General features: G+C 69.4%; 49 protein-coding genes and 1 pseudogene (1 of these 50 running past the window's edge). 22 read left to right on the top strand and 28 right to left on the bottom strand.

All coding sequences use genetic code 11. The features are described from left to right. The 13 genes from cas2 to CHC09_RS41670 all read right to left on the bottom strand — a co-directional run. On the bottom strand, positions 1-234 hold the 5' portion of the coding sequence (gene cas2, locus CHC09_RS41725; RefSeq protein ID WP_089298804.1) for a CRISPR-associated endonuclease Cas2. 69 nt of this gene lie to the left of the window's left edge; the window shows 234 of its 303 coding nt (coding positions 1-234); the start codon lies at positions 232-234; the stop codon falls past the left edge of the window. Next, on the bottom strand, positions 231-1823 hold the full coding sequence (locus CHC09_RS41720; protein ID WP_089298803.1) for a CRISPR-associated endonuclease Cas4/Cas1: 1593 nt from the start codon (positions 1821-1823) through the stop codon (positions 231-233). The genes cas2 and CHC09_RS41720 overlap by 4 nt, the downstream gene beginning before the upstream one ends. Continuing rightward, positions 1823-2875 carry a hypothetical protein gene (locus CHC09_RS41715; RefSeq protein ID WP_089298802.1) on the bottom strand — a complete coding sequence of 351 codons (1053 nt, stop codon included), beginning with the start codon at positions 2873-2875 and terminating at the stop codon, positions 1823-1825. The genes CHC09_RS41720 and CHC09_RS41715 overlap by 1 nt, the downstream gene beginning before the upstream one ends. Further along, positions 2872-5598: a type I-G CRISPR-associated helicase/endonuclease Cas3g gene (gene cas3g, locus CHC09_RS41710; RefSeq protein WP_089298801.1), complete on the bottom strand. Its 2727-nt coding sequence runs from the start codon at positions 5596-5598 to the stop codon at positions 2872-2874. The genes CHC09_RS41715 and cas3g overlap by 4 nt, the downstream gene beginning before the upstream one ends. Beyond that, complete coding sequence (csb2, locus tag CHC09_RS41705) at positions 5595-7115, bottom strand: type I-G CRISPR-associated protein Csb2 (protein ID WP_089298800.1); 1521 nt, start codon at positions 7113-7115, stop codon at positions 5595-5597. The genes cas3g and csb2 overlap by 4 nt, the downstream gene beginning before the upstream one ends. Next, positions 7112-8353, bottom strand: a complete 1242-nt coding sequence (gene cas7g / locus CHC09_RS41700; RefSeq protein ID WP_089298799.1) for a type I-G CRISPR-associated RAMP protein Csb1/Cas7g — start codon at positions 8351-8353, stop codon at positions 7112-7114. Before cas7g ends, csb2 begins: the two co-directional genes overlap by 4 nt. A gap of 49 nt (positions 8354-8402) precedes the next feature. Further along, a complete protein-coding gene (locus CHC09_RS48785; protein WP_307833955.1) occupies positions 8403-8873 on the bottom strand; it encodes an ATP-binding protein in 471 nt (156 codons plus the stop codon). Next, entirely contained in the window at positions 8807-11656 is a 2850-nt protein-coding gene (locus CHC09_RS41695; RefSeq protein WP_307833956.1) for a helicase HerA domain-containing protein, read from the bottom strand. The genes CHC09_RS48785 and CHC09_RS41695 overlap by 67 nt, the downstream gene beginning before the upstream one ends. Further along, positions 11653-12324, bottom strand: coding sequence for a hypothetical protein (locus CHC09_RS41690; RefSeq protein ID WP_089298798.1), 672 nt, complete (start codon positions 12322-12324; stop codon positions 11653-11655). Before CHC09_RS41690 ends, CHC09_RS41695 begins: the two co-directional genes overlap by 4 nt. A 1-nt stretch (position 12325) precedes the next feature. Then, positions 12326-13552, bottom strand: coding sequence for an endonuclease domain-containing protein (locus tag CHC09_RS41685; protein ID WP_179277515.1), 1227 nt, complete (start codon positions 13550-13552; stop codon positions 12326-12328). A gap of 305 nt (positions 13553-13857) precedes the next feature. After that, a complete protein-coding gene (locus CHC09_RS41680; RefSeq protein WP_089298822.1) occupies positions 13858-14478 on the bottom strand; it encodes a GNAT family N-acetyltransferase in 621 nt (206 codons plus the stop codon). Positions 14479-14483: 5 nt separating this feature from the next. Then, positions 14484-15980, bottom strand: a complete 1497-nt coding sequence (locus CHC09_RS41675; RefSeq protein WP_089298796.1) for an APC family permease — start codon at positions 15978-15980, stop codon at positions 14484-14486. A gap of 37 nt (positions 15981-16017) precedes the next feature. Continuing rightward, positions 16018-16743: a GOLPH3/VPS74 family protein gene (locus CHC09_RS41670; protein WP_089298795.1), complete on the bottom strand. Its 726-nt coding sequence runs from the start codon at positions 16741-16743 to the stop codon at positions 16018-16020. 435 nt (positions 16744-17178) lie between these two features. On the opposite strand from CHC09_RS41670, the gene CHC09_RS41665 reads away from it, so the two are divergent. The 8 genes and pseudogenes from CHC09_RS41665 (at position 17179) to CHC09_RS41635 (ending at position 23621) form a co-directional block, all read left to right on the top strand. Next, the gene (locus CHC09_RS41665) at positions 17179-18102 is read left to right on the top strand and encodes a radical SAM protein (protein ID WP_239138889.1); all 924 of its coding nucleotides are present in this window, start codon (positions 17179-17181) and stop codon (positions 18100-18102) included. Then, on the top strand, positions 18099-19328 hold the full coding sequence (locus tag CHC09_RS41660) for a methionine adenosyltransferase (RefSeq protein ID WP_089298793.1): 1230 nt from the start codon (positions 18099-18101) through the stop codon (positions 19326-19328). Before CHC09_RS41665 ends, CHC09_RS41660 begins: the two co-directional genes overlap by 4 nt. Continuing rightward, positions 19325-19978, top strand: a complete 654-nt coding sequence (locus tag CHC09_RS41655; protein WP_089298792.1) for a class I SAM-dependent methyltransferase — start codon at positions 19325-19327, stop codon at positions 19976-19978. The genes CHC09_RS41660 and CHC09_RS41655 overlap by 4 nt, the downstream gene beginning before the upstream one ends. Beyond that, entirely contained in the window at positions 19978-20709 is a 732-nt protein-coding gene (locus CHC09_RS41650) for a phytanoyl-CoA dioxygenase family protein (RefSeq protein ID WP_089298791.1), read from the top strand. The genes CHC09_RS41655 and CHC09_RS41650 overlap by 1 nt, the downstream gene beginning before the upstream one ends. After that, a pseudogene (locus CHC09_RS48975) lies at positions 20709-20909 on the top strand (NAD-dependent epimerase/dehydratase family protein); the annotation flags it as partial. The gene CHC09_RS41650 and the pseudogene CHC09_RS48975, both read left to right, overlap by 1 nt. A 39-nt stretch (positions 20910-20948) precedes the next feature. Continuing rightward, the gene (locus CHC09_RS41645; protein WP_239138890.1) at positions 20949-21656 is read left to right on the top strand and encodes a Rossmann-fold NAD(P)-binding domain-containing protein; all 708 of its coding nucleotides are present in this window, start codon (positions 20949-20951) and stop codon (positions 21654-21656) included. Then, positions 21656-22288, top strand: coding sequence for an FkbM family methyltransferase (locus CHC09_RS41640; protein ID WP_089298789.1), 633 nt, complete (start codon positions 21656-21658; stop codon positions 22286-22288). Before CHC09_RS41645 ends, CHC09_RS41640 begins: the two co-directional genes overlap by 1 nt. Continuing rightward, on the top strand, positions 22281-23621 hold the full coding sequence (locus tag CHC09_RS41635) for a hypothetical protein (RefSeq protein ID WP_143232886.1): 1341 nt from the start codon (positions 22281-22283) through the stop codon (positions 23619-23621). The genes CHC09_RS41640 and CHC09_RS41635 overlap by 8 nt, the downstream gene beginning before the upstream one ends. A gap of 7 nt (positions 23622-23628) precedes the next feature. Here CHC09_RS41635 and gltX read toward each other — a convergent pair whose 3' ends face one another. From gltX to CHC09_RS41620, 3 genes are read right to left on the bottom strand one after another with little or no spacing between them, the layout of a single operon-like run. Next, on the bottom strand, positions 23629-25041 hold the full coding sequence (gene gltX / locus CHC09_RS41630; RefSeq protein ID WP_089298787.1) for a glutamate--tRNA ligase: 1413 nt from the start codon (positions 25039-25041) through the stop codon (positions 23629-23631). Between the two features lie 27 nt (positions 25042-25068). Further along, on the bottom strand, positions 25069-25782 hold the full coding sequence (locus CHC09_RS41625; protein ID WP_089298786.1) for a creatininase family protein: 714 nt from the start codon (positions 25780-25782) through the stop codon (positions 25069-25071). 3 nt (positions 25783-25785) lie between these two features. Next, positions 25786-26985, bottom strand: coding sequence for a helix-turn-helix domain-containing protein (locus tag CHC09_RS41620; protein WP_179277514.1), 1200 nt, complete (start codon positions 26983-26985; stop codon positions 25786-25788). 281 nt (positions 26986-27266) lie between these two features. On the opposite strand from CHC09_RS41620, the gene CHC09_RS41615 reads away from it, so the two are divergent. The 5 genes from CHC09_RS41615 (at position 27267) to CHC09_RS41595 (ending at position 31438) form a co-directional block, all read left to right on the top strand. After that, complete coding sequence (locus tag CHC09_RS41615; RefSeq protein WP_089298784.1) at positions 27267-27917, top strand: HAD family hydrolase; 651 nt, start codon at positions 27267-27269, stop codon at positions 27915-27917. 107 nt (positions 27918-28024) lie between these two features. Then, on the top strand, positions 28025-28357 hold the full coding sequence (locus tag CHC09_RS45910) for a hypothetical protein (protein WP_143232885.1): 333 nt from the start codon (positions 28025-28027) through the stop codon (positions 28355-28357). Positions 28358-28378: 21 nt separating this feature from the next. Then, entirely contained in the window at positions 28379-29530 is a 1152-nt protein-coding gene (locus tag CHC09_RS41605) for an epoxide hydrolase family protein (RefSeq protein ID WP_089298782.1), read from the top strand. Positions 29531-29715: 185 nt separating this feature from the next. Next, entirely contained in the window at positions 29716-30846 is a 1131-nt protein-coding gene (locus CHC09_RS41600) for a response regulator (protein WP_179277513.1), read from the top strand. 67 nt (positions 30847-30913) lie between these two features. After that, on the top strand, positions 30914-31438 hold the full coding sequence (locus tag CHC09_RS41595; protein ID WP_143232883.1) for a hypothetical protein: 525 nt from the start codon (positions 30914-30916) through the stop codon (positions 31436-31438). Positions 31439-31499: 61 nt separating this feature from the next. Here the strand turns inward: CHC09_RS41595 and CHC09_RS41590 are convergent, their stop codons facing one another. From CHC09_RS41590 to CHC09_RS41580, 3 genes are all read right to left on the bottom strand, one after another. Continuing rightward, a complete protein-coding gene (locus CHC09_RS41590) occupies positions 31500-32678 on the bottom strand; it encodes a cellulose-binding domain-containing protein (RefSeq protein WP_089298779.1) in 1179 nt (392 codons plus the stop codon). Continuing rightward, complete coding sequence (locus tag CHC09_RS41585) at positions 32675-34273, bottom strand: cellulase family glycosylhydrolase (RefSeq protein ID WP_089298778.1); 1599 nt, start codon at positions 34271-34273, stop codon at positions 32675-32677. The genes CHC09_RS41590 and CHC09_RS41585 overlap by 4 nt, the downstream gene beginning before the upstream one ends. Positions 34274-34376: 103 nt before the next feature. Then, positions 34377-34835 carry a GNAT family N-acetyltransferase gene (locus CHC09_RS41580; protein WP_203833426.1) on the bottom strand — a complete coding sequence of 153 codons (459 nt, stop codon included), beginning with the start codon at positions 34833-34835 and terminating at the stop codon, positions 34377-34379. A 197-nt stretch (positions 34836-35032) separates the two neighbouring features. On the opposite strand from CHC09_RS41580, the gene CHC09_RS41575 reads away from it, so the two are divergent. Continuing rightward, positions 35033-35548: a hypothetical protein gene (locus tag CHC09_RS41575; RefSeq protein ID WP_089298776.1), complete on the top strand. Its 516-nt coding sequence runs from the start codon at positions 35033-35035 to the stop codon at positions 35546-35548. Here the strand turns inward: CHC09_RS41575 and CHC09_RS47285 are convergent. Then, positions 35539-36372, bottom strand: coding sequence for a sensor histidine kinase (locus tag CHC09_RS47285; protein ID WP_089298775.1), 834 nt, complete (start codon positions 36370-36372; stop codon positions 35539-35541). The genes CHC09_RS41575 and CHC09_RS47285 overlap by 10 nt on opposite strands. A gap of 122 nt (positions 36373-36494) precedes the next feature. Between CHC09_RS47285 and CHC09_RS41565 the strand changes: the two genes are divergently transcribed. Next, a complete protein-coding gene (locus CHC09_RS41565; protein WP_089298774.1) occupies positions 36495-40325 on the top strand; it encodes an nSTAND1 domain-containing NTPase in 3831 nt (1276 codons plus the stop codon). Between the two features lie 214 nt (positions 40326-40539). Beyond that, positions 40540-41337 (top strand): hypothetical protein, encoded by a 798-nt coding sequence (locus tag CHC09_RS41560; RefSeq protein WP_089298773.1) that lies wholly within the window; start codon positions 40540-40542, stop codon positions 41335-41337. A 96-nt stretch (positions 41338-41433) separates the two neighbouring features. Here CHC09_RS41560 and CHC09_RS41555 read toward each other — a convergent pair whose 3' ends face one another. Both CHC09_RS41555 and CHC09_RS41550 read right to left on the bottom strand, forming a co-directional pair. Continuing rightward, positions 41434-42672: a MalY/PatB family protein gene (locus tag CHC09_RS41555; RefSeq protein ID WP_179277512.1), complete on the bottom strand. Its 1239-nt coding sequence runs from the start codon at positions 42670-42672 to the stop codon at positions 41434-41436. Then, positions 42669-43406, bottom strand: coding sequence for a helix-turn-helix domain-containing protein (locus CHC09_RS41550; protein ID WP_089298771.1), 738 nt, complete (start codon positions 43404-43406; stop codon positions 42669-42671). The genes CHC09_RS41555 and CHC09_RS41550 overlap by 4 nt, the downstream gene beginning before the upstream one ends. 50 nt (positions 43407-43456) lie before the next feature. On the opposite strand from CHC09_RS41550, the gene CHC09_RS41545 reads away from it, so the two are divergent. After that, positions 43457-44320 (top strand): hypothetical protein, encoded by an 864-nt coding sequence (locus tag CHC09_RS41545; protein ID WP_089298770.1) that lies wholly within the window; start codon positions 43457-43459, stop codon positions 44318-44320. Between the two features lie 12 nt (positions 44321-44332). On the opposite strand, the gene CHC09_RS41540 is transcribed toward CHC09_RS41545, so the two are convergent. Together CHC09_RS41540 and CHC09_RS41535 are read right to left on the bottom strand one after the other, a co-directional pair. Then, a complete protein-coding gene (locus CHC09_RS41540) occupies positions 44333-45163 on the bottom strand; it encodes a phosphatidate cytidylyltransferase (RefSeq protein WP_089298769.1) in 831 nt (276 codons plus the stop codon). Next, a complete protein-coding gene (locus CHC09_RS41535; protein WP_203833428.1) occupies positions 45160-46902 on the bottom strand; it encodes a histidinol-phosphate aminotransferase family protein in 1743 nt (580 codons plus the stop codon). The genes CHC09_RS41540 and CHC09_RS41535 overlap by 4 nt, the downstream gene beginning before the upstream one ends. Before the next feature lie 133 nt (positions 46903-47035). On the opposite strand from CHC09_RS41535, the gene CHC09_RS41530 reads away from it, so the two are divergent. After that, a complete protein-coding gene (locus tag CHC09_RS41530) occupies positions 47036-47398 on the top strand; it encodes a DUF2089 domain-containing protein (RefSeq protein WP_089298767.1) in 363 nt (120 codons plus the stop codon). Positions 47399-47439: 41 nt separating this feature from the next. Next, positions 47440-47868, top strand: a complete 429-nt coding sequence (locus CHC09_RS41525; protein WP_089298766.1) for an SHOCT-like domain-containing protein — start codon at positions 47440-47442, stop codon at positions 47866-47868. Between the two features lie 72 nt (positions 47869-47940). Here CHC09_RS41525 and CHC09_RS41520 read toward each other — a convergent pair whose 3' ends face one another. Genes CHC09_RS41520 through CHC09_RS41510 form a run of 3 tightly spaced genes read right to left on the bottom strand, consistent with a single transcriptional unit; the run spans position 47941 to position 50968 of the window. Next, positions 47941-49236, bottom strand: a complete 1296-nt coding sequence (locus tag CHC09_RS41520; RefSeq protein WP_089298765.1) for an ABC transporter permease — start codon at positions 49234-49236, stop codon at positions 47941-47943. Beyond that, positions 49233-49982, bottom strand: a complete 750-nt coding sequence (locus CHC09_RS41515) for an ABC transporter ATP-binding protein (RefSeq protein ID WP_089298764.1) — start codon at positions 49980-49982, stop codon at positions 49233-49235. The genes CHC09_RS41520 and CHC09_RS41515 overlap by 4 nt, the downstream gene beginning before the upstream one ends. Continuing rightward, positions 49979-50968 carry an efflux RND transporter periplasmic adaptor subunit gene (locus CHC09_RS41510; protein ID WP_179277511.1) on the bottom strand — a complete coding sequence of 330 codons (990 nt, stop codon included), beginning with the start codon at positions 50966-50968 and terminating at the stop codon, positions 49979-49981. Before CHC09_RS41510 ends, CHC09_RS41515 begins: the two co-directional genes overlap by 4 nt. A gap of 246 nt (positions 50969-51214) precedes the next feature. Between CHC09_RS41510 and CHC09_RS41505 the strand changes: the two genes are divergently transcribed. Beyond that, a complete protein-coding gene (locus CHC09_RS41505) occupies positions 51215-54160 on the top strand; it encodes a glycosyl hydrolase (RefSeq protein WP_089298763.1) in 2946 nt (981 codons plus the stop codon). A 106-nt stretch (positions 54161-54266) separates the two neighbouring features. Here CHC09_RS41505 and CHC09_RS41500 read toward each other — a convergent pair whose 3' ends face one another. Further along, a complete protein-coding gene (locus CHC09_RS41500) occupies positions 54267-55061 on the bottom strand; it encodes a hypothetical protein (RefSeq protein WP_143232882.1) in 795 nt (264 codons plus the stop codon). Positions 55062-55221: 160 nt separating this feature from the next. On the opposite strand from CHC09_RS41500, the gene CHC09_RS41495 reads away from it, so the two are divergent. Then, positions 55222-55953: an alpha/beta fold hydrolase gene (locus tag CHC09_RS41495; RefSeq protein ID WP_089298761.1), complete on the top strand. Its 732-nt coding sequence runs from the start codon at positions 55222-55224 to the stop codon at positions 55951-55953. A gap of 32 nt (positions 55954-55985) precedes the next feature. After that, positions 55986-56558: a hypothetical protein gene (locus CHC09_RS41490; protein WP_089298760.1), complete on the top strand. Its 573-nt coding sequence runs from the start codon at positions 55986-55988 to the stop codon at positions 56556-56558. Positions 56559-57359: the final 801 nt, after the last annotated feature.

Genomic DNA, 57359 nt, shown 5'->3' with positions numbered 1-57359 from the left:
GCTTTCACGAAGTGCGCCGAGGTTTCCGAAGAGCACCGAGTCGGTGGACTGGTCGATGAGGGCGATCAGCTGGGCTCGCAGCCGCACCAGCTTGGCCGGGCGGATATCCACGACGAAAACGCTGTACTGGACTCGGTCGCCGTATGATTCGAGCTTCTTGGCGACTTTTGTACGACGTACATCGTCGGCTACATCGTACGCGATGAGGTAGCGCCGGACATCGTCAACGCTCACCGGATTTTGATTCCTTGGTAGCGGGGCTGGGTGCCGTCGATGACACCGAGAACAAGGCGTGCCTGGATTTCCATAGCCCGCCGCCAGGTCACGTCGTAACCGAAGATGGGGTGGCGGAATTTCCCGGTGACACGACGTTCGTAGCCGGCGATCAGCGCCCTGCGCCCCCGCTCGCCAAGTCGTGTCGTGCCCAGGGCCGTCGAGAAGTCTCGGGTACGGAGTTCGCCGTTGTTGAACGCATTGATCACGACCGAGTCGGCGACCGGCGCCCTGAACTCCTCTACCAGATCGAGTGCCAGGGCGGGCTTGTTGCGGCCGCTGCTGTGCAGGAATCCCGCGTTCGGGTCGAGTCCACATGCGACGACGGCCCGTAGCGCATCCGCCGTGGCCAGGCCGTAGCAGAAGTTCAGGGCAGCGTTGACGGGGTCGCGGGCGGGGCGTCGGGTCCGGGTGGAGAAGGCCAGTTCTTCTGCATCGATGATCTTTGGCCTAATCATGGTCAGGAAGTTTTCGAAGTAGCGTGCCGCAGCTTCTCCTTCGATACCGAAGAGGTCGGTGAGTGACGGCGCGTCAAGGACATGCCGTTGCAGGGCACGTAGCCGGGCGACGACATCGGTCTCGGTGCTATGACGGCGCAGGAGTGTTGCCTGGTTGGCGATCTTCGCCGCGATGAACTGCCGGGCCAGATCGATGCGCCCGTTGTGGGACGCGACGTGCTGCAGCAGCCGGGGACCGCCGTTGGGCCCCTGGGCGGGTTGGGCCCATCCGGTGACTCGGCCGGAGCTGGTGCACCAGACGACGGACAGACTGCGCCACAACAGTTCTCGGATGAGTCCGCTGGAGAGGTCGACGTTGCCGTGCACCACGAGGCCCTGGACCCGTTCGATCGGGAAGGTGCCCAGCTTCTCGCCGCTCTTGCTCACCTCAATCCGACCCCGGTTGATGTACGCCCGCGAGCCCGCTGTCGTCAGGTGCAGAACCTGGGTGTCCGGGTCGGCGACGACGATGCGACGGGTGACCGGCTCCAGCGCACGCTCGTCGGGCAGGCAGACCGAGATGTGCGAGCATCGGGAACAGCGCCGGTCGTCCTCCAACGGTGGTGGTGCCTGGTCGGACGCGAGGGTGCGGGCGGTGGCTGTCGCCATCTCCCGGGCGAGCGCCTTGTCTTCGGCGGAGAGGATCACCTCGACCCGGGTTCTGTGGTTGGTGAAGTAGATCGCTTGTCCGGCTACCGGGTAACCCATGTCGGCCAGTGCCCCGGCTAGGAGCGCGACCTGAACTCGCATCGGCTCGGTGACTTCGGGACGTCGACGGATCGGGGTGGCTTTGTGCTCGACCACCGTCATGGCGGCGTCGTCGTCCAGCTCGACGGTGTCGCAGCGCCCGATCACGCCGAGGTCGTGACTGACCACGTCGACGGCCCGGTGCCTGCGGGAACGCGAACCCGCCGGGTCGTCGGCCGGTGTATGCGCCTGGATGCCGGCCGCCACCTGATGGGTGTCGGTCGCCTCGCCCATCGCCTCCAGCCAGGCACGGCGGGGGCAGAACGCATGATGGGCGACCAGGCTGATCGGGATCAGCTCAGACATCAGGACCGGCCGGTCTTCAGGATCGCGCCGCGCGCCGCCCGCCGTTCCGGGGCGCTGGCGCTGCCGAAGCGTCGTACTTCGAAGCGGACGACGCCGGTGACGCCTCGGGCAGCCAGCCACTCGCGAGCCGCCGTGCCGACGGCGGTGACGCCGTTCGGACCGGCCGGCCGGACGACGCCGCCGGGGGTGAGTCCGCTTTCGACGAACCGGGTGAGGTGGGCGCTGGCGGCGACGCTGCGGTACCGGGCGCTTCGCCACCGGCCAGACCAGACCGGCAGTGCGAAGTATCCGGCAGTGCCGCGTCCGAGGTGGGCGGTTGTTCGTGCGAAGTCGTCGCGGCGCAGCGCTATGGGGAGCTGCGAGATGCCCCAGAGCGCGCACCAGGCCAGCGCGTTGTCGGTGGGTCCGGGGTCGGCCAGACCGGTGGGCGTACGGCTCTGGGTGTCGTCCTTGCCGATCTCGTCGCGGATGTTATGGCCGCGCAACCCGTCGCTGATCAGTGCGGGGGTGCGGGCGGCGACCGCCGCGGCCAGCGGGCGGAGCCGGTTGCCGACGAACTCGGACCCCTGGTTGCGAGGTTGCATCTCCATCCGGCTGGCGCCGTCGTCCTGCAGCCGGTCGCCTTTGTGGTTCCGGCGCCAGTAGCTGGGCTCGCCGAGCGCGGCGATGAGTCGGAGGTCGAGTATCGCCCGCGCCCCGGTGAGCTGGTCGAGGACGTCGTGTCGCCGGTCCTGCAGCGAACGCCACCCGTCGATGTCGGCTATGACGCTGATCCGTGGGCTCATCAGCGCACGCTTCTCCGTGTCGCTGAGCTGCCGGTTCAGCCAGCTTCCGGCGTCGTCGAGCCGGGCGGCGTGCCGCTGGACGGCCGCCCCGATCGTCTCGGCGGTGGCGTTCACGGCACTGAGGACCGGCCGTGCACCCATGCCGGGAGTCCAGGACAGCCGCACGTCCCGCAGCCCCTCCTCCTCGGCGATGGCGGCGAGCCCGCACAGTGCCAGGTGCGACAGCATCATGTGCGGGTCGGCCCCGGTGAGCACGAAGTCGGTCATGATCCCTCCGCGGAGACTTGCCCGTCGGCGGCCCGGAGCAGCGCCTCCAGGTACGCGCAGCCCCACACCCCCCAACGCAGATGCGTACGTTCGATCAGTTCGTCCCACAGCCCCTCGTCGAACAGGGTGACGGCGGTTTCGCCGGGATGTCTGGTGAGGTGCCTGCTGGTGTGCGGGAAGCCGTGCCGGCCGTACCCGTGGCTGGTGCCGACCAGCCGGGCTGCAAGCTCCCGGTGGGGTTCCTCCAGCTCGGACAGCTTGTCCCAGGCTTCGACCACCGAGAGTTGTTCGTGGCGCCACCCGGCCGGTAGCCCCACCTGGGCTCGGAGTTCCCGGTTTCGGCGGGTGCTGCGCACCCGGCTCTTGGCCAGCGGCTCGAGCTGTGTCGAGCGGCCCCGCAGCAGGCGCTGGAACCGTTCGTCGATCTTGCCGTCGTCGTGGTGCAGACCAGCGTGGCTCAGCACGCCGATCAGCCCGGCGTCCAGGTGGAGTCGGTCGGCGACGATCCCGGCCCGGTCGGCGACCGCCCCGGCGTGCTGGCGCAAGGTGACCGGTTCCCGGCTCGGGGTCCAGGTCTGCCGCAGGTCCTCGTCGGCGGCCGCCCGGTGAAGGCCGACGACGAGTAGCCGGACGAGCCGTGGTCGGCCGTCTTGCGAGTCGTCCCAATGAGGGGTCAACTCAGCGGCGGCCAGCTGATCGTGGGTCAACCCGAGCTGCTTTCCCAGGTCGCTCAGCTGCTCGGTGAGGTCCTGCTCCGGATCGATGGCGTCGAGGATCCGGCGGTCGTCGTCCTCCCGTTCGGTCGGGATCCGCTCGATGCGGAACACGAACGTGCCGGCGTCCATGTCGTTGGCTGCTTCGAGCACGTCCACGGCCCGTTCGGTGCCGTCAGGGTCGACCACGTCCGTGATGAACAGGGCCTCGTCGGCGTCGACGACGAGCAGGTCGCCGGGGCGGATCCGACCCTCCGGGCGGGCGTCGCCGTTGGAGCCGGCCTGGCCTGCGGGGCGTTTTCCTTCGCCAGGAGGCAGAAAACGCGGCCGGTCCTCGGTGGGACGGATCAGGATCCCACCGGACTTCAGCCTTTCCCGAACCTTCGCCGCCTTCCGGATCGAGACCGGAAACACCTCGTGCTTGCGGGGCGGCAGAGCCTGGATCAGGCGTACGGCATCAGCGCGGTCAGCCGGCAGGGCCTGCCGCACCACGATCCCGAATTCGTGTTCGGGATCGTCCAGGTCGTCGCTGAGCCACAGGTCCAGGTCGTCCTGCCGGGCCGCGAGGTCGTCGCTGGTCCGGGCGAGGTGCCACGCCTGGGCCAACTCCAGTCGTTGCCACAGGTCCCGCCGCGCCGCAGGGACCGGAGGGCGGGGCTCCCGCAGTGCCCAGGGTGCCAGGCCGACCGGGTCGGCGAACCTGTCCACCAGCCAGGAGTGAGCCTCCGCGAGGTCGTTGCGGCCGTACGGCCCGGACCTGGCATCGGCGGCCAGCTCACCTGCGGGCACGATCACGGCCACCTCTGTCGCCCGCGACCCGAGCCGGTTGACCCGGCCGGCTCGCTGCACGATGGCTCCACCGGGTGCCAGTTCGGTCACCGCCGCGGCCAGGTCCAGGTCGACGCCGACTTCCAGGCTCTGGGTACTGACCAGGACGTCGACCGTGTCGTCGCCACCGATGGTGAGCAGCGTCGACATGGGCGGGCGCAACCGGCCGACGTCGTACGGTCGCATCCGCCCGCAGATCAGTCTCGTCTCCTGGCCCCGGCCCCGCAGTTCGAGAGCGACGGCCGTGGCCACCTTGACGCTGTTGACGAAGCAGCCGACCGTCCGGCCGTACTTCTCCCGCAGCCGCACTGCCTCGTCCGCTAATACGGTCACCCCGCTCTTGTGGGCTGGGCCAGTGCGCGGAATCGGCCACACCGGCAGCGGCAGTAGAGTGACCGGTTTCATCGCGGTCAACCGCTGCCGCAGCGCCGTGTCCACGTCCAGATCCGCCGGTTCGACGCCGACCGCCACCCCGGCATCAGCGCGTGGGGTGGCGGTGGTCTCCACGACCTGCAGGATCGGCACCCCGAGCGGTTCCTCGGCCACCTCGGCGAGCTCGGCGACCCGGCGCGCCGTCGTGACCAGCTGCTGTGACAGATGCGCCTCGTCGACTACAACCACCGAGTCGTACGCCAGTAACCCGGCCTCTCGTGGCCAGGCCTGCGCCCGCGAACCGTACCCGGACAACAGCAGCCGCGAGCCCCACATGTCCGGGGTGGCGCAGATTATCGCGCAGCCGACCGGGTCCTCCAGCCACTGCCGGGACGGAGGCGCGCCGCCACGCAACAGCGCGGTCGTGAGGGGACGGCCACCGATCGCCGTGCGCAATGATCCGAGAGCGCCCGCCATCCGGCCGAGCAGACTCCCGTCCTCGGCCTCGGCCAGCAGACCGGCAATCCGCTGGCCGTGCTCGTGCTGGTCATCGACCAGAGCCCGGCGGTCCACCACTAGGGCGAGCCGGCGCGGCACCCGGACCGGGTGACCGCAGGCCATCAACGTCACGGCGAACACGTGCACGTCGATTACGCTGGTCTTACCCGCGCCGGTCGGGGCGACCAACTGGTCCGGCCACCTCCCGGTGTGCAGGAGATGGTCGAGTAACCGCCGCTGCCAACGGAAGGGCCGGTGCCCATCCCGCACCTCCGCGAAGAAGTCGCCGAATTCGGCCCGGTCGACGGTCATCGGCCCATCCTCCGCGCGATGGCGACCGGCAGGTCCCGCGGGACGAGCAGGCCACCGCCCAGGTGCCGGCTCTGCCCGATGGCGGTGATCGTCCGTGAACCGGCAAGGTCACCGAGGTCGAGCACCGCGCGGTACGGCTGGACCAGCGTGTCCTGATGGACCTTGTGCACGTACTGGCCAAGATCGCTGCCCGCCACCCGGGATGCCGACCCGACCCGGATCCGTTGTCCGGCTGCCGCGGCGAGCGCCCGGTAGCGGGTATCGGCCCGTCCCGGGACGGTGAACTCCCGCCGCCACACCAAACCGGCCGACAGCGCGATCGCATCGGCCAGCGTCCAGGGGCCGCCGCGCGGCGGGCGGGTGTCCGGCACCGCGACCGGATCGGTCTGCCACCATCGTTGCGTGCCGGAGGCCGGTTCCGGCCAGAACTCGCCGGCGGGGACCTCCACCGGCGCCCCCAGCGAGAACGACCCGGACGCGACCCGGACCTGCTTGAGCTGTTGGGCCGCCATCCGCACCAGGGTGAGATCGACCTCGTCGGCGTCGGCTGGCAGCAGCACGGCCAGCGCGCAGCCACCGATGTGCGGGGTGTCCGGACCGAGGAAGTGGATCGCGCACCGGTTGGCCGGCCGCGGCACGCCGGGCTCGTAAACGCCGGTCAAGATCGCGGGCGCCCCGTCTCCTATGATCGCGACGAGCGCCCGGTGGGCAGCCACGGCGAAACGGACCCGCGATTCGGCCGGAACCGGGCCGGTCCGATTCATCCGGAACAGCAGGACCGATGTCCACGGCGTCGGCGGCGGGGGCTGCGGCGCTCGGGTATATCGGCCGAGGTCCAGCCCGCTCGTCACCACCGCAGGGGCGGCGACCTTCTCGCTAGAGCGGTGTGCGTCGCTCTTCAGCGGCGGCGTCTTCGCCGCGTCGGCGTGAGCCGTCTCCAGCGCATCCAGCCGGCCCTCGACCGCCACCGTCAGGTCCAGACCGTCTCCGGTGAACAGGTCGGCCTCCCTGTCCAGCAGGTGTGTAGGCTCCGCCTCGGCTACCGCCAGCAACACCGGCGACTCGCTGGTCCCCAGATACGGCACCTCGGGACAGAGCGCGGCCAGCGCCGTCACCACCGGTTCGGGCGGAGCCTGCCTCCACCACCAGGCGAACCGCCCGGTCACCGAGACACCCGTCACTGCAGGCTTTCCGGCCAGCTTCTCAGCAAGCGGGTTGCGGCCCTCCTTGACGATCAAACCCTCTTTGCGGTACGCGGTGGCGACGCCGCCGTTGTGCAGAGTGCCCGGGACCGCGACACCGTCGGGCGGGTTCTCTTCCAGCCAGCGCAACGCCTCGCGATCCGCGGCGCAGGGCCGCAGGTCGTCCCCTGCCGCGACGGCGCGCACCCCCTGCGCAGCCGCACAGACAAGTGCCGCATGCAGACGCGCCGGGGACGGCAGCGAGTCGACCTGCCCGGCGCCCACGTGCCCCTTGTAGACACCCAGCAAGGGTTCGGCGACGATCGCGAAGCTCACGGCTTGTCGTCCGCGTCGACCGCGCCGGAGAGGATGTCCGGGTTGCCGGTCACCCGCATCGCCAGGCCTGTCCACGACACGTCGGCGGCCTTCTCGGCATGGGCGAGCGCCTCGGACAGCAGCAGGTCGGCGGCGTCGATGCCGAGCGGTTCCACCTCCAGGAACTCGCCACCCCGCCGGTCGAGCCGCACCCTCGGTGATTCCGCCTCGACCAGGTCGCAGTTCGCCCGCAGGTAGAGCTCCGCATCGGAGCGGGCGAGCGCGTTGAGAGCCAGCGCGGCCAGCAGCGCCCGGCAGGCGGCGTCGCCCTCCGGGCCGGCACCGAATCGCATCTGCCGCAGGGTGGCGAAGGACAGCACGTGCGTACGGATGATCGCGTCGCATGCGACGCCGGTCAACTGGTCGAGAGTCGGCGGGATGCCACCGAGCCCCAGCGCGGACGCCGACTTCGTCTCACCCGGCTTGATCCCGCCGGCCGTCTTGACGATCGTGCTATGGGTGGACGGGCTCAGCTCCGCCTGTTGCCGGTCCGCCACCTCGGTCATCACCTTCTTACCGAGGTTGATCTGCATCCCGACCGGGTCGACCCGGGCCCCGCCCTTCAGCCCGGGCGCAGGCTTCACCAGAAGCCCGTCCGGGTCCCGAACCGCCGCCATGAAGCCGGCGATCTCACCGACCAGCGCGCTGCGCCAACGACCCTGCCGACTGCGGCGAGTCGCGTCCCAGCCCCCGAAGATCAGCGTCACCGGACTCGTCTCCAGTAGGGCCCGCGCGTTGGCCGGGCTGGCGTCCCGTACCGCCCGATACTCCGGGGTCTGCGTGGTGGGCGTGCCGTCGATCGTCCCCGCGCGGATGTGGCCGTCGAAGATCCGGTGCGGAAGCGTCAGGTCGTAGTAGTGCTCGACCGTCCCAGCCCGCTCATATGTCAGCCGTACGTGCGGCACCCGCGACAGCAGCGGATGGCCGTCCTCGATCGCCTGGGCCAGCGCCTGCTCGGCCCGGTTGAGCTGCGACTGCTTCGAGTCGATCAGCACCGCGTACCGGCTCTCGTCACCGAGGAAACGCTGCTCGTACGCGTACACCCCACGCTTGTTGTTGCTGTTCGCATCAGCGAACTTGGCCGGCGCCACCGACGCGTGCCGGCCACCGGCCGGCTCCAGCACCGTCGTCGACGTCAGACAGCTCGACCCACCGGCCGCCCCGGCAGCCAGCAACACAGCAAGATCCAATGAACCCATTCGAGGTTCCCTTCATATGCAGAGTTCAGGGTTTGCGTCGGCTTCGACATCAGCTGATACCGACGGTGGTTTGCCAGGACCGGGCCATTACCTCGTCGGTGGAGAGCGGACTGGCTGGGTGGTGGGTGAGGCAGAGCGGAGTTCGGATCTTGCGGAACGGCTGGCCTTCGACCGCCACATAGAACTCACCGCTCGTCAGGCGGGAGATGTCCGGCACGTCGCCGCCCTTGAAATGAGCCATCTCTCGGGCCGCCTCGATGTGCACCGGGGCGTTCAATAGCCCGAAGACCTGCGTCGCCGCGTTCCCCGGTATCTGGTTGTGCAAGCCCTTCGGCGCCTGCGTGGCGAAGATCAGGCCGAGGCCGTACTTGCGGGCCTGCGAGACCAGCATCAGGGTGCTGCGCGTACACATGGTGGTCGAACCGGAGGGGGTCAGCGTCTGAGCCTCGTCCATCACCAGCAGGCCACCCAGCGGCCGATCCCCGGCGGGATTGCGCTTGATCCATGAGAACAGCGCCATCTGGAGTCTGCTGACGAAGCTCTGCCGCTTCTCCTCGCTGGGCGCCCGACGAAACTGATGACTGAGACACGGGCCCGCTTACCCGGTGCCGGACTCAGCAGAGTTCCCGGGTCGGCCGGGTCGCCCGTTCCCCCGAAGAGTGGATCGTTGATCCGGGCGGCGTCGAGATTCTCCGCCATATCGGCGGCGATCACCGCCGCGCCAGCCAGTTCGCTCACACCTTCCGGCAGGTCCCGCAGCAACGCGATCAAGCCGTCCAGACTGCTGCGGTCACCAGTCCGGCCGTAATGCCGCAGGACCTGCCGCAGCACCGCCTGCCCCCGCATCGCCTTCGCTGTGGCGGCGGCGACCTGGGCGCGCGGCGCGAGGGCGTCGACCGCGCTGTCGACCGCCAGGGTGAACTCGTCGGGGTCGTCACTCACCTCACCGAGGTCGGGCAGGGGTTGGAAGGTCAGCGGCCGTCCACCCTCTCGGCCCGGTGTCCACACCACGACCTCGACCGCATCGTGATAGTCGGCTGCCGCCTGGGCGTCACCGCCTGCCCACCCCCGAGGCTCACGCGGCCAGGCGTCACCGAGGCGGGCCAGGTCGTTGTTGGGATCGAGCACGATCGCCGAGACACCGAGCAGGGCGCACTCTTCCACCAGCCGCCGGATCAGGACGGTCTTGCCGGAACCGGAGCCCGCGAAGATGGCGGTGTGTTTCCGCAGTGCGGTCAGTTCGACGTGAACCGGGTCGCCCGTCTCGCAGTCGTCGCCCACGCGCAGATACACCCCACCCGGAGTGTCCACAGCCTCCTGCGGTGGCCTCTGCCGCGGCACGTCCGCCGGGTCCGCAGAGTCTGACTCGTCTCGGGTCGCGCCGGCTGCGAGCAGGGTGAGGTCCTGCGGCACGTCTGCCGGGTCAACGGGGTCCACGGTGCCCGCGTCCGGGTCGTTGCCGTCCAGCATTTCGCGTCCGGCGTCGGCGAGAGCGGCCTTTAGTAGAGCCGTACGTGACGCGGGCCGCCGCTCGATCAGCCATTCCGATAGGCCGTCCGACTCCTCGGCGAGGAGTGTTCGCAGCGCCACCAGGCTGCGCAAGTCGTTCTCACCGAGCGGCAGTGTCTGGCCACCAGCCGCGACGAACTCCTCGACTGCCTTTCGCCGTCCGGGGCTCTTCGGCCAATCGTCGTTGCGGAGGATGTATAGCCGGCGCTGGGCGACGCCGCTGGCCAGACCAGCGGCGACACACGCGTTGCGTAGCCGTGCCAGTTCGGCGTTGTAGTGCTGTGCGGCGATGGCCCGGAACGCCCAATGCGCCTCGTCTCCGGTCCGATCGTCCAAGGTGCGCCGCAGCCGCGCGTGCAACACCGGTTTGCGAGTCGGAATCGTGTCCTGGGTGAAGTCGTCATCCGGGTTCTCTCTGACCCAGGCGTCTAGACCCGCGGCCAGCAGGGCGGGCACCTCGGCGTCCTCGTTGGCTGGATCGAGCAGGCCGCCCACCGGTGCAGCGGCTCGCAGCGCGGCGTACCGCTCGTCCAGGATCTCGAGTGCCGGACGGCCCGCCGGAGCGGGACCCGCAGTCGGCGCCTCGGTGACCGTGCCGAGGTGCGTCAGCTCGGTCACCGTACCGCTCTGCACGCACGAGCGGATGTGCCGCTCGACGTTGATCAGCAGCTGCCGGGGAGTGAAGTCGACGGCGTCGTCGAACGCCTCAGGCCGAATCGGCCAGCTGGCGTACGGTGGCACGAAACCCGTTTCCGCGTAGTGCGCTGTCAGCCGACGCTCGATCAGGGCCCGACCTGTCTCACGATCCGGTATCGCCTCGAGAGGGGAGGCCTCCCGGAACCGGTCTTGCACGGTGTCGACGGCATTGCCCTTGATCACGGCCCACGAGACCGGCAGCAACGCCAGCACCGACACCGTGCGCCGGGTCAGTTCGCGCAGTTCCATCAGGCCGCTCGCCACCCGGTCGAGCTGAACGGCCGCGGCCCAGCCGTCGGCGCCGCCGCCGCGACCGTCCGCGGAGGTATGGCTCCTGTTCGCGACCTGCGCGATGAGCCCGTCCACCTGGTCCACTGCGACGACCGACGGCCCAGTGAGCGACAGCAGACGAGAGACGTCCGATACCAGATGCTGCGGGAACCGCTGGGCGGGCCGGATGCCCCACGCGGCCCGCTCGCCGACCTCGGCTTCCTCGCCGGCGAGCAGGTAGGACATCGCCACGTCCTGCGCCCGCGCGTCGCTACCGGCCAGTAGCGCCAGAGCGCGGGCCGTGTCACGGCTCCCGATGCCGATCTGGCGGTTCAGCCGGCCCAGCGCCGCGACGAACTCGTCCAGGCGGTCGGGTGTCAGCGGAACACGCCCCGTCACCGCCATGCGGGTCACCACCGGTAGGCCCAGCAGATCGACGAGACGGTTCAGGGACAGGTGGAGCTGGGTCGAGCCGTCGTCGTCGACCGGCTGGTGCAGCCCGTCGACGACCGAAGCCGCCACGCTGCCCCAGAATGCGTCGGCATCCAGGAGGCTGACCAGAAAGAAGTATCCGCCACGCAACTGGATCAGCTCGCGAACCCGGCTGAGCAGGTGCGTCTTGCCAGCGCCGCGTTGGCCCCGCACCACGACACCGGTCGGGCTGCTGTCCGGGCTGGACTCCGCGCGGTCCACCGCATCGAGGACTTCGGCGAGCACACCAGCGTGCAGACCGTCGATGTGGAAGCGTGTCTCGCGCCAGACGTCGTTACGGGTCGGTGTGGAGTGGAAGTGCAGATGCGCGAGCGCTTTCAACGCGTCCGCGGTCATGAGACCTGCATCGCGATCGCGTGCTTGGGCTGATCGCCGATCACCACGGCGGCGTCTCGGGAACGCCGATCGAGAGTCTTTTGATTCGCCTCCGGTACCAGGGTCACGCCCGGCTTGCGGTGCAGTCGGCGTAGCGCCGCGTCGACGTCAGCCCGGATCAGATCCCCTACCACGTCACGGAGATCGGCCAGACTGACCAATTCCCCGGCCTTCGGAGCGATCATCTCGTACGCGGCGCGCACCCGCTCCTCCACCTGCGGCCCTCGCTCCTGCACCTCCTGCTCGCCGACTGGCGGTTCCACCACCGTCCTGTCGCTGCCACAGTTCACGAAGTCGCCGAGACTGAGCTGTCGCGCGGTCAGATAGCGATCCCACCGCCGGAGTACGGCGAACAATGCCCCACCGGCAGCACCGGACCGCGCAGGCGCTGATCCGGAGGCGAGCTCGGCACGACAGTGTGCCCAGCCCTTGTCGCTCAACGTCAGCACCAGTCTGCCCGAGTTCCGCTCGACCTCGACCAGCTTCAAGCTCACGAGATGGTCGCGCTGCTCGCGTTTCAGATAGCAACCATGCTCCCTTGCCAGAACGGCATTCGGGACCGGACCGGCCTCGGCAAGCAGAATGAAAAGCACCGCTGTCTCAACCGTCGTCAACGGCTTGTCAGGCAAGTCATCGTCCTTTCCGGGTGCGCCGGCGGTCGGCGAGAAGCTGTTGGAGAAGTGCTAGAACATTCTCGACGTCGTCGAAAACCTGGACGTTGGTGAAACGGAGCACGACGTACCCGTGGATCTGCAGCATCACGTCGCGTTGCCGATCCGCGGCAAACTTGCCGGCCGTACGATGATCTGCGCCATCGACTTCGACAATGCATTGTTCCTTCGCCCACAGGAGATCAACCCGGACCGGATTGACGAGCGTCCCGAGCCGGACCGTGCAATTCCAGGAACGGCCGGCAGCCCAGGGTCGATCGGCGAGAGCTTCCTCCAGCAATACTTCGGCCGGGCTACTCGGGTGCGGTTTGCCGGAGACACCGCGCGGGCGTACGCCACTTGCCTTCGCCCTACGTAGTGGCCGCTCAGCGACGGGCCGGGAACCGGGCGGGGCGACCGAAACCGTCGGAAGTGGAAGGTTGGCAACAGTCGAAATCGCCTCGGGCACAGCGCCGGTAGCAGGCAACGCGGCCATGGGTGGACTGGCAACAGCGGGCGGCATCGCCGCGAAGATCCACACCGAGAGACGGCCGTGGTCGACGAGCCATTGCGCCGCCCCATCAAGGGTAAACGCCGTTTTTTCATCGAGTTTCTTCGGCGGGTGCAGCGCGAGCACACACCTCTGCCAACCGAAGCTGGCCGCGAGTACCCGGCCCAGCCCGAGCGCCCGGACCTCCGGCCGATGCCGCCGAGTGTTCCCCTTCCGCCCCGCCACGGCACCGGTCGCCAGATCGGCCAGGAACGGCCCGTACTGTGAGGTCCGCGCAGCTTGCCTAAACGCCAGAGCCCGCACGGCGGCCACTGCGGCACCCGCCGAGGTGGTGATGCCTTCAGCCCCCGGAAGCCACACCGGAAACAATGTCCTGGCGAGTGCCTCCATATCATCCAGAATGGCGGCCACCGTTTCGCTCCGACTCAGCGAACCCACCATTCGCGTACTGATTGCTGGCGCCCATGGTGACGCGCTTGTCATTACTTCGTCCAGGCTGCACGACGAGAAAGATTCGATCCACACGACTCGGTCGGTGGGAATTCCCGAAATATCAAAAGCCAACAGCATGCCTAACAGGAGATCGCGGGGCACTATTCTCGCGTCCTTCTCGCCGAGGCAGCAAGCATCCACAAGGGGCGTCAGCGACAGCCATACGGCACCACCGGCAGACCGATCGAGGACTCGCGTCGCCATCCACAGTCGATACCCGATCGGCCGACCGCCCACAATCGCCCACGACCTGGCACTAAGAGCCGCCGATACGGAGAAGACACGATCACGATCGGCCGCAGAGTCAGATCGATCGCCGTACCCCGAAAGGACTACTGCCAGGGCCATAAGTTCGGGTGGACCGGTAGAGGTGAGTTAACTTCTCGGCTGCTTCAGGATCGTGGACACACTGATGCCAGCCCACCGCCAGCCGGACCAGCATAGTGGTGCTGCGGGTTGGCTGGCTCGGTCGGCGGATGCGCCGACGGATGGCCTGTAGTGCCGGGTAGCTATCTGAACGCTTGTGCACCGACGCGCGGACGCCGCATCGGGTGGAGCGGTGGGCCGCCGGCGGATAGGTGAAACATCGGCTGCGCCCGGTAGCCGTGGCGTACGTAGAGGCGTCGGTTTCGTGGTCCGGTGGCTTCAAGGTGAGCCGCTGTTCTGGTGGCGTCGAGCCGGGTGTGGTGGTTTTGGAGCAGGGTGCTGCCGAGGCCGTGTCGTTGCTGGTCGGGGTGTACGGCGAGGAAGGCCAAGTAGTGGTGTGGCTGGTCGTACGGATGGTGGTCGTGCATAACCTGGTCGAGGGCGGCGAACCGAGGCTGGAATCGGCCGGTGACTTCCGCGAGTCGCTGTGTGTAGTCCGGCAGTTCCGGAAGCGGTTCGCCGTCGATGGCATACCAGATGGCGACGGCCGTGGCGTCTGCGGTCATGTCGATGTGTCCGTATGTGAGGGCGTGTTCGACGTGCAGGGCGAAGTAGTGCGGGTAGATGCGGGCGCGGGTGTCGAGGTGCGGGATTAGCCAGTCGGCGAGGTCGCCGTGCAGGAATGCCTCGGCCAGCAAGTCGCTGACCGTCTGCTGGTCGGCGGGGGTCGCGGTGCGGATGGCTGGGCTCGGGTGGGTGCGCATGGCGGTCACCGCCCGCCCCGTGTCGGCGGGCGTAGGTCGATGGTGGCGCTGTTGGCGCCGCGGCCGATCGCCGCGTACGCCTGCGGTCGAATGGTCTTGAGGATCAGCGCCCAGACGATGCCGGCCGCTGCGGCGACGGCGTAGGTGGCGGGTAGTTGCCAGCGCAGGCTGGAGGTGGGGTCGACGCCGAGCAGGATGGCGAACTCGTCGAGCGTCACGATCACCACCAGGGCCAGTCCGACGGCTGCGGTGAACGATGCGAGCAGGGTGCGTCCTGCGCCGAGATGGTCGCGGTTGCCGGGTGCGGTGAAGTAGACGGCGACGGCCATCGAGGTGGCAGTCATGAGTACGAGGACGCCGAGGCCGCCGAGGACGGTGAGCCAGAAGAACAGCCGGACGATCGGATCCCAGCCGGCGATGGCGTAGACGGCCAGCACGATCGCCGCGAGACCCGTCTGCACCAACGATCCGGTCAGCGGCGCCCGGGAGCGGGGGCTGGTGCGGCCGAGGATGGCGGGTAGGACGCCTTCGCGGCCGAGGGCGAAGAAGTAGCGGGCGGCCGTGTTGTGGAAGGCCAGTAGGGCGGCGAACAGGCTGGTGACGAACAGCAGGTGTCCGAGATCCACGACCGTCTGCCCGAGATAGGGCGCAACCAGAGTGAAAATCAGTTCGGTGCCTTGGGCGCGGGCTTGGTCGACGATGTGAGCGGGGCCGGTGGCCACGGACATGGCCCAGGCGCAGAAGGCGTAGAGCAGGCCGATGATGGTCAGGGCGAGGTAGGTGGCGCGGGCGACTGTGGTGTGGGGGTCTTTGGATTCTTCGCTGAACACGGCGGTGCCTTCGAAGCCGACGAACCCGGCGATGGCCACGGCGAGGGCTGCGCCGATGCCGGCGGTGAGCACGTTGCTCGGTGCCAGGGTGGCGAACGAGATGCCGCCGGGTGCCGGGTGGGTGACGTGGACGGCGGCGAAGATGACGGCGACGGCGATCTCGGCGATCAGCAGGGTGGCCAGGATGCGGCTGTTGAGGTCGATGCGCCGTACGCCGAGCAGCCCGACGATCACCCACGCTGCGTAGGCGCACAGCCACCACGGCAGGTGCAGGCCGGCGCGGGTGTCGAGGAACTGGGCGAGGACGGCACCGAACCCGCCGTAGAGGCCGATCTGCATCGTGTTGTAGGCCAGTAGGGCGACGAACGCGGCGCCGATGCCAGCGGGTTTACCCATGCCGTGGGTGATGTAGGTGTAGAAGGCGCCGGCGTTGAGCACGCGCCGGGACATCGCCACGTAGCCGACGGAGAACAGGGCGAGCAGCAGGGCGACGAGCACGTACGCGATCGGGATGCCGGTGATCCCGGTGACGGCGAACCCGGTGGTCGCGCCGCCCGCGACGACGGTCAGCGGGGCGGCGGCCGCCATCACGGTGAACACAAGCGGCCACACGCCGAGACGGCTGCGCGCCAGGGTCGAGCTGACCGTGTCGGCGGAATGCTGAGCAGGCATGCAGGAATCCCCTTCGAGCAAGCTTGGGTCGGATGGATCAGCGGCGGGTGATGATCGCGTCGCCGACCGCGGCCTCGGTGTGGGCCAGCAGCTCCCGCACCGGGGCCGGAGCGTCGGCGGCGGCGGCTCGAAGCCCGGCTTCGAGGTCGGCGGAGTGGCCGAGCAATACCGTCCGGTACAGGTCGGTGGCCAGGACAAGGCCGCCGAGGACGGTGTCGAACCCATCCAGGGGTTGGCCTTTCTGCAGGCGGCTGGAGAGCCGGGCCCAGGGCCAGGCGGCGGTGTTCATGTCGGTGGGCACGTACCGCACCCGCCGCCCGAACAAGCCCCGCCCGGTGGTCTGGCGCAGGTGCCCGGCCCGGGTGAGCCGGTCGGCGATGTCCCGCTGGGCGGTCCGGGCGAGGTAGGCCAGCCAGGTCCGGACTGGCAGGGCGGCTTGTTCGGCGGCCAGCCGGTCCAGGACCGTGTGCGCGAGTGCGTCGATCGGCGGCGTCGCGTCCACGATGATCACCTGCCCGCCCGGCAGCGCGAGGCGGCGTGCCAGCACCAACTCGGCCAGCAGAGCGGCGGCCAGGCCCAGACCGGTGACGTGCTCGTCGAGCAGTGGACGGCCGTCGTGGTCACGGTGGGCGAGCCGGAAAAAGTCATCAGCGACCAGCGGCCACGTCGGCCGCTGCGGTCCGGCCGCCCAGCCTGCGACCGCGGCATGCCGGCCCCGGGCAGGCGCGGAACCGTTCGAATATGCGGTGTTGATGTATGCCATGACCAGACCGCCTATCGATGGTTCTCACGGCCGATGGTCGCATGGTCGATCTGTCGCTGTTCCAGGTAGTCCGATGCACGGATGCGCATGTCGTTGCTCCCGTTTCAGAATGGTGAAGCCCCGAGGCGGGCGGGAACCGGTGCCGCTGCTGCTGGGGAGACCGCTGCGGCTCCCCACGCCCACCCCGGGGCCGTTTCGAGCACCGCCGATCGGCTGATCGGGCGGCACGAAATAGACGATCCCGTGCGACAGCCGACGTTGGGTAGATCACGTTGGGGGTCCACGGCGAACCCCTCGATATCGGGCTCTGGCCCTGTGGGGTCCACCGTGAACCCCCACGATGAGCTGCCTTGCAGATGCTCGCGCCAGCGAGGGTGAGACATCGGCCTTCGTCGAAGTGAACCCGGAGCTGGTCGTCTTCTGGGGAGGAGAATCATGCGCGTCTCAGCGATGACGTCGGACCCCGCGCCGTGGGCGTGGGAGTTCGACTGGCACCTGACGAATCGGTGCAATTTCTTCTGCGAGTACTGCCATCCGCAGATCCGGTACGTCCTGAACAAGAAGCCGCTGGAGGAGCCGCCGGCCGACCTGGTCGTGCGCCGTTTCGAGGAACTCGAGGGCACCTCACTGGTGCACATGTCGGGCGGGGAGCCGTTCCTCTTTCCCGACTTCGCGCGGTTGTGCGCCGGGCTGACCCGCCGCAACTGGATCAGCATCAACACGAACCTGGCGTCACCCGACCTGGTGGCCGATTTCGCATCGTCGGTCGATCCGGCCAGGGTCGTGAAGATCGTGGCAGCGCTGCACATGCCTGAGCGTGAGCGTCTCGGCTTGCCGTTGGAGACGTACGCCGAGTCGTTCCGGATCCTGCGGTCCGCCGGCTTCGACGTGGTCTCCCTCTATGTCCTGTACCCGCCGCTGCTGCCGCGGCTACGGGAGGATCTCGCGGTTCTGGCTGGTCTCGGCGTGGAGCCGGTCCGCGCCAAGGTCTTCAAGGGCGTACACGAAGGCCGCCGCTACCCGGAGTCCTACACCGACGAGGAACGTGACCTGATCCTGGCGAACTCCGGCGAGTACGTGTTCAACCGCCCGTACCTGGACGGGATGCTCGCTTTCCGCGGCCAGCCCTGTACGGCGGGCATGAGTTCGTTCAAGGTCACGGTCACCGGCGAGGTACGCAGGTGCGCATCCGTTCCGACGTGCTACGGCAACCTCTACGACGGGACGTTCCGGCCTGCCCGAGAGAGCACGGCTTGCCCGGCACGACGTGTCCTGGTCCTGTCGCAGTGCCTGGCCTATCTGGTGAATCCTCCCGCTCCAGCCGGAACGGCAGCGAGCCAGTCGGAGGCCCGGGCATGAGAGTGCTGACCAGCCTCGGTGCCGTCCACCCCGACCAGATGCCCTTCGATGTCGCCGAACGTAAGGGCATCGGCCATCCCGACAGCCTCGCCGACCTGGTCGCGGACAGTTTCTCCCGGCGGTACGCCCACCTGTGCCGGGAGCAATTCGGCGTGGTGCCGAACCACTGGGTCGACAAGGTCAACCTGGTGGGGGCGGCGGCCGACGTCCGGTTTGGCGGCTACGACATCCGCAAGCCGATCGACGGCTACCTGTTCGGCAAGCTCACCGAGCATCTGGGTGGAACGCGGCTTCCGCTCGCCGACCTGTTCGGCGAGGTGACCCGGAGCGTTCTGGTGGAGGTTCTCGGCGACGAGACCGTGTTGGATCATCTACGGCTGCACATCAACAACACCGCCGGCACCGCTGTGGATCATGACGAGCAGTTCTACCAGCCGCGGACGGCGGCTGCCGTCCGCGAGGTGCTGGCGGACGAGTCCGTCGCGAACGACACCGTTCTGTGCGCGGGAAGCGGGCCTCGTGGTGCGGCCGCGGAGACTGCCGTCTGGTTGGAGTCGCTGCTGACTCGGCGTGACTTCCGCTCCCGTTTCGGCACCGGCACGGACGTGAAGGTCATGGTGGTCCGTTCGGGTGCCGAGCTGGACGTCACCGCAGCCGTTCCGTTTCTGCCGGGGGCGGTGAGCACCTGGACGCAGTACCGCGACCGGCTGGACGCCGTTCAGGACGAGCTCGGCAACGAGGTGAAGCAGTTCCTCGACAGCCTGTCGCTTCCCCTAGGAGAAGCGCGGTTGCACCTGAACACGAAGGATATTCCGGGCCGCGGCTACTTGGCGCCGTTCGGTACGTCTCTCGGCAAGGGCGACTGCGGTGCGGTGGGACGGGGGAACCGCTACAACGGTGTCATCGAGCCGTTGCGGCCGGCCAGCGGCGAGGCACCCGCCGGCAAGAATCCCGTGCACCATGTCGGCAAGATCTACACGGCGATCGCCGGTGACATCGCTGGTCGATTGTTCGCACAGTTGGGCGTCTACGCCGATGTGGTGGTCGCCGCCCGTAATGGTGGCCGGCTGGATGAGCCTGCGTATGTGCTGCTCCGCAGTGATCTACCGGTCGGTGCCGCTGGCGAAGCGATCGCTCGTGAGGCTCTCGGGACTGCTCCGTCCTACCATGAACGATTTCTCGGCGAGGATCCGATAGCCCGGTTCCGAGATCGGGCGTCGTCATGACGACGGTGCTGGACGACGTCCATGTCCGCCATCTGGAGCAGCTGCGATCCCGGAACCCGGTCATCGACCGGCAAGGTTTGCGGCTGGGCGACACCTACGTGATGTTCTTCGCCGAAGCCGGACTCATGGCCGAGCATGCCCGCCGCCTGGTCGCCGGCCAGGCGGCGCCACGGGTTCTCGAGGTCGGTCTCGGGCTGGGGGTCTTCGCCGAGCAGATCGGCGCGCATCGGATCGGCGGCTACCGGGCGGTGGAACCGCATTCGGGCGTGGTGGAGCTGGTTGCTCCACGAGTCAGGTCGGCGCTTCGCTGCGCGGCGACGTTCGAGGTGCGGCCCTGGCAGTCGGTCGCCCTACCTCCGGCGAGCCTCGACGCGATCATGTACGACACCTGGCCGCCGGACGGTCATGCCGACGCGGACTTCGCCCAGTTCGTCGAGCATGTCGCCCTGCCGGCCCTGCGACCGGGCGGACGGTTCAGCTTCTTTCACAGCGGCACGCACCTGCCTGTGGCCCGGACGTACGTCCTGGATAAGCACTTCCCCGGCTGGCAGGCCGCCCCTTACCGCATACCTCCGGCCGACCTACCGGCTGCTTGGAGCAAACCCAGCGCGGACTTTCTCGTACCGATCGCGATGAAAGGAGACGGCTGATGGACACGGTGCCGATCAGTTCCTCGGTGCGACTCGCTTTCGACGAGGACGGGTACGTGGTGCTGCGCGGCGTTCTCGACGCCCCCACCGTCGGGGCTCTCCGCGACGCCGCCTCATGTGTGTTCGACCAGGTCGTCGGAGCGACCCTGGCCCAGCAGGTGGCCCATCCCCGGCTCACCTGGTGGCGGCTGCCGGACGGCCGGGCGTACGTCTTCAAGGTGAAACCCGTCGCTGACCTGGCACCGGCCTTCAGCAACGTGGCGCGTGGTCAGACGCTGTCGGCCGTCGCATCAGCGCTGCTCGGCGCCGAGGTGGAGCCGATGGAGGACAAGATCACCTACAAGGAGGCCCTGAAAGCCGACGTTCTGTGGGCGGCCTTACCCGTGCTGGGAGAAGAGGTTCGCAAGCACTCGGATGCGACGTACTTCGCCGCACGTGGCTTCAGCCGGGTGCTGACCGTCGCAGTGTGTCTGGACGACTGCCCGGCCGAGGCGGGCGCGCTGCGTGTCTGGCCCGGAACTCATCGCCGGCCCGTCGAGTACGTACCGACGGCGGATCAAGGCCCGGTCGTGCCGGACGAGTCGGCTCCGGACGACGATGCGGCCACGCTGACGGCCGAGGCCGGGACTGTCCTCGTGTGGGACGCGGCCCTGGTGCACGCGAGCGAGGCCAATCTGACGGACAAGCCACGGCGGCTGCTCGTGCTCGGCTATACGGCAGTCGGCCGCTGATGGGCGCCAGGGTTCTGGTGATCGGCGGCACCGGCTTCATCGGGTCTCACGTGGTCGCCGCCTGTGTGGACCGAGGCCACGACGTGACGGTGTTCAGCCGGGGTCGCCGTCCCGTCACTCCCGGCGCGGCAAGCATCGTCGGAGACCGACGCCGACCCGGCCCGGCGACCCGAGCAGATCTGGAAACCGGCTGGGACACGGTCATCGACACGTGCGCACACACGGCCGTGGACATGGACGTGAGTCAGAGCATCCCGGCCCAGCGTTACCTGCTGTTGTCCACGTGCGGGATCTACCAGGCGGCGGGGCTGTCCCGGATCGCGGACGAGTCGGTGCCGGTGAACATGCACAGTGTGGCTCGCGGGAAGGTCCAGTGCGAACGCCGCGCTGCTCTTCTTCCGGCGCAGTCTCTGGTCGTCCGGCTCGGTGTGGTCACCGGGCCGGACGACCCGTCCGGGCGGGCCGCCTATTGGATCGACCGAGCACTGCGAGGCACGGGAGTCCTCGTTCCGGCAAGGCCGGACCAGCCGGTACAACTCGTCGACGTTCGTGACGTCGCCGGATTCCTGGCGGCGATGGTCGACTCCGAGCACACCGGCGTGGTCAACGTCGCGGGCTCGATCACGCTGTTCGCCGAGTTCATCGACCTGATCCGGGCCGCTGGACACGGCGAGTCGGAATTCCACTGGGCCCCGGAGCAATTCGTCCTGGCCCGTGGTGTTCGGCCTTGGCAGGAAGTACCGCTGTGGCTGCCCACTGATCACCCGTTCCGAGCCCATCTACGGACCGGAACCGACCGTGCCACTCAAATGGGCTTCGTCGACCGCCCGCTCAGCGCGACGATCGCTGACCTCATCTCCTGGTACCGGACTCATCGGTATCGGCATCCCCACTGGCTGACACTCGACCGCGAGCAAGCGCTGCTCCGATCGATCGGGGGATCCTGATGCTCCCCTACACGCAGCCTGCCCCCTACTCCAGCCAGTGGGGTGAAGACCGTTGGCTCACCGAGCGGCTCGTGACGCCACGGCGAGGAGTGTTCGTCGACGTCGGTGCGGGGGATGGCGTCCGCGGCAGCAATAGCCTGTTCTTCGAGGATCAGGGCTGGTCCGGCCTTTGCGTCGATCCGGATCCCCGCAATCGGGAGGCCCTCGCCCGGAGAAGGTGTCGGCTGCAGATGTGCGCCGTCGCCAGCGGGACCGGACCGCAGCCTTTCAGCATGTACGACGTCAAGCCCTCATGGTCGGGGCTGGGCGAGCGCGGCGTCGGCTACACCGTGGTCAGCATCGTCTGCCGCACCCTGGAGGATCTGCTCACCGAGGCGGGTATTGAGCGCATCGATCTGCTCACCATCGATGTCGAAGGCACCGAGCTGGATGTCTGGGCATCCTTCGACCCTGAACGCCACCGTCCCGGAATCGTCATCGTCGAGTACGACGATTCCAGTCCTGGCCGCAGCACCGCGCATCTGCACCGCGCGTTCGGCTTTGACCAGTACGAACTCCTGCACCGAACACCGTCCAACCTGATCCTTCGCGGCACGGACGCGGTCAGCCGGCAGCGGTGGCCCGATGCTTGATCAGGTCGTGGCCGTCCTTCGCCGACGCCTCGGCAGCGAGAACGTCATCGTGTTCTGCTCCCAGCATGAGGAGGTTCCGGCGTGGGAACAATTGCTGAAGACCGCCGGGGTGAGCTCGGCGCTGGTGCTGGCCTTCGACGGTCCTCAGCTCTCGCCGCTGCTCGCCCATCCGTCACACCGGGAAGCCGGAGAACTGGTCGCGGCCCGGCACGCTCTGCTGGGCACCCTGGCCCGGAGGTCGCCACTCGCGGAGATGGCCGACGACTTCGACCCGGCACGCCGAGCGGTTCTCCTGGTCACCGACCCGCTCGACCCGAGAGAAGTCGGTGACCGTCACCTTTTCGGGGCAAAGCACCCAAGCTGGTCATTTGTCGAACACAAGAGTGTCGTGGACACGGTGTGGGACGTCATGGGCGTGGACCGCGCCGAATCGGTGGCCCTCGACCGGCCCGGCACTCTGCTGAGGCCTGACGGTCTGGCACCCACCGGCATCGTCGCCTCGTGGCAGCGGCTCGGCGAGGCGCCCGTAGCGGGCGGGAGCGGGATCCGAACCACACTCACCGAGATCGACGACGGCCGCTTCCGCGTACGGATCATGCCGCATCTGACCGGACGGCCCTGTCGCCTGCACGGGCTGACCAGCGCGGATACGACGGTCGTCTTCCCGCCCTTGGAGCTGCTGGTCCCGCAGCGAAGGGAAGGCGGATCGTTCCTGTGCGCAGGCGCCGCCCCGCTGTCGGCACCGGAGCAGGCCCCACTCACAGCATTGACCCGGCGGCTCGGCGACCAGTTGCGCGCGTGTCTGGCGTACCGCGGAGGATTCTCGGTAGACGGCATCCTCACTCCCGACGGCTTCCGCCCCACCGACCTCAACACCAGGGTCACCTCGGCGTTGGAGAGCCTGCCGGCGACGGTTCGCGTCGCGGTGCACGCCTGCGCCTTGGCGGCTCGCGCCGGGCTGATCAACCTGCCAGGTTCGACTCTCGGACGGTACGTCGCGCACGCCTTCCGGGAGACCGGCGAGCTACTGATCCGCGCTCCGTTCCCGGACAACGACCGTGTGGCTCGCGAGCCCGTTCGCTGGTTCGGTTCGACCCTCATCAGCGCGGGCCGAACGGAGCCGCACGGCGTCATCGAAGTAGGTCCGGGCGCGCGCGGCGCAATCCTGACTGCTCGCCTGCGCCATGCCGACCTACCCGAAGGCCTCGACTGCCAGGCAGCCAGCATCGCGGTATTCGAGGCGGCAGACCGGCTCCTGGGAGCGACATACGGTCCACTGAAGGCACCTGGCGGTGCTGACCCGCAGCAAGCGAATCAGCACCGTCGAAGGTGAAGCACGTTCATCCGAGCCGGGTGATCGCAGCCCGAATGCGGTGCAGAGTGCGTTCGCGGCCGAGCACTTCCAGCGACTCGAACAGCGGCAGGCCGACAGTCCGGCCGGTCACCGCGACACGAACCGGCGCCTGAGCCTTGCCGAGCTTCAGCCCTCGCGCCGCGCCCAACTCCTCCACCGTCCGCTTCAGGGACTCCGCGGTCCACGCAACGTCGGCGAAAGCGGCAGCCACGTCGGTCAGCAGGCCGACCGCCGATTCGCCGGTCATCGCCTTCGCCCAAGCGGCCTCGTCGACCGGGGGTTCTGGCAGGAACAGGAAGTCCACCATCGCCACGATCTCGCCAAGCAGGCTGACCCTGGTCTGTGCCAGCGGGGCAACCACGGCGAAAACATCCTCGTCGTAGTCCTCGGGCCGCCACGGGGCAGCCTCCCCGCGCAGCCAGGGCTGGCAGGCGGAGATGAACTCCTCGACGCTCATCGCCCGGATGTAGTCGCCATTGAAGGCGCGAAGCTTCTTCACATCGAAGAAGGCCGGCGACGGGTTGACGTCTTCGAGCTGGAACTCGTTGACCAGGTCCTCCCACGGCAGGATCTCCCGGTTACCGGACGGGGCCCAGCCGAGCAACATCAGGTAGTTGCGCATCGTCTCAGCGAGGTAACCCTCAGCGCGGAAGTCCTCCAGAGCGACCCGGTCACGCCGTTTGGACAGCTTCTGCCGCTTCTCGTTCACCAGGATCGGCGCATGCGCCCACACCGGCGGCTCGTGCCCGAGCGCCTGCCACAACAACTGCTGCTTCGGCGTGTTCGGTAGATGTTCCTCGGCCCGGATCACGTGCGTGATGCCCATGACCATGTCATCGACGACGTTGGCCAGGAGGAACACCGGTGACCCGTCACCGCGGGCGACAACGAAGTCTTCGATGGTGCTGTTGGCGAACGTCGGCTCGCCGCGAACCAGGTCACGAACGACCGTCTGCCCCTCGTCCGGGGTGCGGAAGCGCACGGCCCGACCCGGCTCGGCGGTCAGGCCGCGGTCACGGCAGAAGCCGTCGTAGCCCTTGTGCTCGCTGCCGGTACGCGCGACGACCTGCTCACGGACGCAGTCGCAGTAGTATGCCTGCCCCGCCGCGAGGAGCTTGTCGATCGCGTCGCGGTGGTGCTGAACGTAGGCGGACTGGAAGAGCGGTCCCTCGTACTCCTCGGGTCCGCAACCCAGCCACGCCATCGCGTCCAGGATCCCCTGGACCCACTCCGGCTTGCTGCGTTCAGCGTCGGTGTCCTCGATCCGGAGCACGAGAGCGCCCCCGGACTGCTTCGCCAGCACCCAGTTGTAGAGCAGGGAACGAGCGTTGCCCACGTGGAACATCCCCGTGGGCGACGGGGCGAACCGGACACGTACGCCGGAAGGAGAAGACGCCATGCACGCAGCGTACCGGTCCCGGTCCGATCATTCGGTTGCGGTCAGCGCGTCCAGGTGAGCTTTGAACGCGTCGGCCAGGCTGTCGAGAATCATCCGGCCTTTGTCCGCTGTTCCGGCCGACGGCAGCCCGATGACACCCGATTTCGTGTAGCCGGCCATGCCGTGGACGAGCAGCAGGTTGCGGTCGTCGGCCTGGTGGTCGGACGTCTCGACGCCGGAGCGAAGCAGCTCCGGCGCGACGTGGCGTAACAGCGACACCTCCAGCTCGCCGGCATGCATGTCGGCATGACCGTCGCTCGTCAGCCCGGCCGTCTGACGGGCAGCGTTCCAGTCGTCCCTGGCGGGAAAGAGTGTCATCACCGGTCCCGCGACGTTCGCCTCCTGAACGATGTTGCTCAGCACATAGTTACCGCCATGCCCGTTGACCAGCGCAAGACGCTCGATCCCGGACCGCCGAAGAGACGTGAAGACGTCCTTGATCACGGCGGTCAGGGTGGTGTGGCTGATGCTGACCGTGCCCGGCCAGGCGCTGTGCTCGTGGGAGCAGGAGATCGTCACCGGCGGCAGCAGAAACAGGTCATAAGCCGAGGCGACGCGTTCGGCGATCGCACAGGCGACGACGCTGTCAGTGGCCAGGGGCAGATAGACGCCGTGCTGTTCGAAACTTCCGACGGGTAGCACCGCGACGGGGGCGGCGCGGCGCCTCTCGTCCTCGCTGGTGGCGGTCGACAGCAAATTCATGGATCAATCCTGACAGGCGACGAGCGCGCCCTGGTATGCCTCGGCCAGGCGGGGAAACACGGTGAGTTCGCGGTGTCGGCGGAGTCGCGGCAGCAGCCGGCCCACGGCCCGCAGGGCACGCGTCGACGATGTCTGCTCCGCTACTCGAACTGCGGACAAGCCCTCGATCGCCGCTCGTTCCGGCTCACCGTCGTCCAGATACGCGAGCGCGAGGTCAGCGCGCCATACGCCTTCATCGAGGCGTCCCTCGGCAGGCCACGCCGCGAGGACTTCCTCATAGGTCCTCGTGGCCGCCGCGCTCTCGCCGAGCATCTGCCGGCACCGGGCCTCACTGGCACGAACGTAGTCGACCGTGCAGTGTCCGCCGAGATGATCCGCCCCGTCGGTGGGCTCGGAGACCAGACGAAGCGCCAGGTCGATGTTCGTCCGACTGGCGGTCGCATCGTCGGCGAGGGCGTGTGCCTCGGCCTCACGGACCAGACACAGGGCCGACGTACGGGGCGGCAGTTTCGGTGTCCGGCGGGCCTGCTGCGCGAACCGGCCCGCCCGTACCGCATCGCCGTCGTCGAGCGCTTGCTGACTCTTGCGCATGAGGATGTACGACACCAGGTGGTGATCACCGGCTTCGACGGCCAGGGCATTCGCCCGGTCCAGCAACGAACTCGCCCGCGCCGGGTGTGGCCCATTCGCCTCGATCCAACTCAGGAACTCGGTCCAGTGCGCTTCCAAGGCCATCAGGCGGGAGCGGTGCGGTCCGCTCGTGGCTACCCGGGCCGCGCCGATGAGCTGGGACTGTCCCTCTGCTGGCCGGCGCAGACCCGCGCAGCCGACGGTGTTGCTCCGGGCGGACAGCACGCCTAACAGGGCATTCCACGAGTCGTGCAGCGAAGGATCGGCGAAGACGTCAGCGAACCGTACCGGGGTGGCCTCGGAGGATACGGCGAGCCCCAGGTACGGCCGCGGAATGCTCAGCCCGTCAGCGATGCGTTCCAAGACCTCGAAGGAGGTGACCCGCTGTCGGCCCTGGGCGATCTGCCGCACCCGGGTCTCCGACAGGCCGGTCAAGGCGGCAAGTCGCGCCCGGGACAGACCCCGGGTCCGCAGGAAACGCAGAAGCGCGGAGACATCGCGGGCCGCGAGATGCTCGACAAGGGGCCGGCCTTCGAACACCGCCGTGTCCCACCACTGAGGATCGATGTTCATGGTCGCGCCGCCCCTTTCCGACATCCGACCACACACCGCTTCGGTGGCAACACGCTACGGCAAACAGGAACGTTCCCGCCAGATCGGGCAGCGCATGGGACAACGCTCGGGCGTTGGCTTCGTCGCCGGCGTTTCCGCGCGTGACAGCCCGGGGCAGAATCTGATCGTTCGTACGGGTTCTTCGGCGACCCGGTTTGCCCCGCCAGCCTCATCGGCGTCGGCCACGAACGAGACTGTCCCGGTCATACCGTCGCCTCATTGTGTTGAAGGGAAGAGATTTCGTGGTCAGGTCGGTGGTGTTCGACGTCGGTGAGACGCTGCTGGACGACACCCGCGAGTTCAACGCCTGGGCCGACTGGATCGGCGTGCCCCGGCACACCTTCTCCGCGCTGATCGGCATCGTCGTCGCCCAGGGCCGTAACAACGCGGAGGCGTTCCAGTACGTACGCCCCGGTTTGGACCTCGCGGTCGAGCGTAAGCGTCGTGAGGAGGCAGGTCTCGGCGAGCAGATCGACGAGGGCGACCTGTACCCGGACGTTCGGCCCGCGCTCGCCGAGCTGCGGCGGCGAGGGGTGTGGGTCGGGGTCGCCGGCAACCAGACCGTTCGGGCAGCTGAACTTCTGCTGGCGCTGGACCTGCCGGTCGACGGTCTCGCCACGTCCGGCGAGTGGGGAGTCGCCAAACCCGATCCCGGCTTTTTCGAGCGTGTCATCGCCTTCGCGCCAGGGGAACCTCACGAGATCGCCTACGTGGGTGACCATCGTGACTACGACGTGCGGGCCGCCAGCGCGATTGGCCTGAACACGGTGCTGGTCAAGCGCGGTCCGTGGGGCCGGTTGTGGGCTGACGATCCGATCGTGCGGGAGCACGCCACCTGGGTGATCGACTCTCTCGCCGAACTGCCGCAGCTCGTCCGGCCGCAGGTCAGCTGACAGCGACAGGCAGCGCGGTCCAGCGGGCGAAGTCGTGGACCCGGCTGGTGCTCCCCGCGCCGTCGAGCAGGTCGCTCACCAGTCGACGGACCTGCGGATGGAATCGGGTGTGTTCTGAGACCGCTCGGCAGATCCAGGGCGAACTCACCGAGGGCTCGCTGCGCCAGGAGACCGAGCGGCTCCATCGCCGCACGCGCTTCATCGGCATTCATACCGAGCCGCAACGGCCCGACACCGTACGGCGGCTCCAGCTAGAAATCCATCCCGCGATCATCCCAGCTGCCGACCGCGAGCGGCATCACCGGCCACACGAGGACCGTGGCCTCGGCCGAATGCTGGATCGCCTTCAGGCCACCTATGTTGCGCGGCGCGACGACAATGTCTCGCCGGGTGAAGCCGCTCAACCGCGCGGATCTCTCAAAGGACAGGAAGTGTCCTGATCGGTCCCTAGCGTGGCCCGCATGACGAAAAGCCGGCCTGGCCTCCGCCCGTTCCGTATCGACATCCCGCAGTCGCAGCTCGACGACCTGAAGTCCCGCCTGGCCAACACCCGGTGGCCGCAAGAGCTACCCGGGGTCGGCTGGAGCCGCGGAGTTCCCGTCGGGTACCTGCGGGAGGTCGCCGACTACTGGCGCACCGGCTACGACTGGCGGGCCCAGGAGGCGGCCCTCAACCGGTACCCGCAGCACCTGACCACCATCGACGGGCAGAACCTGCATTTCCTGCACGTGCCCTCGCCCGAGCCGGACGCCACGCCGTTGCTCCTGTTGCACGGCTGGCCCGGCGCGGTGGCGGACTTCCTCGACGTCCTCGGGCCCCTGTCCGATCCCCGTAGCCACGGCGGCGACCCCGCCGACGCTTTCCACCTGGTCGTGCCGTCGCTGCCGGGATTCGGGTTCTCCACCCCACTGGCCGGGCCGGGGATGAACGCGGACCGGGTGGCCGGGATCCTCGTGGCGCTGATGGCCCGGCTCGGCTACGACCGGTACGGCGTACACGGCTACGACTGGGGCGCCTGGATCGGCCCCAGGGTGGGCCGGCAGGACCCGGAGCGGGTCGTCGGCGTACACCTCACCGCGATGGTGACGCTCCCGGCCGGAGCCGACGGGGAGATGGACGGCCTCAGCGAGGCCGATCAGCGCCGCTGGCAGCGGATGCAGAACTTCAACGACGGCTACTTGCAGTGCAACGCCAAACGCCCGCAGACCGTCGGGTACGCCCTGACCGACTCCCCGGTCGGTCAGCTCGCCTGGATCGTGGAGAAGTTCAAGGAGCTCACCGATCCGGAGGAGGGGCTGCCGGAGGAGAGCATCGACCGCGACCGCATCCTCACCGACGTATCGATCTACTGGCTGACGGGCACCGCCGCTTCCGCCGCCCAGATCTACTACGAGGAGTTCTCCGCGAGCTCACCGGAGATCGGCGGCCGGCGCGGCACCGTGCCCACCGGGGTCCTCGTTTCCGGTCACGATGTCACGATCCGGCCGTGGGCCGAGCGCGACCACCACGTCGTGCACTGGACCGAACTCGGCAAGGGCGGGCACTTCCTCGCCATGGAGGCGCCCGAGCTGCTGGTCGACGACGTCCGGACGTTCTTCCGGAAGCTGCGGTGACCAGGGATTCCCGCCGCTACCGGTACACGCGGTGACGGCCGGAGCGCTGAGTGATCGGCGTCACACAGGAAAGGAAGATCGGCCCGTCAACCATGGGCCGGGCGACCCGATGGAACGGCTCGGACCCGCGCCATGACGACGTGTGCGGCCAGGACCCGTACAGCGCCCCCGGAAGGTCGGACACCATGCCCGTGCAGCCTCGCGTTCTGTGCCTCGATGACGATCCCCGCGTCCTGGAGGAACTGGAGCGCGCGTTGTGCACCGGTTTCCGGGTGGTGACCACGACCGATCCCGAGGTGGCGCTGCGCATGCTGGCCGAGGCCGGCGACGACCCGTTCCCGGTGTTCATCGCGGACATGCAGATGCCGGTGATCGACGGCGTCGAGGTGTTGCAGCGTGCGGGGGCGGTGTCGCCGTCCACGACCCGGGTCCTGTTGGCCGACGATATCGACGTGGCCGACACCATGGCGGCGATCAACCAGGGGCATGTGTTCCAGTTGCTGCTCAAGCCCTGTCCCGCGGACGAGTTGCGGGCCACCGTGGCGGCGGCGACCGCGCAGCACCAGGAGAGTGGCGCGGACAAGGTGCCGGCTGGGGCTGCGACCGCCGGCACCGTCGAGGCGCTGCTCGCCACGCTGGCCCAGGCCCAGCCCGCGCTGGTCGAGCGCGCCCACCGGATGCGCGGGATCGCCGAGAAGGTGTGTGCCGTGCTCGAGTTTCCCGACGCGTGGCAGGTGGAGTTGGCCGCCGAGCTGACCGCGGTCGGGGCGGTCACGTTGCCGGTTGCCGCGGTCGAGGCGGTCATCACCGGGATCCCGCGCAACGACACCGAAGCGCGCACGCTCGATGCCCTGTTCGACCGGGCCGCCGCGGTGCTGGCCCACGTTCCCGCTCTGGCTCCGGTACGCGTCATCATCCGGCATCAGTTGCGCACCCACCGCGACCCGTTCCAGCCGATGCCGGCGGAGGCGCCGCAGGCCGCGCTGGTGTTGCAGGCGATCCGGGAGTACGACGCGCTCATCCACCGTGGAACCGAGGTTCGAACGGCTCTGGCGACCCTGACCGCACGAAAGACCCACGCCCCGGCCCTGATCGCGGCGCTGGCCGAGTACGCCGGGGTCGAGTCCGCCCACGAGGCGCGCGAGATCAACGTCGACGAGCTGGAAGTCGGCGACACACTCGCCGGCGACGTGTACTCCGCCACCGGCCTGCAGCTGGCCGCCCGCGGCGAGGTCGTCACCGAAGAGGTCCTCGCCCGGATCCACGACTTCCACGACTCCACCGGCCTGCTGAGTCGCCACCTGCTCGTCGCGTGACGACCGTCGGCAGGCCGACGGGCACCGGCGTCGATGGGTGACGGAGCGACTCTGTGATCATTTCCGGATGACCAGTTTCCCCGCATACGCACGCCAGGTTCGGGACGAGAGCCTCGACCCCGTACAACGCCGGATGCGTCTGAGGAACTGCCTCTACCGCTTCGCGCCGTACGGCTTCAACGCCACCTGGCATCATCTGGCGATCACTCACCGCATCCCGGGGCGCATCGCGGCGGATCCCTCGTCGCTGGTCCGGGCCCTCGACGAGCTCGAGGCGGCCCGCGCTCCGGTGCTGGCGAGGTCGGTCGCCTTCGCCGCCGAGCGGCGCCTGCAGAAGCGGGAGGGCCGGCGCGTTCCGCAGACGCCGCATCCGTGGGATTCGTGGGGCTGCCACAACCTCGCCTACTGCCCCGATCCGCGGAAGCATCCGGCCGAGCCGCTGCCCCTCGTGGTCGGCCGAGTGCTCGAGGCGTACACCCGCCGGGCCGGCCCGGACGGAGGATGCCTGGTCTGCGGCGAGGAGGACTGGACCCTGTGGAGGGTCTGCCAGAACTGCGGCGTCGCCTCCGGAGGCCGTGGCAGCATTCTCTGACGCATCGGGAAGCCGCGTGGAACGGTCGGGCGCGGCCGAAGCCGCGCCCGACCGATTTCGGTCAGCAGCCGTTGCGGGTTGCGGAGACCGCCACGTCGTCGTACCAGAGGGTGTCGGCGCCGTCGCCGTAGCTCTCCCAGCCCAGGCGCAGGTCGGTGAGGGCCGGGCGCCAGGTGCGGTTGAGCCACTGGCTGTCGATGTCGTGGGTCGGGGTGCCGTCCTCGACCAGACCGGGCACCAGGGTGCCGTCGAGCCAGGTCTCGATCGTGCCGTTCGCACCGTCGATCTTGAATTCGACGCAGTTCCAGGTGTTCACCGGCAGTGGTCTCGACAGCGCCACGCCGGCCGGGCTCTGCTCGGGCAGCGTGGCGTCATCGGAGGCCCGGTTGAACTGCAGGGCGCCGTTCTGGCCGCCGAACCGCAGGTCCTTGCCGCCGTCGTTGGCGTCGGCCATCGCGACCGCGGTGACGTGCGCGGCGGGCAGCGCGGTCGTGTGCCGCACCCAGTAGCGGATGTAGCGGGTGCTGGTCGCCGCACCGAGCAGGTCGGTGTTGCGGGCGAACACGTGGTTGCAGTAGCCGGCCGCGCCGTTGATCCGCAGCGACGTGCCGCCGGTGTGCGCGATCGTCTTGTCGATCGCGGCGGTGCCGGTGCCGGAGCAGTCCGGGCTGGTCACCGCCCACGCGCCGGCCGGGACCGAGCCGGCCTGGGACTCGAAGCCGTCACAACGCGCCGTGGTCGAGCAGTTCGCGGGCGAGGACGACGTCGAAGGTGACGGGGAAGGCGCCGACGGTGACGGCGAGGACGGGGAGGGCAGGCCGGACGCGTCGGTGGGCACCGGCTCGGGGCCGCACGTCGCCCCGTTGAGGCGGAACGTGGCCGGGGACGAATTGCTCCCGGAGTACGTCGCCTGGAAACCGAAGCTGGTCGACGCGCCGGTCGCCAGCGTTCCGTTCCATCCGACGCTGGTGGCGGTCACCGCGGCCCCGGTCTGCCGCACGGTCGCGTTCCAGGCCGAGGTGACCTGCTGATTGCCCGGGAAGTCCCAGGCCAGCGTCCAGGACGTGATCGCGGCGCCGAGGTTGGTGACCTTGACGTCGGCGGTGAAGCCGGTGTTCCAGGAGTTCGCCGTCCAGGTCACGTCGCAGGTGGGCGCGGCGGCCTGGACCGGCCCCAGGACGGCGACACCGAGGGCGGCACCGGCCAGGGCCACGACCGTCGCTACCGGTACGAGCCTCATGAGCACGCCACCCCGTTGAGCTTCACGGTGGCCGGGGCCGCCGCCGTACCGTTGGCGGTGAAGCCGATCGTGACCGAGGCGCCCGCCGCGAGCGACGGCGAGTAGCTCGGCGCGGCCGCCGTCACCGTGGTCCCGGACTGGGTGATCGTGGCGTTCCAGCCGCTGGCGAGCGTCACGCCGGACGGCCAGGTCCAGGTGACCTGCCAGGGGTTGACCGCGGCGCCGCCGGTGTTCTGCACCTTGAGCTGGCCCTGGAAGCCACCCTGCCAGGCGTTGTCCTGGGCGTAGGTGGCCGTGCACCCGCCGGTCGCGGGCGGCGTGGAGCCCGACGGTGACGGCCCCGACGGTGACGGTGACGTCGTTGCGCCACCGGCGACCGGCGCGATCAGGTACGGCTGGAGGATCGCCTGCTTGGCCTGGTTGATCGTGGTCCAGTCGTCGTTGGCGATGCCGCCGGTGTCACCGGAGTTCGGGTTCCACGACCAGTAGGTGAAGGACATCCCGGTCACGCCGGTACCGGTGTACGCCATCAGGTTCTGCAGCCACACCTTGTCGACGTCGCTGGCGAGCGTCGTGCCGAACTCCCCCATCATGATCGGCGCGATGTTCTGCTTGTACAGGTACCCCCAGTACTTGTCCCAGATCGCCGGCATGTTCGCCGGGTAGGTCGGGTCGTCGAACCAGGCCTGGTGGTAGACCGAGGTGGCGTACTCGTGCGGCGAGTAGACCAGCCGGCTCGCCACGTTCAGGCGCACCGGGAACGCGCCGGCCTTGGAGAGGTTGCCGCCCCACCAGCCGCAGTCCTCGTCGTTGCTGGTGTCGCCGTCCCAGACGTTGGAGAGCCCGCCGCTGGGGCAGCTCACCCCCTCCACGAAGATCAGCCAGTTGGGCTGGACCGCGAGGATCGCGTTGCCGGCCCGCTCGGCGGCCAGCCGCCAGTCCCGGGCTGTGTCGCCGCAGCCCCAGCAGGCGCCGGTGGCGGCCGGGTTGGTGCCCTCGGCGTGCGGTTCGTTGTGCAGGTCGGCGCCGATCACGGTGGTGTTGCCGGCATAGCGCTGGGCGAGCGCTTTCCAATCCGCGATCCAGGTGCTTTCCGGTACGGCCGAGGTGTACCAGAGCGGGGTCTGTCCCGCCGCGGTCGGCCGGTGCCGGTCCAGGATGACCCGCATGCCCTTGCCACCGGCGTACGCGACGACCTTGTCCAGGATCTGCAGCGGGGAGAGCCCGACCAGGTCCGGGTTGACGTAGTCGTTGATGCCGGTGGCGGTCGCCCCGGTCTTGAGCGCGTCGTCGGAGAACGGGATCCGCAGCGTGTTGTAGCCGAGCGAGGCCATCTTGTCGAGCTGGCCGCGCCACGGGTTGCTGGACCACAGGCCGTGGAACGTCTTGTTGTCGGTCTCCATGCCGAACCAGTTGATGCCGGTCAGCCGGACGGTGGCGCCCGTGCTGTCGACGATCTTGTTGCCGCTGGTGTGCAGGTAGCCGGTCCCGGTTCCGCCGGTGGCGGCGGAGGCCGGTTGAGCCGTGACGACCGCGGCGGCCAGTGCCGCGGCGGCGAGCGCGGTCGCGCCGGCCAGCCACATTCGAGGTTTCATGCTGGGAGCTCCTTCGAGGACGTGAAGGCGAGAAACATCATCGTTACATGGGAGCGCTCCCAGCAACAATGCCCGTCGATACTCCCCCAGCGGATCCGGTGAATCAGAGCAGGTCCAGAACCCCGACCGTCTGGCCGCCGCTGAGTTCGCCGGTCGGGCGGAAGCCCAGCTTGAGATAGAAGGGCTCCGGGCCGCCCGGGCGCGGCTCCCAGGTCACGTACGCCTTCGTGACACCGCGGGCCCGGATCTCCCGGCAGACCTGCTCCACGGCGAACCGGCCGTAGCCGTGACCCTGCACGTCCGCGGCGATGTTGAGCCGCCACAGCCCCGAGCGGCGAGCCTGCGGGTCGTCCTCGGTCGGCCACTCGATGTCGAGGAACGCCATCAGGAACCCGACCAGGCGGTCACCGTCGTAGATCAGGCGCGGCCACGCGTTGTCCGGATAGACGTACGCCTCGGCGAGCGACTTCACCACCGGTGAGACCAGGTCCTCCTGGTCGGGGTGGACGGTGATGGCGAGCGCCGCCTCATAGTTCTTCGGAGTGATCAATTCGAGTCGCACGGAGCGCACCCTAGAACACCGCGCCACGAGGACCAGAGCCATTTTCGGTCTCCGCCCCGGCCCGCCCGCTACGGGAAGGGACCTGCTTGTCACTCGGCGATCACCACGCCGGGTAGGCTCCCCCTCGGCGGCCAGGACTCAGGGGCGGCAGCGGGGTGCCGATTGCCTGGTCGTCACGGGATCGGAGGGGCATTCAGATGGACCTGCAGGACACCGAGTCCGACGGAATCGGAGCGGCGCCCTCGGTGGCACGGTTGCTCCTCGAGCTCCGCGGCCGGGTCAGCGTCGACGTCCGGCCGTCCGGCCGCAGCATCCAGATCCGGCCGCAGGGCGCACGGACCCTGGCGGTGCACATCCACCCCGGCGGTGTCGACATCGCCGTGGCCCGGGACCAGGCCGAGGAGGTCGCGGCCACGATCGCCGGCGCGACCGTGAAGGACCCGGACGACCCGGTGCCGTTCGTCTCGGTCGAGGGCCACCTGATCGACGCCAGCTACGACGCGATCCTCACCGCCGCCGTGCAGGCGGTCGAGCTGCGCAAGTCCGGCGGCCCGGCGAAGGCCCCGCGGGCCACCACCGCGCGGACCACGACCACCCGGACCTCCACGCCGAAGGCGACCCGTCCCGCCCCCCGGCCCGACCGGCCGATCTGCCCCCGCTGCAAGCAGTACGAACTGCTCGCCAGCGGCGAGTGCCCCTCCGGCTACTGCTGACCCGGCCGTCCCAGCAACGCCAGGGTGAACCAGAAGCGGCTACCTCCCCCGGGATTGTCCTCCACCCCGATCCGGCCACCGTGGCGTTCGATGATGCGCTGGCAGATGTTGAGGCCGAGGCCCGTCCCGGGATATCCGCTGCTGTTGGCGCAGCGGTGGAACGCGTCGAAGATCTTCAGCTGATCGGCGGCGGGTACGCCGATCCCACGGTCGGCCACTTCGACGCGGATGGCGCCGTCGGGCAGAACGTCCGCGCGGACCTCCACCTCGGGCACGGAACCAGCCGGCGTGTACTTGATCGCGTTGCCGATCAGGTTGTCCAGGACGTGCCGGAGAAGTGGGGCGTCCACCACCACGGTCGGCAACGTTCCGGCCACCACGACCCTGGCGGTGCCGACGATGGTGACATGGTCGCTGATGATGTCCTGGACCATGTCGTCCAGTGAAGCGGGGCCCAGGTTGAGGGGCTGGTCGGCCCGGGCGTAATCGAGCAGTTCCTGGGTCAGGCGGCTCATCCGGCCGAGGCCACGCTCGATGGCGGTGAGGTCACGCTGGAAGTCAGCGCCGAGGCTGCCGTAGTCCGCCCGGAGCATCTCGACATGTGCGGTGACGGCGGCGAGCGGGTTCTTCAGGTCGTGCGAGGCCATGCTCATCAGGGCGCGCAGCTCCGATTCCCGGTCGCTGACCCGCTGTGCGCAGCCGTGCCCGCCGAGCGTGCCGGTTCCGGCCGTCCCGGCGGCGCGGTGCCAGGCGGCACCGGGAGCGAGCCGGGCGGCGAGAGCGGCGCCACCGTGGTGGAGCAGGGTGATCAGCTGGCTGGTCATGGCGGACTCCCGAAGGCGAGTGGGTGGCTGACGGAGCCCATGTCAGCTGTCCGGCGGGTGTCCGTCGAGGCACCTGAACGGATTGCGGACATGCCGCTGGAGGCCGGCGTTACGGTTTCCGTATGGCGGAGCCGCCTGTTGACGGGGCCGGCGAGGACGCCGACCCGCTCCTGCTGTTCAAGCAACGGTTGAAGCAGTTCCGGATCGAGTCGGGCAATCCGTCGTTCCGGGAGCTGGAACGACTGTTCGGCAAACTCGGCGCACCGCAGGCACACTCCACGATCCAGGCGAAGGTGACCGGTACAGCGGTCCCGGACCGGGCTTTCGTGGAGACGTTCGTCCGGGCGTGTGCCCGGCATGCCGGCACCACCCGGGAACCGGACCTGCAGGAGTGGCGAGACGCGCACACCCGGACCCTGGCCGGCATCGCCGCCCAGGGGGCGATGCCGGCCAGTGCGGGAGATCCGTACCGCAGGCTGGAGGCATTCGGCGAAGACGACGCGGTCTGGTTCCACGGCCGCGGCGGCGCGGTCGATCAGGTGATCGCCGCATTGACCGCCCGGCAGTCGGCGGTGCTCCTGCTCGGCCCGTCCGGCTCGGGCAAGTCGTCGCTGGTGCACGCCGGGGTACTGCCCGCGCTGGGCGATGGTGCACTGCCGGGCAGTGACCAATGGCTGCGGGTGTCCGTCCGGCCACGGCAGGACCTGCTCGCCGAACTGGAGCGTGCCGGCCTGCCCGGGGCCGATACGTCGCTGCCCGCGGCCCTGTCTCAGCGGCTGGCCGGGCAGCCGCCGCAGTGCCGCCTGGTGCTGGTCATCGACCAGTTCGAGGAACTTCTCACCCCGCTGACCAGTCCCGATCTCGAACCGATCCGGCGCGAGGCGCTCGTGCAACTGACCGCGGCGCTCGGCACGCCCGGAGTGACGCTGATGCTGGTCATGCGCGACGACTTCTACCCGCAACTGGCGGCACAGGCCCCTGACCTTCGCGCTGGGCTGACGCTGGTGGACCTGCCCGCCGGCCTGAGCGTGGAGCAGGTGCGCGACATCATCGTCGAACCCGCGCGGACGGCGGGGCTGGTGTGGGAGCCCGGGCTGCCGGAGCGGATCGTCGCCGACGTGCTGGCCGGCTACGACACCGGCACCACCCGGTGTGTGCCGGTCACGGTCCTGCCGCTACTGGAGTTGACCCTGTGCCAGGTGTGGGATCGGCGGGCCGGCACCCGGCTGACCCGCGACGCCTACCAGCGGGTCGGCGGCGTCCGCGGCGCGCTGACGGCCTGGTGCGCCGCGGCCATCGAGCAGCTGTCGCCGCAGGAGCGAGACTGCGCCGAACAGGTGCTGACCGCGCTGGTGCGTCCCGCCGACGCCGAACGTGGCGTGCCCGCCGTCCGGCAGCAGGTCCCGGTGGACACCCTGCGGCAACTGCTCGATCCGGCCGTCACCGGTGCCACGGAGCCGGCCGGCGCGTCGACCGTCGACCGGGTCCTGGCCGCCCTGACCGGGCACCGGATCGTCACCACCCGCGCCCTTCCCGAGAGCCGCGCCACCGGCCCGGATCCAGCCGGCACCGACGAGGCCAGGACGCCGGTGGCGGAACTGATCCACGACGCGGTGATCCGAGACTGGCCGCAGCTGCGCGAATGGGTCGATCGCGACCACCGGTTCCAGGACTGGCTGCGCCGCACCGATGAACGGCACCGGCACTGGGCACGGCATCCCACCCCCGACGACCTGCTGCACGGCAGCGACCTCGCCGAAGGCGTCGACTGGTCGGCCCACCGGCCACTGCCCCACGGCATCGCCACGTTCCTTCAGGCCAGCCGGCACGACCAGCAGGCCCGGATCCGGCGGGCACGCCGGTTGAACACGGTCCTGGCCGGCCTGCTCGCCATCGCCCTGGTCGCCGCGGGCGTCGCGACCTGGCAGCGGCACACCGCGGTCGACGCCCGCCGGGAATCCCTGTCACGGCAGCTCGCCGCGCAGTCGACGGCCATGCTGCCCCGCAACTCGGAACTGGCTGATCTGCTCGCCGTGCAGGCCTACCGTCTTGGCCCCACGACGGCCGAAGCCGTCGAAAGCCTCTACACCGCCGTCTCCCGGCCCATCGCTCGTATCCTGACCGGCCATACCGAAATGGTGTCCAGGGTCGCGTACAGCCTGGGCGGGAATCATGTGGCCAGTGCCGGCAGTGACAACACGGTGCGGATCTGGGACGTCGGTACCGGAAAGCCGCAGATCCTCACCGGACACACCAAAGCGGTGTTCGCCGTGGCCTACAGCCCGGACAAGCGACACCTCGCCAGCGGCAGCGCCGACAAGACGGTGCGGATCTGGGACCTCGCCACCGGAACATCACAGACCCTCACCGGACACACCCAAGCGGTGTCCGCCGTTGCCTACAGCCCGGACAAACACCACCTGGCCAGCGCCAGCGACGACAAGACCGTACGGATCTGGGACCTCGACACCGGAACATCACGGACCCTCGGCGGCCACACCGAGCACGGATCCGCGGTGGCCTACAGCCCGGACGGGCGACACCTGGCCAGCGCCGGCAACGACAACACGGTGCGGATCTGGGACGTCGCCACCGGAACATCACGGACCCTCACCGGACACACGGAGAAGGTGTCCGCCGTGGCCTACAGCCCGGACGGGCGACATCTCGCCAGCGCCAGCCGCGACAAGACGGTACGGATCTGGAACCTCGCCACCGGAACATCACAGACCCTCACCGGACACACGGAGAAGGTGTCCGCCGTGGCCTACAGCCCGGACAGGCGACACCTCGCCAGCGCCGGCGACGACAAGACCGTACGGATCTGGGACCTCAACACCGGAAGATCAGAGACCCTCACCGGCCACACCAACCAGGTGTACGGGGTGGCGTACAGCCCGGACGGACATCACCTGGCCAGCGCCGGGTACGACCAGACCGTGCGGATCTGGGACCTCGACACCGGAGACTCACACTTACTCGCCGGCCACACCGACAAGGTGTCCGCGGTGGCGTACAGCCCGGAAGGACACCACCTGGCCAGCGCCGGCGCCGACAAGAAGATACGGATCTGGGACCTCGACACCGGGCGATCGCGGATCCTCACCGGCCACACCAGCACCGTGCGCGGCCTGGCCTACAGCCTGGACAAGCGACATCTCGCCAGCGCCGGCGACGACAAGAAGGTACGGATCTGGGACGTCGCCACCGGACGATCGCGGATCCTCACCGGCCACACCGACAGGGTCTCCACGGTGGCGTACAGCCCGGACGAACATCACCTGGCCAGCGCCGGCCGCGACAAGATCGTACGGATCTGGGACCTCGACACCGGAAAGTGCCATCTCCTGAGCGGCCACACCGACTGGGTGTCCGCGGTGGCGTACAGCCCGGACCAACATCACCTGGCCAGCGCCGGCCGCGACAAGGACATCCGGATCTGGGACCTCGACACGTGGAAATCCCGTCTCCTGGCCGGCCACACCCAAACGGTGACCGCGCTGGCCTACAGCCGGGACGGGCGACACCTCGCCAGCGCGAGCCGCGACAAGACGGTACGGATCTGGGACCTCGACACCGGCGAACCACAGACCCTGCCCGACCACACCACCGAGGTGTTCGCGGTGGCATACAGCCCGGACATGCGGTATCTGGCCAGCGCCGGCGACGACGGGACGGTACTGCTCCGGGAGCTCGGCACCGGCATACCGCGGACCCTCACCGGCCACACCAATTGGGTCAACATGGTGGCCTACCGTCCGTACGGGCTCGAGCTGGCCAGCGCGGGCGCGGACGGCAACGTGCGGCTATGGGACAACGTCGATCTGACGCCGGCCGCCGCCGCCGACCTCATCTGCCGCGACCTCGGGCGTGATCTCACCCCTGGCGAACGCACGACCTACCTGCCGCGAGCCGGCTCCGGCCCGCGAGCGTGCCCTCAGCCGGCGCACTGACGTTCTACCTCGACGAGCCGTCGCCGTCCGTCACGGCCGTACACGCGGTGATCGCGGCAGCGGGCTCCGCGGCCGCTTTCCGCGCGTTCAACAGATCCCGTGGTCTGCATCGTTGCGACAACCGATACGGCAAAATTTGGGCCATCATCCACCTGATCCCGTCTTGCCCGATTGGCCGAGGTTTTTCGCAAATACACCAACTAGCTTCGTGGCTGTGGAAAACCTGAAACCCCGCACCGTCACCGGCCGCCGCCGTTTCCTCTCCGTGCTCGCCGCGGGTGTCGCCCTGGGAGCCGTCGTGTCGACCGGCTTCCAGGTGCCCGCGCTGGCCGCGGTGACCGAGTCCGGCGCGGACCTGACCGGCTGGACCAACGTGGTGGGCGACGGCGTGTACGCCGCCCCCGGCCAGGCCCCGGTCAACGACGCCGACATCGCCCTCGAGAACCGTGGCACCGACTCCCTCCTGCGCGCGAACGTCCTGAAGCGCGGCATCATGGCGCACGCGATCTCGTTCAAGCGGATCACCGACGTGTCGATGATGCAGACGGTGCACCAGGCGGGCTTCTCGTTCCAGATGCCGTACGTGCCGTCCACCGCCGGCGGCCCGCGCAACGCGCAGACCGTCGAGGGTGGCCTGTTCGTCTGGGACGGCATCAACACCAAGGTCGACCACGGCACCGCCTTCCAGTGGGTGCTCAACCCGTGGCAGTCGAACTTCGGCCAGATCCGCGTCTGGACCGGTAACAGCTGGGCCGCCGCCGGATACCTCAAGCCGGACACCGCGTGGCACAACGTCTCGCTGATGGTCGACCCGGTCAACAGCAAGGTCGAGCTTCTTATCGACGGCGTGAACATGAACGCGCCGTACTCGCGGACGACCAAGAGCGGCTGGGCCACGGCCGTCTCCGCCCGCCTGCAGGCCGAGACCATCTCGCTCTACCCCGGCGCCAACGCGACCTCGGGTCCGCAGCAGGAGGTCCTGATCCGCGACTGGACCTGGACCCGCCAGTAACAGCGTCAGCTGACCAACCGGCTTTCTGCCGCGGCCCCCGGAACACGTTCCGGGGGCCGCGTCGTATTCACACCCGGCCACGGCACGGCAGCACGCTCACGTCCTACGGCGAGCCGGTTCGGCCCGCTCACGGGTGTCGGTGCCGCGCGGCGCCGGCGCTCCGGAGGCGGCCGCGCCCATGCGGCGCAGCGCCTCCCGCAGGATCGCTTCCGACGTCGCGAAATTGATGCGTACGAAGCCCGCCCCGCCCGAGCCGAAGACATGCCCGGAGCTGAGCGCGACCCGCGCCCGGTCGAGGAACAGGCGTGCCGGCCCGTCGAGGTCGGTGACCACGCCGGCGCCGTCCCCGGTGTGCAGGCCCAGCGCACGACAGTCCAGCCAGCCCAGATATGTCGCCTGCGGGCGGACCAGGGAGGTCTGCGGCAGATGCTCGGCGACCAGGGAGCCGAGCAGGTCGCGCTGGCGGTCGAGGCCCTCGAGCAGGTCGTCGAGCCAGGCCCGGCCGTGGGCGAAGGCCGCCGTGTGGGCGAGGACGCCGAGGTGACTGGGGCCGTGACCGACCTCCTCGGGGAGCCGGGCGAGGTCGGCGGTGGCGTCCGGGCCGGCGACGAGCAGGGCCGCCTTCAGGCCCGCGAGGTTCCAGCCCTTGGAGGCGGACAGGAGCGCGAACGCGTTCTCCGCACCGGGGACGCTGAGATACGGAACGAATCGCGCGCCGCTGAGCACGAGCGGCGCGTGGATCTCATCGGAGATCACCCGGATGTCGTGCCTCCGGGCAAGCGCGGCGAGCGCGGTGAGTTCGGCGCTGGTGTGCACGACCCCGGTCGGGTTGTGCGGGCTGCACAGCAGCAGGGCCTTCGCGCGGTGCCGGGCGGCGACGGTCTCGATGACGTCCAGGTCGAGCCGCCAGCCGGGGCCGAGCGGGGCCTCGACCACCCGGCGGCCGGCGTGGGCGAGGAACGCGTAGAACGGCGGGTAGACCGGCGGGCAGACGATCACCGCGTCGCCGGGCTCGGTGACCAGGCGCAACGCCTCGACGATGCCCATCATGACGTCGGGAACTACCGCGGTCCGGCCTGTCGTGATCCCGCCCCAGCCCCAGCGGTCCGCGGCGAAGCGGGCGAGCGCGTCGGCGTACCCGTGCCCGGAAGGGTAGCCGGTGTCACCGGCGTCGATCGCCTCCCGCAGGGCCACGGCCACGGCCGGGGCAAGCCGGACGTCCATCTCTGCGACCCACAGCGGCAGCACGTCGGGCGGGTGGGTGGTCCACTTCAGGCTGGTCCGGGACCGCAGCCGCGCCAGGGTCAACTCCTCGAGCGGATTCACCCCACTCACCCGCTGACCTTGGAGGAAGTGCTGAGGCGGCGGGCCAGCGCGGCGGGCGGCAGACCGGCGAACTCGACGGTCTCCCGGCTGAGATGGGCCTGGTCGACGTATCCGGCGCGCACCGCCAGCTCACCGATCGAGTGCGGGCCGGTCCCCTCGGTCAGCAGGCTCAGGAAGCGGCGGAAGCGGAACACCCGGTGCAGGGTCTTCGGCCCGTAACCGACCGCCGCGGTGAACCGGCGCCGCAGTTGCCGGTCGCCGAGGCCGAGCCGCCCACCGAGTTCACGCACGCGCAGGTGCGGGTCGCGCAGTAACCGCGCGGCCTCGAGCATCGCCGGGTCGGGCGGGCGTTCCTCGGAGAGCCGGCCGGTGAGCGTGACGAGCCGGCCCAGTGCCTCGGCGGGGGTCAGGTCGCCCGGCAGCCGCCCGGCGGTCTCCGGGCGCAGCGCGGCGAGGCCGGGCCGCAGGTTCCGCAACGGTTCCAGCGGCATGCCGAGCACTGTGCCGCCGGCGCCGGGCCGCAGGCGCACGCCCACGAGCGTCCGCCCGGACGGGACCTCGTCGGGCACCGGTCCGGTGTCCGGGCCGGCCAGGAACGCGCCGTGCCCGCTCTGCCAGATCAGGTCGACGCAGCCGTCCGGCAGGATCGGCATCCGGCTCACACGCTGCGGGACGGTGCTGCGCCACAGGCACGCGACGGCACCACGGAGGCTCTCCGGTGGCGCCCACTCGACGTAGCTCATGTCCGATTCTTACAAGACGAACGGTGCCGGGCACCAATAGCGTCTCATGCATGACCGCTGATTTCCGTGCCGCTGAAGGATTCCTGCGAGCCGAGGGCCGCCTGCTGGAACGCCGCCTGTTCGACACCCTGTTCCACGGCGCCGCTCCGGACGGCGTGGTCGACGTGCTGCGCGGCTACCGCAACGCCGACGGTGGCTTCGGCCACGGCCTGGAACCGGACAAGCGTTGCCCGGCCAGCCTGCCGATCGACGTGGAGGTCGCCTTCCAGGCCCTGGCCGCGGCCGGTGTCCGCGACACCGGACTGCTCGGCCCCGCCTGCGATTTCCTCCAGGGTGTGACGACGGACGGCGCGGTTCCGCTCGCCTTTCCGGTGATCGAGGAGCACCCGCGGGCGGCGCACTGGACGGACTGGACGTACCAGCCGGGTGTCAACCCGACCGCCGGCCTGGCCGGCCTGCTCCACCAGCTCGGCTTCGAGCACTCGTGGCGGGAGACGGCGACCCGGTTCTGCTGGCGGGTCATCGAGTCCGGGGAACTGCCCGACGAGACGCACGCGCTCTCCGAGGTCCTGGTCTTCCTCACGCACGTGCCGGATCGGCAGCGAGCCGAGCGGGCCGCCACGGCGGTCGTGCAACGGATGATCGACTCGCCGTTGTTCCAGGCCATGCCGAAACCCGGCGAGTACGGCCTGGGCCCGCTGAACGTGGCCCCGGCCGCGGACTCCCCGTGGCGGCGCCTGTTCGACGACGGTCAGCTCGACGCGCACCTCGAGCACCTGGCCGCGGCCCAGCAGGAGGACGGCGGGTGGCCGATCACCTGGGAGCCGCCGAGCGACGCCGCGCGGCTGGAGTGGCGCGGCGTCGTCACGCTCCAGGCGGTTCGTACGCTCACGTCGTACGGCAGATTGAGCTGATTTTGATCGGTCTCACCAGGACATCAGGAGCACGATCGCCAGGGCGAGCAGAAGGGAGTCGATGCGGTCCAGCAGGCCGCCGGAGCCGGGAATCCAGGAGGCGGTGTCCTTGACCCCGGCGCCCCGCTTGATCATCGACTCGAACAGGTCCCCGAGCGGGGCACCGACCGTGACGGCCACGACGAGACCGATGATCAGCGATGTCGGCAGGTCCCGGGTGAAGACGCCGAAGACGGCCAGGGTGCCGACGGCCGCCAACCCGCCCGCGAGCGTTCCGCTCCAGCGTTTGGCCGGTGACAGCGGCGACAGCGACGGGCCGCCGAAGCGCCGTCCGGCGACGTAGGCGGCGATGTCACCGATCGAGACCGCGGCGAAGAGCAGGAGCGTGACCGCCCCCAACCGCACCGTCGCGGCCAGCGGCGCGAGCCAGATCAGGCCGAGGACGCCGTTGGCCGCCCGGCGCAGGCCACCGGCGGCGTCGCCGGTCAGCACCGGAACGGCTGCGACCAGCAGCACGCCGGCGCCCGCGGCGCGCAGGACGTGCCCGGGGCTGAGCCCGGCCGTGCCGATGAGTGCGAGCAAGGCGAGGACCAGCGCGGCCCGGTCCAGCCACGGCGCCCGCAGCGTCGCCCCGAACTCGAGGGCGGCGATGCATGCGGCCGCCGCACCGACGGCCGCGGCGCCCGGGGCACCCAGCCAGAACGCGCCGGTCACCAGGGGTATCCCCACCGCCCACGCGCACCACCGCTGGATCAGGTCCCGCCGCCGGGACGCCAGGACCGCGACGGCGCCGGCGCCCAGCGCGACGGCCAGGTACGGCACCAGCGTGCCGACCGTGATCATCGGGTGGACACGCTTTCCCGGGTCGCGGCGAGTGCGGCCCGGTAGGCGGCGACGATCCGGGCGTTGCCGGCGCGGTCCTTAACGGCTATCCGGACGGTTCGCCCCTGGAACACCGGCGACATCGGTGACAGGTCGCGCAGGTACACGTCGTCGCGGCGGCAGGCCGCGACCACCTCGGCCGCGCTGGGGCCGTCCGCCGGGAGGGTCACCAGGACGAAGTTCGAGACGGCCTCCTCGACCGGCACCGAGGGATCGACCGCGCGCAGCGCCTCCGCGAGTTCGGCCCGCAGTACCGCGGTCTCCGCCCAGCGTGCCGCGTAGTACTCCGGGTCGCCAAGTGCCGCGACCGCGGCGAGTTGCGCGGGCAGGCTGACCGCCCACGGCGGCGTCCACCGGCGCAGGGCGGCGGCGGTGAGCGCGTCGCTGGTCAGATACGCCACCCGCAGGCCCGAGAGGGCGTACATCTTGGACATCGTCGTGCAGACGACCAGGTTGGGGCGCTGGACGGCCAGGGACGCGACGGACTGGTCCGGGCCCGCGTAGCCCGCGTACGCCTCGTCGACCCAGATCCGGGTACGAGTCGGCACGCGGGTGAGCGCGTCGCGGAGCACCCGCGCCGGGAGCCGCCCGCCGGTCGGGTTGTTCGGGTTCACCAGGACCGCCAGGTCGTAGTCGGCCCCGGCCAGCGCGCCGACGAGACGCTCGGTGTCGATGCGCCATCCGTCGGCCGGGCCGATCGTCAGCCGGTCCACCCGGCAGCCGATCACTTCCGTGGTCACGTGGGTGTACTCGCCGTAGCTGGGGTCGACCAGCAGCACCCGGCTCTGCGGGGTGAGCCACTGGCGGAACGCGCGGAAGATGAGGTCCGAGGATCCGGCTCCGAGGGTGAGCGAGTCGGCCGGCAGATTGCGTGCCGCGGCGATCTCCCGCCGCAGACCGTCCGCGTCGACCGGCGGGGAGGTGCGCGCGTGCCACGCCGGATCCTCGGCGAGCACCCGCAGCACGCCCGGTGCCGGTGGGAACCAGGCGTCCAGGACGTCCGCCGCGACGATCCGGTGCCGGCGGTCGAGGCTGCGGAAGTCGGTCCCGATGCCGTCGAAGAACGCCCCGCCGTGGAAGCAGCCGTCCGACCCGTCGCGCATCGGCAGGTCGAGGCGCCAGTCCAGGTCGATGGAGAGGCGGTCGAGCACCGCCGCGTAGCGCTGTCGCGCCAGGACCGCCAGGTCGTCCACCCGCGCCGACATCACCTCGAAGGTGACCTCGCCGGAGACCACGGTGTGGCCGGTCGGGCGCAGGCCGGCGGCCCGGTACATGTCGGCCAGGGCGGTGCGGCCCATCGCCACCACCCGTCGGCCGCCACGCGACTGCACCCAGCGCAGGGCGGCGTACATGAGCAGGCCGGCGGCCCCGGTGTTGCGCCACGGTGCCGCGACGGTCAGGATGCGGATCTCGAACACGTCGGGCTCGTCGAGCACCGGCAGGTCCGCACGGGACAGGTACTTCTCCAGCGACCAGCGGCCGGTCCACGGCGGCGTGATGCTCACGAAGCCGGCCGGTTCCCCGCCCACGGTGGCCACCAGGTACACGACGTCGTGGTCGTCCAGGGCGTCCCGGAGCCGGCCGGCCGGGTTCACGGCGTGCTGGCCGAGTTCCTCGGCGTACACCGTGTGCCGCAGTTCGAAGATCCAATCCCGATCCGCCGCGGTGCCCGGCCGCAGACCGAGCCGTCGTGAAACCACGTGGTCTCCCCTCGTCACGCTCAAGATCTTAGAGATATCGACCAACATGCCGAAGGATTCAGAACTTGGCACAGCAAGCCTTGAAAAGTTGAGAAAGTTAAGTCCATACTTGAGAAAATCAAGGAGGCCGGAGATGGAGTGGCAGGAACTCACCAAGCTGACCGGGGGGCAGCCGCTCATCGTCGAGCGGGTGCGGCTGGCCGAGACGGGGGTGGCTGTCGAGGGTGCGTTCGAGCTTCCGCAACTGGCCGCGCTCAGCGTCGAGGACCAGGTGTTCGTCACCGCCTTCGTGCGCTGTCACGGCTCCATCAAGGAGATGGAGCGGGTCTTCGGGATCAGCTACCCCACGGTGAAGAACCGGCTGAACCGGATCGCGAGCGGTCTCGAGTTCGTCGACACCGATCCGGCGCCCTCGCACTCCGAGGTGATCCAGCGCCTCAAGCGCGGCGAGATCACGGCGGCGGAGGCCATCCGGGAACTGGAGGCCCAGTCGTGATCCGTGCCGGCTCCGGCTCAGCGAGTACAGAGGAGAGAGAAGTGACCGACAACCGCCTGCACGTGCTGCAGATGCTCGCCGAGGGCCAGATCAGCGCCGAAGAGGCCGACCGCCTCATCGCCGCGCTGGACAAGCAGCCCACCACCCCGGTCGCCTACGGCGCCGAGGCCACCGTCAGCAACCCCCGGTACCTGCGCGTCCTCGTCGAGGACCACGAGGGCGGCAAGGAGACGCCGACGAACGTGAACATCCGCGTGCCGTTCCAGCTGCTCCGCGCCGGGGTGCGACTGGCCAGCCTGCTCCCCGGCGGCGCCAAGGAGCAGATCAACGCGGCGCTCCGCAAGAACAACGTCCCGATCGACGTCACCCAGCTCAAGCCCGAGGACCTCGACGAGCTGGTGGGACACCTGGCCGACATGACCATCGACGTCGAGGAGAGGGACACGAAGGTACGGATCTTCGCCGAGTGAGCACGACGACGAACAGCGGGGCGGCCGGCCACCTCGGTGGCCGGGCGCCCCGCGAAACGGTCGACGGGCGCGTCAGGCCCGCATGACGGTGGCGATCGGGATGCCGGCGGCGCGGATGGCGGGGATGAAGCCGCCGAGGATGCCGGCGACCAGCCCGGCGATCACCCCGGAGACCCCCGCCGACCACGGGAACTCGACGCCCTGGAGGAAGGGCTCGGACGGGCCGAGCACGACGGTCACCGCCTTCAGGGCCGCGACGCTCACCCCGATCGCCGCGGCGGCCGTGAAGAGGCCGGTCACCAGGTTCTCGGCCAGGACGATGCCGGCCAGCACCGCGCGGGGCGTGCCGACCGCCCGGCGCAGGGCAAACTCCTCGACCCGCTCCCCCACCGTGGCCAGCCCGACGTTCAGGACGCCGGCGCAGCCGATGATCAGCACCAGGCTCGCCATCGCCAGGAAGATGACGCGCATCAGGTCGAGCTGGTCCTCCATCTCCTTACGGGAGTTGATCGGCTCCGCGGACATGTCAGCGCCGCCGCTCAGGGCCTTCAGCTTCGCGATCAGCACCGACTCCACCGGCGTCGAGCCGGCCAGGGCCACCTGGACGTCGGTGTAACCGCTGCTGGGATCGGTCATGCGATCGAGCGGCAGCCAGTTCGTCAGCTCGTCCAGCCGCAGATAGGCGTGCGGCTGGGAGTCGCCGTCCTTGACCACGCCGATCAGCTGCGGGGTCATGTTGTGCGGGGCCCCGGTGATGCGCATCTCGGCGGGGACGTGGTACCGCTCGAAGCCCTTCGCGGCCTCCTCGTTCAGCACCAGGCGCGGAGCAAGCTGCGGCGTGGTGGTGAAGTCGAGCCACTGACCGGACTTCGGGCGGTACGGCCGGAACGGCCGGATGTCGCCGGTCAGGGCCGTGATCCGCAGCTCGATGGCCTGGCCCTTCGGCTTGCCCGCGTTCTCGTCGACGCATCTGCCGCTGGCGTCGCAGACCTGCACCCCGCCCCAGTCCTGGTCGAACGGGGCGCCGCCCTCGTTGACCGGCCGGACGCCGGGTTCGCCGATGACGGCGTTCATGCTGAACATGGCGACCGCGTCCTGGCGGCCCTTGAGCGTGTCGGCGACCGCCTGGCTCGCCCCGGCCGCCGACGGCACACCGTAGAGCACCTTGGTGCCGTCGATCCCGTTCTGCAGCTCCATGTCGGAGAGCTGAAGGCGCTCGGCGATGCCGGCGCCGGCCTGGACGACGACGACGGCCAGCACGCCGAGGAAGAGGCTGACCATGGAGAGCAGCGTGCGCAGCTTGCGCGCCCGGATGCCCTGACCGCCGATGATCATGGCCGAGCGCAGCCGGCCGGAGAGACGCATCATGCCGGACCGCCGATCCGCGGCAGCTCGGTGGTGGGCGCGTCGACACCCGCGCCGGCGAGCACGGGGACCCGCTCGGTGAGCACACCGGCCTGCAGGTCGACGATGCGGCCCATCCGGGCGGCGTGGTCGCGGTCGTGGGTGACCAGGATCAGCGCGCACCCGCGGGTGGTCGCCTCCTGCAGGGCGTCGATGACGACCGTCCCGGTCTCGGTGTCCAGGGCGCCGGTCGGCTCGTCGGCGAGCAGGATCCGCGGGTCGCGGACGAGGGCACGGGCGATCGCCACCCGCTGCTGCTCGCCACCGGACATCTTGGCCGGCCGGTTCTTCGCCAGGTGCGCGATCCCGACCTGGTCGAGCGCTTGCATCACCCGGGTGCGGCGCTCGCGCCGCGGCAGCCACCCCTGCCCGTTAACCAGCGCCATCGCCACGTTCTGCGCCGCGGTCAGGTGCTTGAGCAGGAAGAACCGCTGGAACACGAACCCGAAGTGCGAGCTGCGCAGCTTCGCGGCATGCCGCTCGGGCAGCTTGCTGATGTCCCGCCCGTCCAGGGTGTAGGTCCCCGAGTCCGCCCGGTCGAACAGGCCGAGGACGCTGAGCAGCGTGCTCTTGCCGGAGCCGGAGCGCCCGACGATCGCGACGCTCTCGCCCGCCCGGACGGTCAGGCCGACCCCGTCCAGGATCGTCCGGGGCTCCTTCTGGCCCTTGAGGACCTTGGTGATCCCGGCGAGTTCGATCAGCGAGGTCACTTGGTCCCCTCACCGTTCGGTGCGGCGGCCGGGTCGGCGGGCGGCAGGTCCGGGCCGGGAACGGCGATGGTCTCGTCGCCGCGCAGCCCCTTCTTGATCTCGATGACCTTGCCGTCGGAGATGCCGAGCGTCACGTCGACGGTCTTGCGGGTCTGGTCTTCGCCGGTCACCACGTCGACCTTGCCCTTGCCCTGCGCCCCGGCGACCGCCTCGACCGGCAGGACGAGCACGTTCGAGGCCTTGTCGGTGATCACCTCGAGGGTGACGTCCGCGCCGTTGATCAGCTTGACGCTCTTCGGCGGTACGCAGACCAGGCGCATGCCGGTCGGCTCCGACCCGGTCGAGCCGCTCTGGTCCGCCTCCGGGTCGGGCCCGGGCTGGGCGGACGCGTTGGGCGTGGGTGAGGTGGTGTTCGCCACGGGCTCCGGCACCGTCCCGGCCGGCAACGCGGCGATCGTCCCGAGCGCGGAGCACTTGAACGGCCCGGGACCGTTCTTGATCTGTGCCTGCACCTGCTTGATCGCTCCGGAGATCCGGTACGCCTGCGCGCTGTCGATGTCGGCCGCGATCCCGTACCCGGCGTGCGTGGCCGAGAGCACCGGCATCCCCTTGGTGACCGTCGCGTGGTCCTCCATCAGCCGCCCGGCGAAGACGGAGCCGACCGGGATCTCGACCCGGGTGGGGATCCCGTCGTGCCACACGCTCGCGGCCCAGACCGGGAACTTGTCCGTCGTCTTCGGCAGCGACCGGCTGACCCACCGCAGCTCGCCGTCGGCGGGCGCGACGATCCCGAAGACCGGGTTGATGGTCACCTTGCCACTGAGGCTGATCTTGTTGCTGAGGCTCTGCCGGGTCGGCTTGACCGTGGTGAGCACCGTGCCCCGATCGGCGAGGCCCGGAGTCTCGGTGGTCTCCCCGGACGACGAGCAGCCGGCGGCCGAGAGGACCACCACCAGGCTCAGCAAGGCACGCCTGCGAAGTAACACGGAATCCCCCGTCGTCAATGCGATCAACAGCGCGGCGAAGGCTACCGGACCGACGCAACACACAGAAAGGTCACAGGTTGTAACCGACCTGCACCGATCACAGCGAGCGGAGCGGACGTTACTTTCAGTACACGGTGTTAAGAAGCCGGAAACATTGACGTCACACAATGCCGCCCCTACAGTGCCAGGCACACCAGAGAGCGCTCTCACGAGCGGCTGCCCCGGGTCGAATTCAGTGGAGGCGTGATGGAATCTGTCGTCCGACGTACGAGAACAAGGGGTAGGGTCCTCGCCCTCGCGGCCGTCGCGGTCGTCACGGCCGGACTGGGCGCGGTGGCGCTCAGCGGCACGGCGGACGCGGCCACCATCGGGGCGGCCAGCTACACCGAGACCCTGCCGGCCGGCGCGAGCCTGCCGACCGGCTGCGGAGACCTGGCCACCAACCCCCGCCAGTTCATGACCGCCAACGCCCCGGCCGGGCCGGTGCCGACCAACGACTGGTGGTCGTCGCTGGTCTACAAGAAGTTCGACTGCGCCTACAGCGAGAACCTGCACGCGCACCCGACCAGCTACGACACCACCGCGGGCGGGCTGGGCTTCTCCTACAACACCACGCCGCAGATCAGCGGCTCGGCCACCGGCGTGGGCGAGTACCACTACATCTACCAGGAGGACTTCACCGCCGGGGTGGCCGGGCTGAACGCGCCGCGGACCCTGGTCGACTCCTGGACCGACTGGACCGTCACGCCGTACTGGAGCGACGGCACCCGGACCATGAAGGCGACCATCGGCCACGGCCTGCCCTTCGCGTACTTCCAGATCACCGGCGGCAACGCCCAGATCACCGCGAAGAGCACGCCGACCGTCTGGTCCAACAGCGGAGCGCGGATCGGCTACACGGTCGCCGGCAAGGACTACGTCGCGTACGCGCCGACCGGCGCCACCTGGTCGGTCAGCGGCAACGTGATCACCTCCACCCTGGCGGGCAAGGGCTACTTCTCCATCGCGGTGCTGCCGACCACGCCGTCCACCAGCAGCGCGGACAAGACGACGCTGGCCACGAGCTTCGGCACCTATGCGCACAACCACGTCACCGGCACCCGGGTGTCGTACGCCTACAACCAGGCCACCAGCCGGGTCGCCACCACGTACACGTACACCACCACCGCGCGTGAGGGCTCCGGTACCGGCACCGTCATCGGCCTCTACCCGCACCAGTGGCGGGCGCTGACCGGGGCGACGCCCATCGCGCAGACCTACGTCACCGCCCGCGGGGCGATGAAGAACCTCGTCGGCGCCTCGTCCTACACCACCTCGGCGGTCTTCAACGGGGTGCTGCCCGAGGTGCCCGCGGTGGCCGACAGCACCGGCGCCGACCTGACCACGCTCAACTCCTACCTCGACCAGGTCAAGGCCAACCCGGTCAACGTGCTGGGGAACGACACCTACTGGACCGGCAAGGCGCTCGGCGTCGGCGCGCGGATCGCGGAGATCGCCGACCAGCTCGGCCGGACCGACGTACGGGACACCGCGCTGGCGGCGATCCGTACCAAGCTGACCGAGTGGTTCACCGCCACGCAGGGCAAGACGGAGAAGCTGTTCTACTACGACCGGAACTGGGGCACGCTGATCGGCTACCCCGCGTCGTACGGTTCCGACGCCGAGCTCAACGACCACCACTTCCACTACGGCTACTTCATCGCCGCCGCCGCGACGCTCGCCAAGTTCGATCCGTCCTGGGCGGCGAACTCCAGCTACGGCGGCATGGTGGACCTGCTGATCCGCGACGCCAACAACTACGACCGCGGTGACAACCGGTTCCCGTACCTGCGGGACTTCGACATCTACGCCGGGCACGACTGGGCGGCCGGGCACGGCGCGTTCTTCGCCGGCAACAATCAGGAGTCCTCGTCGGAGGGGATGAACTTCGCCAACGGCCTGATCCAGTGGGGACAGGCGACCGGCAACACCGCGATCCGCGACGCCGGCATCTTCATCTGGACGACGCAGTCGGCCGCGATCAACGAGTACTGGTTCGACACCCACGACGAGAACTTCCCGTCGGCGTTCGGCCACGGCACCGTCGGCATGGTCTGGGGCGACGGCGGCGCGTACTCCACCTGGTTCTCCGCGGCACCCGAGCAGATCCAGGGCATCAACATGCTGCCGGTCACCGGTGGACACTTCTACCTCGGCAACGACCCGGCGTACGTCAAGCGCAACTACGCCGAGATGGTCACCAACGCCGGGCACGAACCGGCACTCTGGCAGGACATCGCCTGGCAGTACCTGGCGCTCGGCGACGGCGACGCGGCACTGGCCAAATTCCGGGCCAACAGCGGATACACCCCGGAAGAGGGCGAGACCAGGGCGCACACGTTCCACTGGATCCGTAACCTGGCCGCGCTCGGCACCACCGATCTCACCGTCACCGCCAACCACCCGCTGTACCGGGTGTTCAGCAAGAACGGCGCCAAGACGTACGTCGCGTCGAACATCACCAACGCGGCGCTGACGGTGACGTTCTCGGACGGCAAGGTGCTGGCGGTGCCGGCCGGGCAGACGGTCGCCAGCGGCGCGGTGAACTTCGCCGGCGGCAACGCGACCGGCGGCGGAATCAACCCGACCCCCTCGCCCACGACCAGCAGCAGCCCGACCCCCTCGCCGACGACCAGCACCAGCCCGACCCCGACCCCGACCACCTCCAGCCCGCCGACCGGCGGAGGGGCGGTCCGCTACCTGCAGGCCGACGGTGTGCTGGCGAGCTCCGCCGGTACGGCCGCAACCGCGACCGTGGTCAAGGCGTCCGGCGTCAACGACAACCAGCCGCACTCGCCGACCACGTTCACCGCGACCGGGCTCAACCTGGCGTACCGCTCCGGCGCCGCGACCGCGTTCGGCATCTCGGTCGACGCGGGCACCTCGGTCGGCAACGCCACCCAGGTCCGCGTCTCGTACGACCTGACCGGCAACGGCAGCTTCGACCGGGTCGAGACGTTCCGCTACTTCGCCACCGACCCGGTCACCGGGTGGGAGCGGTACACCGACGCCACCGGCCAGATCACCACGACAGGAGCCTTCGGCGACCTGGTGAACGGCACCGTCAAGGTGGAGATCTGGAGCGCCATCGGCTCCGCGCCGAGCACGGTGTCGCTGGGAGCACTCTCCACGGTGACCCTGCCGTATCAGTGACCTGACACCCCGGGAGCGCCGCGTGGTGAGAACCATGCGGCGCTCCACGGCTCGGCGTGCGGGCCATGCCCTATCTCAAGAACGGCATTGCCTCGAACTCGTGAGGTCAGCCGGCCAAGCTCGGGCCGTGAGGGTGCCGATGGACGCCGCGACCGTCCCGTTGACCGCCGGAGAACGGCCTGCTCAGACCCGACCCGGCGACCGGATCCTTCCTCTGTCCCGCTACGTGAACGGGCGGTAGCGGCTGTTCACCGGACGCGTCGCGATCGCCGGCGAGAAGTAAATGCTGAGCAGGAATCGATACGGCGCTTGTCGCCGTGGTAGTAATCGTCGCCTTGATCACTTCCTGGACGATCGGATCACCGGCGGCGATCGCGGCGAGCGGCGAAATACCGGCAGCAGCGAGTACACTTATGCCGATAAATAGGAACGCTCGCCGTAGCACGCCCATTCCGGACGAAAGCCCCTCGCATCGGGGCGGGAACTCATCCTGCTCATCCATCACAGCTGGCTGGCTGGCCTGCGGCTGCCGGATTGCCGGGGGCGCGACATGGCGGTCAACATCCTTCAGCAGACGGAGCAGCATTCTTCGGTGGATCTCGTGGTCTCCACTCAGGGCACGTGCGGCAAGGCCGACACGAAGAGCATCCCGGTCGCCCTGGGAAAGCTCCGCCAGGATGTCGAGCAGCCGGCGCTCGTCAAGAATCGTGCAGGCATCGGCAAGCGACCACAGCGCTCGTCCCGCAAGCAGGTCCAGACGCTGGTGCGACTGCCACAACAAATCGTCGGGATACCCCGCGAGGTGATGTTCGTAGTTCGCCGTTTCCATGGCGCAAACCAGGTAGTGGACATGGCGTTCGAGGTCGGCGACCGCCTCCGCCTGATAACCATCCAAGGTCATGGCGCACATACTTTCAACCCGATGCAACCGTCTGTCACCGCGCCATCACAGAACATCGGTTCAGTGCCGCACCCGACGAACCGGCAACAGTCGGCTATTCCATGAGCTTCTCCGGCCATGCGGACAGAAACTGTCCGGAATGGATCGTAGGGTCGGTGGCATGACGACCTTCGTTCTCGTTCCCGGCTTCTTCCTCGGTGGCTGGGCCTGGCGGCCGGTGACCGACACGCTCCGGGCGCACGGCCACGACGTATACCCGCTGACCCTCACCGGCCTCGCCGAGCGCTCCCACCTCGCCTCGCCCGCGGTCGACCTCGCCATGCACACCGACGACGTCGTCAATCTGCTGCGCTGGGAGGACCTGCACGACGTCGTGCTGGTCGGCCACAGCTACGGCGGGCTGGTCACCACCAACGCCGCCGACCGGATCCCGGAGCGGATCGCCAGGCTGGTGTACGTCGACACCGGCCCGCTGCCCGACGGCGCCGCCCAGGCCGACTTCGCCGGGCCGGAGCAGGCGGCGCGGGACCGGGTCGTCGTCGACGAGCAGGGTGACGGCTGGCTGCTGCCGCCACCGCCGTGGGCCGACCTCGCCGCCGGCGTCGAGGGGGTCGACGGGGCGACGCTGCGCCGGCTCGCCGAGCACTGCACACCTCAGCCGTACGCCACCGCCACCGCGCCGATGCGGCTGACCGGCGCCTGGGAGAAGCTGCCGCGGTCCTCGATCAGCTGCAGCTTCAGCGTGGCGCAGATCGAGGCGCTGGCGGCGAGCGCGCCGCTCTTCCGGCACATGGCCGGTGACAACTGGCGCCACACCGAGCTGCCCACCTGGCACTGGCCGATGTTCAGCCGTCCGGCCGAGCTGGCATCGCTGCTGCTGGCCGGGGCCTGACCGGCCCGCCGCGGTGACTACAGTGCGCGTCCATGGGACACGTCTTCGCCCGCCTCAGCGGTCACGGCCTGGTGCTGGTGCCGCACTGGCCGTACACCTTCGAACGCGCCGACGCCGCGTCCGACGCCGTGATGGTGACGAACTGGCGGGCCGACGGCCCGGCGAAGGCGCTCGTCGACCCCGCGGACGCGCACGGTGTTCCCGGCGTCGTGGACGTGGAGGCCGGCCCGGACCACCCGTTCTGGGTCATCGAGACCAGCGGGTTCAACGCGGCCTGGCCGCCCGGCTTCAACGTCGAGTCGACCGTTGACCCGTACTGTCTCGTCGGCGAGCACGAAGCGTCGATCTTCGTGCAGGGCCCGGCTCACGTCCCCGACCCGGACGCGATGATCGCCCCGGGCCAGACGGTCGTCGCCCGCCGCGAGATGGATTCGGGCGTGCGAGTCGTCGAGGCGGCGTACGAACACGAGGGCGAAGCCTGGTGGCAGGGCATCTACCTGTACCCGCGCGAGGACGGCCGGGTGCTCGTCTTCACCGCGCAGTCCCGCGAGCCCGGCGTCGCCGCCGCCCGCCACGGCCTGGAATGGATGCTGGGCCTGGCCTGAGAGGATCTTCGGGCTCCTAATCCGTCGGGCGCAGGTTCGAATCCTGCCGGGCGCGCTGTTCTGCCATCTACCAGGGCCTCTGCGGCTTAAGCCGCAAGCCCGATGGCTCTGTTACCTGTTTTGTTACCCGTTCTGGCTGGCGAGCGTCAGAGATGCTCGGCGTCTGAGTGATCCGCTGCTTCCTAGCCGCTCGCATCTGACACCGAACGGCGTGTCAACGTGTACTCGCGCCAGGCCTCGGAGGCGTCGACAAGGCGACCAGTCCAGGCGTCGGGATGCGCTCCGCCGACTTCTGACCACAGCCGGGAGTTTGCCTCTACGAATGCCCTGACACCTCGATCTGGTGCCGTCTGCCACGCAGGCACGTGCATGGCCCACTGCTCGGCTGAACGTGGATCATGCCCGGAGGCGATAAGCCAAATAATCCAATACCCTGCGTCGAGCCAGGGGGCGCCACGAGTCGCCCATCCCCAATCCACGATGTGGGCTCCGCGCTCGCCAACGATGATGTTGGCATTGTTCAGGTCAGTATGCAGGAGTGCATTACCAGCGAAATAATTTAGGTCGCTCGCGTCAGCGTAGGAACGGAGTCTTTGCTCTGCACGTTTCAGCGGAATATCTGGACAGTCGATGTCGCCGATCCGCCTGAGCATGTCCGCGACGAGCGGAATGTCGGCTGACCCCGGAGCATAGTCAGCTCGGTGCCTGAGTTTCCCCCGCTTTGATGGAGCAGTTTTCCCTGCTACCGGCTGGTGGCAGGGGTAGCCAAGGCAGGCTTGGGCTGCTCGTCCTGGTGTCGAT

The sequence above is a fragment of the Actinoplanes regularis genome (assembly GCF_900188005.1).
Classification (GTDB): Bacteria; Actinomycetota; Actinomycetes; order Mycobacteriales; family Micromonosporaceae; genus Actinoplanes; species Actinoplanes regularis.
This window is presented reverse-complemented; position numbering and strand designations above follow the sequence as displayed.

Bases quoted from the DNA above. Each gene is read 5' to 3' on its own strand.
- CHC09_RS41585 (WP_089298778.1), bottom strand. From the start codon at position 34,273: ATGAAACCTCGAATGTGGCTGGCCGGCGCGACCGCGCTCGCCGCCGCG.
- CHC09_RS47285 (WP_089298775.1), bottom strand. From the start codon at position 36,372: ATGACCAGCCAGCTGATCACCCTGCTCCACCACGGTGGCGCCGCTCTC.
- CHC09_RS41575 (WP_089298776.1), top strand. From the start codon at position 35,033: ATGGACCTGCAGGACACCGAGTCCGACGGAATCGGAGCGGCGCCCTCG.
- CHC09_RS41490 (WP_089298760.1), top strand. From the start codon at position 55,986: ATGGGACACGTCTTCGCCCGCCTCAGCGGTCACGGCCTGGTGCTGGTG.
- CHC09_RS41550 (WP_089298771.1), bottom strand. From the start codon at position 43,406: ATGAGCTACGTCGAGTGGGCGCCACCGGAGAGCCTCCGTGGTGCCGTC.
- CHC09_RS41655 (WP_089298792.1), top strand. From the start codon at position 19,325: ATGACGACGGTGCTGGACGACGTCCATGTCCGCCATCTGGAGCAGCTG.
- CHC09_RS41680 (WP_089298822.1), bottom strand. From the start codon at position 14,478: ATGCGCACCCACCCGAGCCCAGCCATCCGCACCGCGACCCCCGCCGAC.
- gltX (WP_089298787.1), bottom strand. From the start codon at position 25,041: ATGGCGTCTTCTCCTTCCGGCGTACGTGTCCGGTTCGCCCCGTCGCCC.
- CHC09_RS41695 (WP_307833956.1), bottom strand. From the start codon at position 11,656: ATGACCGCGGACGCGTTGAAAGCGCTCGCGCATCTGCACTTCCACTCC.
- cas3g (WP_089298801.1), bottom strand. From the start codon at position 5,598: ATGACCGTCGACCGGGCCGAATTCGGCGACTTCTTCGCGGAGGTGCGG.
- cas7g (WP_089298799.1), bottom strand. From the start codon at position 8,353: ATGGGTTCATTGGATCTTGCTGTGTTGCTGGCTGCCGGGGCGGCCGGT.
- CHC09_RS41670 (WP_089298795.1), bottom strand. From the start codon at position 16,743: ATGGCATACATCAACACCGCATATTCGAACGGTTCCGCGCCTGCCCGG.
- CHC09_RS41595 (WP_143232883.1), top strand. From the start codon at position 30,914: ATGACCAGTTTCCCCGCATACGCACGCCAGGTTCGGGACGAGAGCCTC.
- CHC09_RS41520 (WP_089298765.1), bottom strand. From the start codon at position 49,236: ATGATGCGTCTCTCCGGCCGGCTGCGCTCGGCCATGATCATCGGCGGT.
- CHC09_RS41720 (WP_089298803.1), bottom strand. From the start codon at position 1,823: ATGTCTGAGCTGATCCCGATCAGCCTGGTCGCCCATCATGCGTTCTGC.
- CHC09_RS41545 (WP_089298770.1), top strand. From the start codon at position 43,457: ATGACCGCTGATTTCCGTGCCGCTGAAGGATTCCTGCGAGCCGAGGGC.
- CHC09_RS41625 (WP_089298786.1), bottom strand. From the start codon at position 25,782: ATGAATTTGCTGTCGACCGCCACCAGCGAGGACGAGAGGCGCCGCGCC.
- CHC09_RS41530 (WP_089298767.1), top strand. From the start codon at position 47,036: ATGGAGTGGCAGGAACTCACCAAGCTGACCGGGGGGCAGCCGCTCATC.
- CHC09_RS41495 (WP_089298761.1), top strand. From the start codon at position 55,222: ATGACGACCTTCGTTCTCGTTCCCGGCTTCTTCCTCGGTGGCTGGGCC.
- CHC09_RS48785 (WP_307833955.1), bottom strand. From the start codon at position 8,873: ATGGCGCTGTTCTCATGGATCAAGCGCAATCCCGCCGGGGATCGGCCG.
- CHC09_RS41540 (WP_089298769.1), bottom strand. From the start codon at position 45,163: ATGATCACGGTCGGCACGCTGGTGCCGTACCTGGCCGTCGCGCTGGGC.
- CHC09_RS41590 (WP_089298779.1), bottom strand. From the start codon at position 32,678: ATGAGGCTCGTACCGGTAGCGACGGTCGTGGCCCTGGCCGGTGCCGCC.
- CHC09_RS41605 (WP_089298782.1), top strand. From the start codon at position 28,379: ATGACGAAAAGCCGGCCTGGCCTCCGCCCGTTCCGTATCGACATCCCG.
- CHC09_RS41565 (WP_089298774.1), top strand. From the start codon at position 36,495: ATGGCGGAGCCGCCTGTTGACGGGGCCGGCGAGGACGCCGACCCGCTC.
- CHC09_RS41665 (WP_239138889.1), top strand. From the start codon at position 17,179: ATGCGCGTCTCAGCGATGACGTCGGACCCCGCGCCGTGGGCGTGGGAG.
- CHC09_RS41620 (WP_179277514.1), bottom strand. From the start codon at position 26,985: ATGAACATCGATCCTCAGTGGTGGGACACGGCGGTGTTCGAAGGCCGG.
- CHC09_RS41715 (WP_089298802.1), bottom strand. From the start codon at position 2,875: ATGACCGACTTCGTGCTCACCGGGGCCGACCCGCACATGATGCTGTCG.
- CHC09_RS41660 (WP_089298793.1), top strand. From the start codon at position 18,099: ATGAGAGTGCTGACCAGCCTCGGTGCCGTCCACCCCGACCAGATGCCC.
- CHC09_RS41635 (WP_143232886.1), top strand. From the start codon at position 22,281: ATGCTTGATCAGGTCGTGGCCGTCCTTCGCCGACGCCTCGGCAGCGAG.
- CHC09_RS41600 (WP_179277513.1), top strand. From the start codon at position 29,716: ATGCCCGTGCAGCCTCGCGTTCTGTGCCTCGATGACGATCCCCGCGTC.
- CHC09_RS41640 (WP_089298789.1), top strand. From the start codon at position 21,656: ATGCTCCCCTACACGCAGCCTGCCCCCTACTCCAGCCAGTGGGGTGAA.
- CHC09_RS41505 (WP_089298763.1), top strand. From the start codon at position 51,215: ATGGAATCTGTCGTCCGACGTACGAGAACAAGGGGTAGGGTCCTCGCC.
- CHC09_RS41675 (WP_089298796.1), bottom strand. From the start codon at position 15,980: ATGCCTGCTCAGCATTCCGCCGACACGGTCAGCTCGACCCTGGCGCGC.
- CHC09_RS41650 (WP_089298791.1), top strand. From the start codon at position 19,978: ATGGACACGGTGCCGATCAGTTCCTCGGTGCGACTCGCTTTCGACGAG.
- CHC09_RS41685 (WP_179277515.1), bottom strand. From the start codon at position 13,552: ATGGCGACGCGAGTCCTCGATCGGTCTGCCGGTGGTGCCGTATGGCTG.
- CHC09_RS41500 (WP_143232882.1), bottom strand. From the start codon at position 55,061: ATGACCTTGGATGGTTATCAGGCGGAGGCGGTCGCCGACCTCGAACGC.